Here is a 45,958-nt window from a genome sequence, read left to right as displayed (position 1 = left end):
GGGCGGTGTCGGATTGCGGGGTGTCAGCCGCATGGATGCGGCTGCCAAGCCCCCAAGGATGGGTTCACGGCGTCCCCGCAATCCGACACCGCCCCGCCATCCCACGGAATGCCGGCTGTTGCTGTTGCTGTTGAGGTTGCCGGCCAGCGGCCGGCACTACCGTGGGTGCCGGGCGCAGCCCGGCCGCAGAACCCTACTTGCGCCGACGCTTCCGGTCCACGTACAGCGTCTTGATGATGCTCAGCAGGATGCCCACCGCAATACCCACGCCACAGCCCAGCAGCAGATTGTCCACGGTCAGGCCGACAGCGACGCCGACTACGGTGGCGATCACCATCTCGGCGGTGTGGGAAATCGGTTCAGGCTTGGGGGCGGACATGCGGACTCCAGCGGACGGTCGGGATCGGATGGGCCGGGGCCCGGAAACAACAAGGCCGGGTTGCCCCGGCCTCGTCTTGCATTGCGTACGGCAGGCCGTCAGATCGATTCGGCCGGACCGGCGATCGGCGGCAACGGACGGGCATCGCCGCCCTTGTCGTTGTTGCCGCCATCCTTGTTGGACTTGTTCCAGCCCATCGGCGGCGGCGGATCACGACCTTCCATGATCGCGTCGATCTGCGGCGCATCGATGGTTTCGTACTGCAGCAGCAGCTGCGACATCGTGTGCAGCTTGTCGATGTTCTCGGTCAGCAGCTCGGTGGTGCGGGCGTACGCCTTGTCGAGGATGTTGCGCACTTCCTCGTCGATGCGACGGGCAGTGTCGTTGGACACGCTCTTGTGCTGGGTCACCGAACGGCCCAGGAACACCTCATCGTCCTCTTCGCCATAGGCGATCGGGCCGAGCTGCTCGGACAGGCCCCACTTGGTGACCATGTTGCGGGCCATCTTGGTGGCACGCTCGATGTCATTGGACGCACCGGTGGTGACCTTGTCGGTACCGAAGATCAGTTCTTCCGCCACGCGACCACCGTACAGCGAGCACAGCTGCGACTGGATCGCCACGCGGTTCATCGAGTACTTGTCGCCTTCCGGCAGGTACATGGTCACGCCCAGCGCACGGCCGCGCGGGATGATGGTGACCTTGTAGACCGGGTCATGCTCGGGCACCAAACGACCGACGATGGCGTGACCGGCTTCGTGGTAAGCGGTGAGGGTCTTCTCCTCCTCGCTCATGGCCATCGAGCGGCGCTCGGCACCCATCAGGATCTTGTCGCGGGCACGATCGAAGTGGTCCATGCGGACCTCCTTCTCGTTGCCACGGGCGGCGAACAGGGCTGCCTCGTTGCAGAGGTTGGCAAGGTCCGCACCGGAGAAGCCGGGAGTACCACGCGCGATCACCATCGGCACGACGTCGTCGGCCAGCGGCAACTTGCGCATGTGCACCTTGAGGATGTGCTCGCGGCCCTTCACGTCCGGCAGACCGACCACCACCTGGCGGTCGAAGCGGCCCGGACGCAGCAGCGCCGGGTCCAGAACGTCCGGACGATTGGTGGCGGCGATCACGATCACGCCTTCGCCGCCTTCGAAACCGTCCATCTCGACCAGGAGCTGGTTCAGGGTCTGCTCGCGCTCGTCATGACCGCCGCCCAGGCCGGCACCACGGTGGCGACCGACGGCGTCGATTTCATCGATGAAGATGATGCACGGCGCGTGCTTCTTGGCCTGCTCGAACATGTCGCGCACACGGCTGGCGCCGACGCCGACGAACATTTCCACGAAGTCCGAACCGGAGATCGAGAAGAACGGCACCTTGGCTTCACCGGCAATGGCCTTGGCCAGCAGCGTCTTGCCGGTACCCGGAGGACCGACCATCAGCACGCCGCGCGGGATCTTGCCGCCGAGCTTGGTGAACTTGGACGGGTCACGCAGGAAATCGACCAGTTCGCCGACTTCTTCCTTGGCCTCGTCGCAACCGGCAACATCGGCGAAGGTGACCTTGATCTGGTCTTCGCCCTGCAGCTTGGCGCGCGACTTGCCGAAGGACATCGCGCCCTTGGCACCGCCGCCACCGCCCTGCATCTGCCGCATGATGAACAACCAGAAGCCGATGATCAGGATGACCGGCAGGAAATTCATCAGGATCGCACCAAGGGAGATACCGCTGGACGGCTCTTCCTGCACGATCTCGACATTCTTGGTGCGCAGCACGTTGATCAGGTCGCGATCGAACGGTGCGGTGATGGTGGACGACTGTCCACCACGGGTGGTGTAGGTGATCTGGCTGGTACCGCCGCGCGTATCGCCGCCGAAGGCGACCTTCTGCACGTTGCCGGTGTCCACCTGGTCCAGGAACTGCGAGTACGAAGCGCCCTGCGCCCCGGCCCCCGAGGTCTTGGGCGAGAAGCTCTGGAAGACCACCATCAGCACGACGGCGACGACCACCCATAGCAGGAGGTTCTTGGTCAAGTCGTTCATCCTCATTGGCTCCGGTGTTCCTCTTAGTGCTGGCGTTGCGTTGGGGTCGAACTTACGGGGTCGAGCTTACTTCATGTGGGCGCGTTTTCCCTGACCCAAGGCATACACCTCGGGAGAGCGCTTGCGCGAGGCTTCCGGCTTGCGGATGGAGACCTTGTCGTACCGGCGGCGCATGTCGCGCACGTAGTCGTCAAAGCCCTCGCCCTGGAACAGCTTGATCAGGAACGCCCCACCAGTCTTGAGGTGGTTGTCGGCAAAATCCATGGCCAGCTCCGCCAGGTGCATCATCCGCGGCTGGTCGACCGCGTCCACACCACTCTTATTGGGGGCCATGTCCGACAGCACAAGGTCTACCGGCTGATCCCCGAGCATGGCTTCAAACTGCGATAGGACGGTTTCTTCCCTGAAGTCACCGTGAAGGAACTCCACGCCGGCCAGCGGCGGCATGTCGAGGATGTCCAGGGCCAGCACGCGGCCGGTATCGCCGATCTGTCTCCGCACCTGCTGAGACCAGCCGCCCGGGGCCGCGCCGAGGTCAACCACCACCATGTGCGGCTTCAGCAGCCGGTCACGTTCGAGCAGTTCTTCAAGCTTGTAGGCCGCACGGGAGCGCATGCCTTCGGCTTGGGCCTTCTTCACGAAGGGATCGGAGAAGTGTTCCTTGAGCCAGCGCTGGCTGCTTTTGCTGCGGGTAGCCATTGGAAATAGGGGCTGATGGGGTCGCCATGATACCCTGATCGTCCCATTCAACCGTGTTTTCTGCATGCCCACTGCCTTGACCCCTTCCCAGACCCGTTTCCTGCGCGGCCAAGCCCACGACCTGAAGGCCCTGCTGCAGACCGGCGGCAAGGGCGTCACTCCGGCCTTCCTGACCGAGCTGAACGAAGTGCTGGAACGCCACGAACTGGTCAAGGTGAAGGTTGCCGCCGAAGACCGTGACGCCCGCGACGTGATGATCGGCGAGATCGTGCAGGCCACCGACAGTGCGCTGGTGCAGCGTATCGGCCATGTGGCCGTGCTGTATCGCCCGAGCAAGGAACACCGCCAGATCGTGCTGCCGCGCGGCTGATCGGACCCTGCCATGCAGCTGAACCACGAACTGCCCGACTACGCCTACAGCCTGCGCGCCGCTGACGGTCGCTCGGCACGGGTGAATGATCGCGTTCTGGGCAACAGCTTCTTCCTAACCCCGGACCAGCTGGTCGAACAGTGGCCGGTGACCGATGTCGCGGCGCTGCAGGTGGCTGACCTGGAGCCGATCCTGGCACTGAAGCCGGCGTTGATACTGCTCGGCACCGGCGAGCGCCAGGCGTTTCCGCCGGCGGTTGTCATGGCCGCCTGCCTGTCGCGTGGTATCGGCCTGGAAGTGATGAACAATCCGGCTGCCGCGCGCACCTTCAACATCCTTGCCGGCGAAGGCCGCAAGGTCGCGGCCGCCTTCATCCTGGAAGGCTGAGGCCCCAGGCCGCCGGGCATGGCCCGGCGCTCCCGTGATCCGCCCGCAAGGCGGGCGAATGTCCGGTCACTTCGCCGGCAGATACTGCTGCGGGTCGACCGGCTTGCCGTTGTAGCGGATCTCGAAGTGCAGCATGTCCCGGTTGGCGCCGGTACGGCCCATCTCGGCGATCTGCTCGCCGGCCTTCACGCTCTGCCCTTCATTGACCAGGCGCTTGCGGTTGTGGCCGTAGGCCGACAGCCACTGGTCACTGTGCTTGATGATGATCAGCTCGCCATAGCCGACCAGGCCGGCGCCGGAATACACCACCACGCCATTGGCCGTGGCCTTCACCGGCGCGCCGCTGGTGCCGGCGATGTCCACGCCCTGCTTGGTCGCATCGCCGGCCACGTAGCGGCCCACGACTGCGCCATCGGCCGGCCAGCGCCAGGCGATGTTGCTCTTGACCGGACCAGCCGGACCCGGCGTCGGCGCGGTACTGCCGCCAGACGTGCTGCCAGCCGGACGCGGCGCGGTGACCACGGTGGTCGGCGCACGGCCGCCACCGGAACCGGCCGGATACAGGCGGATCACCTGCCCCGGGTAAATGGTCGACGGGTTGTCCAGGTTGTTCCAGGCGATCAGGTCGGCCGGCGTGATGTCGTGGATGCGGGCCAGCGCATAGATGGTGTCGCCCTTGCGCACGACCACCGTCTGCCCCGGCTTGGGCACCGACGTCTTCGGCGTGCTGACGCCACTGCTGCCGCCGCCACTGGGCCGGACCACGGTGGCGGTGCCACAGGCGGCCAGGGTGGATACCAGCAACGCCAGCGCGCCGATGCGCACTCCCTTGCTCAGACGATCTGCACTCATGCGAACTTCGACCTCCATACAAGCCAGGCGATCAGCACCACCACCAACGCGGTGGCGATCCAGCCCAGCGGTTCAATCCATCGGCGCAGCGCTGCTTCGGCGCGCGCACCACCGATACGGATGACCGCAGCCAGCACGAACACGCGCTTGCCACGACCGATCAACATGCTCAACAGGTACTGCGGCATCGGCACGCCGACGATACCCGATGCCCACGTGAAGACCTTCATCGGAATCGGCATGAAACCACCCAGTACCAGGAAGGTGAACACCGCCCAGGGCGACTCCACCATCTTCGCCTGCACGGTAGCAATGCCCTGCTCGATCGCCGGCAGCATGCCCAGCGCCTCGAACACCGGCTTGACCGCTTCGAATGCATAGTGGCCCAGCGCGTAGCCGATCAGCGCGCCGACCATCGAGCCGGCCAGGCTGAGGGTGGCGAACCACCAGCCGCGCTTGGGCTGGGCCACGCACATCGGCGCCAGCATCACTTCCGGCATCACCGGGAAGATGATGGCTTCGAAAAAGCTCAGCACCATCAGATAGGTCGGCGCGCGCTCATGCGCAGCCCACTTCATTGCCCGCTCGTACAGCGGCCCGAAAATCTTCATGCAACCCTGCTCCGTGGATTCAATCGAGCATGCCAGACAGCAGCGGCACGAAGGTGACCGGTGCCAGCACGCGTTGTTCGATGCTGCCGTCATCCTTGCGGTCGAGCTGCACCAGCGACTGTGCGCCCGCGCCACCGACCGGGGCGACCAAGCGACCACCTGCGGCCAGCTGCTCGACCAGCGCATCGACCAGTGCCGGTGCGGCGGCGGTAACCACGATGGCGTCGAACGGGCCATGCTCGGCCCAGCCCACGCGGCCGTCGTCGTGCTTGGTGCGGATGTTCATGCCCAGCGCGCGGAAACGCTTGCGCGCCTGCCGCAGCAGGTCACCGATGCGCTCGACGGTATAGACCTCCAGCCCCAGCGCACCAAGCACTGCGGCCTGATAGCCGGAGCCGGTACCCACTTCGAGCACCTTCTTCGGCGCCACCTGCAGCACGGCCTCGGTCATCCGCGCCACCACCCACGGCTGGGAAATGGTCTGGCCGTGGCCGATCGGCAGCGCGGTGTCTTCATATGCGCGCGAGGCCAGGGCCTCATCGATGAACAGATGGCGCGGCACCACCCGGATCGCGTTCAGCGTCGACTCGTCGACGATGCCGGCTTCGCGCAGGCGGTCGACCAGGCGGTCGCGCACGCGCTGCGATGTCATGCCGATGCCGACTGCTTCCGGCTGCAGGCGCAGGCGTGGGCTCATGCCGGCCGGTCCAGCGCGGCGCTGAGGCCGCCGACCCAGCTGGCGACCTTTTCCAGTGCCTGGTAGCGGGTCAGGTCAACCTGGATCGGGGTGATCGAAATGTGGCCGGTGCGTACCGCATGGAAATCGGTGCCCGGGCCGGAGTCCTGCTCGCGGCCGGCCGGACCGATCCAGTACACCTCGTTGCCGCGCGGGTCTTTCTGCGCGATGCAGCCTTCGGCGCGATGACGGTTGCCCAGGCGGGTGACTTCGAAGCCCTTGACCTCGCTCCACGGCAGGTCCGGCACATTGACGTTGAGGATGGTGTCGGCCGGCAGCGGATCGGCCTTGAGGCGGGCAACAATCTCCACTGCGGCACGCGCCGCCGTCTCGAAATGCTTGGGGTCGTGGTTACGGGTCACCAGCGACACCGCCACTGCAGGCAGGCCGAGGAAACGACCTTCCATCGCCGCCGAGACGGTGCCGGAATAGATCACGTCGTCGCCGAGGTTGGCGGCATTGTTGATACCGGACACGACAATGTCAGGCTCGAATTCGAGCAGGCCGGTCAGCGCAAGGTGCACGCAGTCGGTGGGCGTGCCGGCCACCGACACGGTGTAGTGGTCGATGCGCTTGAGCCGGATCGGCAGATCCAGGGTCAGCGAATTGCTGGCGCCGGAGCGATCGCGGTCGGGTGCGACCACCGTGACTTCGTGCCCGGCCTCGCGCAGCACGGATGCAAGCATCCGGATGCCCGCCGCGTCGACACCGTCATCATTGCTGACCAGGATGCGCATCTTCGATTTAACCGCTTGATTTTCCAAGAATTCGATCCCGTCACCTTGCAACGTGGGCGAAGCCGGCCCTTCTCCTCCAAGGAGGCGGCAGCTCCGCAAGTGCGCCGACTATTGTGCCGCAAGCGGGCGCTGGGTCCTACCCTGTCTGCGGTCACGGCCGACACCGAACGGTCATAGGCAGACCCGCGCAAGCGGTTTAACCTGTGCGCATGTCGCACCCTGAAGACGAAGATCCGGCTGCATTGTTCCGTGCAGCCATCGGCGAAGTGACGCCGCTGCGCAAGGAAGTGGAGCCCGCGCCTGCTGCGCCGAGGCCCAAGCCGCGCGCGCGCATGGCCGAGCGCGACGACGCAGAAGCCGCCGGTGAGTTCGCTCGGCTGCTGCGCGACAACGCCCCGCTGGAAGCGGGCGACGTTGCCAGCTATAGGCGCGACAACCTGCCGCCACGCCTGTTCCAGCGCTTGAAGCGCGGACAGTACTCGGTGCAGGACGAACTGGACCTGCACGGCGCCACCGCCGCGCAGGCCGAGATGATGCTGCGCCAGTTCCTGCTGGAGGCGCACGCCCACGAGTACGGCTGCGTGCGCATCATCCACGGCAAGGGCCTGCAGTCCGATGGCAGTGCGCCGGTGCTGAAGAACCTGGTGGACCGGCTGCTGCGCCTGCGCAACGACGTGCTGGCCTTCCATTCCGCCCCGACCGGGCAAGGCGGGACCGGCGCAGTGCTGGTGCTGCTGGCGCGGCGTTGAGGTAACGCATCCACGCATGGCGTGGATCTACTGTGGCGGGCGGAGGAAAGTGGATCCACGCCATGCGTGGATGCTCTTCGCCTCCGCCACCATTTCCGTCAGGCCTGCGACGCGTCTTCGACCGGACCGAGCTCGTGCAGGACCGCAGTGGCATAGCAGCCCGGCGGCAGCGCGAAGGACAACTCCAGTACATCATCGGCCAGCCACTGGTGCTGCAGCAGCGCCGGACGCAGACGCAGCGCGCGCCGCTCCTGCTTCAGCCGCGCCTCTTCCAGGCCGGCGCGCAGCGCCTTGGATTCGTCATCATCCAGTGCTGCCAGTTCCAGCTCACGGGCCGCGTCACTGCTACGCAGTTCACCCTCGCCCCACAACGGAGCACTGGGGTGGATGTCGAAACGTGCCAGGCGCTCGGCCAGCACGTCGCTGTAGGGCTCGGGGCCGAACACGCTGCGACTGCCGTCCAGCATCCACACTTCGCCCTGCAGCGGCTGGTCCCAGCTGCCCTGCTCCACGCGTGCAGCGAGCACGCGGTTGAACAAGGCCGAACGCGCCGCCGACAACAGCAGCGAACGCTGGTCCTTGCGCATGCGGCGGCCACCGAACATCGCCAACGCAGCGGGAACGTTGCCGCCATCGCGCCCGAAGCGCTGCTCGCCGAACCAGTTCGGCAGGCCGCGCATGGCGATCTGCTGCAGGCGCTCGTCGATTGCCGCCGCGTCACCCTGCACATCGCGCAGCACCAGCCTGAAGCGGTTGCCCGCCAACGCACCGCGCTGCAGCTTGCGGTTGTGCCAGGTGGAGTCGATCACCTCGATCTCGTCACTAGCCAGATCGGCTAGATCGGGCGCGACGCGCTTGGGCAGATGTACGCTGAAACGCTGGGTGGTGACCGCGTTGCGATCCTTCATGCCGGCGTAGCTGACCGCCATTTCCGGCAGGCCCGCCCACTTGGCCAGGACCTTGGCCACGTGCACCGTATTGGCGCCACGCTTGCGGATATGCAGCAGCAGATGCTCGCCTTCACCGGTCGCTTCGAAAGCGGGCAACTCATCGACCTGGAAATCTTCCGGCGTGGTGCGGATGCGCGCCTGCAGCAGCGGCGCACCAAACGCGAGCGGCAACGGGATCATGCGGCCACCAGCAGCACGACCGCCTGCGCAGCGATGCCTTCGCCACGGCCGGTGAAGCCCAGCTTCTCGGACGTGGTGGCCTTGACGCTCACCGCATCCAACGGCAGCTGCAACAGTTCACCGATGCGCTCGCGCATGGCCAGCGCATGCGGGCCGACCTTGGGCCGTTCGCAGATCACGGTGATGTCGGTGTTGCCGACACGCCAGCCGCGCTCGCGCAGCAGGCCATCGCAATGGCGCACGAACTCGCTGCTGTCCGCGCCCTTCCAGCGGTCGTCAGTGGGCGGGAAGTGCTGGCCGATGTCGCCCAGCGCGATCGCACCGAGCATGGCGTCACACAACGCGTGCAGGATGACGTCGCCGTCGCTGTGGGCGAGCACGCCGCAGCTGTGCGGCACCGCGATGCCACCGAGCATGATGTGGTCGCCTTCACCGAAGGCATGGACGTCGTAGCCCTGGCCGATACGGACGGGCGGGAACGGGGAGGTGCTCATGGATGCAGCCCTTGCAGCAGGGCCGCGCGGGCGGTCAGCCGGCGCGGCGGGAGAGTACGAATTCGAAACGATCGAGATCGGCCGGCGTGGTGACCTTGAAGTTGTCCTCGCTGCCTTCCACCAACAGCGGGCGCTGGCCCTGGCGCTCCATGGCCATGGCGTCGTCGGTGACGTCGATACCGGCAGCGGCCGCTTCGGACAATGCGCGGATCAGCTGGTGACGGCGGAACAGCTGCGGCGTCAGTGCACGCCACAGGCGCTCACGTGGCTCGGTGCCATCGATGCCGCCATCGTCGCCAGCACGCTTGAGCGTGTCGCGTACCGGCGCGGCCAGGATGGCGCCGACCGGATCGGTGCGGCCCACTTCCAGCAAGCGGCCAAGATCGGCCTGCGACAGGTTCGGACGCGCCGCGTCGTGCACCAGCACGAATTCATCGGCACGCACGCTGTCCGGCAAGGCCTGCAGCCCCGCCAGCACCGAGGCGGCGCGGGTGGCGCCACCGGTGCAGGTCAGCACCGGCTTTCCGGCCCATTCGCTCCAGCCCGGCCAGTCGGCATCGTCCGCACCGATCACCACCATCGCCCCGGCCACGGCCGGGTGTGCCAGCAGTGCGTCCAGGGTGTGGGCGAGCAGGGTCTGCCCGCCCGCCTGCAGGTACTGCTTGGGCAACGGCGCACCAAAACGCGTGCCGCGCCCTGCGGCCGGAACAACCACCCAGATCGCCGCGCTCATGGCACGTCCGCCGGATGGTCACCGGCCGGGGCCGCAACCGGCGCAGGCTGCGCCGGACGCGTCGGTGCATCTTCCACGACGCGATAGAACTTCTCGCCGGGCTTGATCATGCCCAGCTCGCTGCGCGCGCGCTCTTCGATGGCGGACTGGCCTTCCTTGAGGTCCTTCACTTCGGCAGCAAGCGCATCGTTGCGCTGCTGCAGACCGTCATTGTCCCGCTCCTGGTTGGCGACCTGGGCTTCGAGCATCATCACTTCACCCGAATTGCCCGGGCCGAACCAGAAACGGTACTGCAGCCATGCCAGCAGCAGGGCCAGCAACAACAGCAGCCAGCGCCAGTCGCGCATCGGCTCAGCGCTTCAGCGACACGAACGCGTCACGACCAGCGTAACGCGCGCCGGCACCGAGGGCTTCCTCGATGCGCAGCAGCTGGTTGTACTTGGCCACGCGATCGCTGCGGCACAGCGAGCCGGTCTTGATCTGGGTGGCGGTGGTCGCCACCGCAATGTCGGCGATGGTGGTGTCCTCGGTTTCACCAGAACGGTGCGAGACCACGGCGGCGTAACCGGCACGGTCGGCCATGGCGATCGCTTCCAGCGTTTCGCTGAGGGTACCGATCTGGTTGACCTTGATCAGGATCGCATTGGCGGTGCCCGAATCGATGCCTTCCTGGAAGATCTTCGGATTGGTGACGAACAGATCGTCGCCGACCAGCTGCACCTTCTTGCCGATGCGATCGGTCAGCAGCTTCCAGCCCGCCCAGTCGTTCTCGGCCAGGCCGTCTTCGATGGTGATGATCGGGTACTGCGCGGCCCAGTCAGACAGGAAGTCGACGAACTGCTCGGAGGTCAGGCGCTTGTTCTCGCCGACCAGGTTGTACTTGCCGTTCTCGAAGAATTCGCTGGAGGCCACGTCCAGGCCCAGCAGCACGTCTTCACCGGCGGTATAGCCGGCCTTGCCGATGGCTTCGAGGATGGTGTCCAGCGCTTCGACGTTGCTGCGGAAGTCCGGCGCGAAGCCGCCTTCGTCGCCCACCGCCGTGCTCAGGCCGTGGCCCTTCAGCACCGACTTCAGCGAATGGAAGATTTCGGTACCGGCACGCAGCGCTTCGGAGAACGAGGTGAAGCCGACCGGCAGCACCATGAACTCCTGGAAATCTACGTTGTTGTCGGCGTGCGCGCCGCCGTTGATGATGTTCATCATCGGCACCGGCAGCGACGGGGTCGCGCCGGTCTTGGCGGCCAGGTACTGCCACAGTGCCTGCTTGCTGGAGGCAGCGGCGGCGTGCGCGGCGGCCATGGAAACACCCAGCAGTGCGTTGGCGCCCAGGCGGCCCTTGTTCTCGGTGCCATCCAGATCGATCAGGCGACGGTCCAGGCCGGCCTGGTCGGTAGCCTCGAAGCCCTTCAGTGCGTTGGCGATGGCGCCGTTGACGTTGTCGACGGCCTTGCGCACGCCCTTGCCGAGGTAACGGGTCTTGTCGCCGTCACGCAGCTCCACCGCTTCCTTGGTGCCGGTCGATGCGCCGGAGGGAACCGCGGCGCGACCGAACGAACCGTCCTCCAGGGTGACTTCGGCTTCCAGCGTGGGGTTGCCACGGCTGTCGAGGATTTCACGGGCATGGATGCTGCGGATCGTACTCATGGTCGGGCCGGTTACCTGTATGGAGAGGGGGCGACAAAAACGAATGCCGCGTGATTATCCCCGGCTACCCCTCACTTGCCAAATGGCGTGATGGGCATCAGCCCCAGCTGGACCCGATTACGATCATCACCAGCGACACCAGCATCACCAGCAGGGCACCGGCAATGGTCGCGCACACCGGCCCGCGCCGACGTCGCCAGGCCATGACCATCGCCACCAGGCTGCCCACGAAGGACAGCACCAGCGTGACCAGCGCGCCCAGCATCCAGTACTGCATGGCCTGCACGCCGTTGTTGCCATCCCCCGGCGGACGGAAGCTGGCGGCGAAGGCCAGCACGCCCACAAGCAAGCCGCCCCAGGCGAGCACCGACAGCAACAGGGCGATCAGGCCCCACGGCCAGCTGCGCGAGGGTTCAGGCATCGTATTCATCAAAGAAGATCGTGCAACAGGATGCCCGCCCACAGCGACAGCACGACCATCGCCAGCGCAGCGGTAACCCTGCCCCGGTTCAGGCGCCAGCCGAGCACTGCGGCGAAAAGCCCTGCGGAAATGGTCAGCACTTCGGCCACCGCCAGGGCGATGACGAAGGGCATCAGGTTCACTACTGGACCGCCGGCACTCGACGGGCGCATGCCGGCACCGAACAGCATGCCGATGGCGAATACACCGGACACCGACAGCAATGCCAGGCCGAGTGCGATCGGGCCCCACGGCCACTGCCGCCAGCGCCGGCGACGACGCTGGATCTCCAGCGCCGCCTGCGGGTGCTGGCTCACGCGAAGCGCGAGAAGCCGTGCTTCTTGGTCACCGCGTCGAGCTCCATCAGGGTCTCGAGCAGGGCTTCCATCTGGTCCAGCGGCCACGCGTTGGGGCCGTCGGACAGCGCCTTGGACGGGTCCGGATGGGTTTCGGCGAACAGGCCGGAAATCCCCACGGCAACAGCGGCACGCGCCAGCACCGGCACATGCTCGCGCTGGCCGCCGGAACTGGTGCCCTGCCCGCCCGGCAACTGCACCGAATGGGTGGCGTCGAACACCACCGGGCAGCCGGTATCGCGCATCACCGCCAGCGAACGCATGTCGCTGACCAGGTTGTTGTAGCCGAAACTGGCGCCACGCTCGCAGACCATGATCTGCTCGTTGCCGGTGGCCTTGGCCTTCTCGACGACAGGCTTCATGTCCCACGGCGCCAGGAACTGGCCCTTCTTGATGTTGACCGGCTTGCCGGCCGAGCACACCTTGCGGATGAAGTCGGTCTGGCGGACCAGGAACGCCGGGGTCTGCAGCACGTCCACCACCGAGGCCACTTCATCCATCGGGGTGTATTCGTGCACGTCGGTCAGCACCGGCACGCCGATCTGCTTCTTGACCTCGGCCAGCACCTTCAGGCCCTCTTCCATGCCCGGGCCACGGAAGGCCGTGCCGGAGGTGCGGTTGGCCTTGTCGAAGCTGGACTTGAAGATGAAGTTCACACCGAGCCTGTCGGTCACTTCCTTCAGCTTGCCGGCGGTATCCAGCTGCAGCTGCATCGACTCGATCACGCAGGGGCCGGCGATCAGGAACAGGGGCTGGTCCAGCCCGACCTCGAATCCACACAGTTTCATGGCGTTTCCTTGTTGTCCGCTACACCGGCAGTGCCGGTGCGCTGGGGTTGAAGCGAGCAAGATGGGGGCCAGCGGCCCCCATGACAAGTCAGGCGCGCACTTCCTGCAGCAGCTTGCCGCCGGCCTTGCGCTCGCGCGCGGCACGGATGAAGCCGATGAACAGCGGGTGGCCATCACGCGGGGTGGACAGGAATTCCGGGTGCGCCTGGCAGGCCAGGAACCACGGGTGCTGGTCGCGCGGCAGTTCAACCACTTCCACCAAGGTGTCGTCCATCGACTTGCCGGCGATCACCAGGCCGGCGTCTTCCAGCTGGGTGCGGTAGCGGTTGTTGAACTCGTAACGGTGGCGGTGGCGCTCGGCGACCACGTCCTTGCCGTACAGTTCGCGGGCCAGCGTGCCCGGCTTCAGGCGCTGCTCCTGCAGGCCCAGGCGCATGGTGCCGCCCAGGTCACTCTTGTCGTCACGCTTTTCCACGTCGCCGGTGGCCGTGCGCCATTCGGTGATCAGGCCGATCACCGGGTTCGGCGACTGGCGATCGTTCTCGGTGCTGTTGGCGTCTTCCAGGCCCACCACGTGGCGCGCGTAGTCGACCACCGCAGCCTGCATGCCGTAGCAGATGCCGAAGTACGGCACCTTGTGCTCACGGGCGTACTGCGAGGTGAGCACCTTGCCTTCGAAGCCACGGTCGCCGAAACCACCCGGCACCAGGATGCCGTCGACATCGGCCAGCGCGGACATGTCGCTGCCTTCCAGGTCCTGCGCTTCCAGCCACTTCAGGGTGACCTTGGTGCGCTGGCGCAGGCCACCGTGCTTGAGCGCTTCGCCGACCGACTTGTAGGCGTCCTGGTGGTCGATGTACTTGCCGACCACCGCGATGGTCACCGCATCCAGCGGATGCAGGGTGGCATCGACGGCGTCTTCCCACATCGACAGGTCGGCCGGGCCGGCCTTGTCGGCCAGCTTCAGCTGGTTGATGACGATCTCGTCCAGGCCCTGTGCGTGCAGGCCCATCGGAATGCGGTACAGCACATCGACGTCGGGCACGCTGATCACCGCGCGCTCGGAGACGTTGGTGAACTGGGCGATCTTGCGACGCTCCGAATCCGGTACCGGCTGTTCCGAACGGCACAGCAGCACGTCCGGCTGGATGCCGATCGAGCGCAGTTCCTTCACCGAGTGCTGGGTCGGCTTGGTCTTCAGTTCACCCGCGGCGGCGATGTACGGCACCAGGGTGAGGTGCATGAACAGCGCCTTTTCCGGGCCGCGCTCGGTGCGTACCTGGCGGATCGCCTCCAGGAACGGCAGCGACTCGATGTCGCCGACGGTGCCGCCGATCTCCACCAGGGCCACGTCGAAGCCCTCGGTGGCTTCGTCCATGCAGCGACGGATCTCGTCGGTGATGTGCGGAATGACCTGCACGGTCGCGCCCAGGTAGTCGCCACGACGCTCCTTGCGGATCACTTCCTCATAGATGCGACCGGTGGTGACCGAGTTCTTGCGGCTCAGGCGGGTGCGCACGAAGCGCTCGTAGTGGCCCAGGTCGAGATCGGTTTCGGCGCCGTCGTCGGTGACATACACCTCACCATGCTGGAACGGGCTCATGGTGCCCGGGTCGACGTTGATGTACGGATCGAGCTTCATCATCGTGACCTTCAGGCCACGCGCTTCGAGAATGGCGGCCAGTGACGCGGCGGCAATACCTTTGCCGAGCGAGGACACCACGCCGCCGGTTACGAAAATCAAGGGAGTCATGGCTGCAAGCATCCTGTCTGGAAATGGAAAACGGCAGCGCCACGCCTGCCCGGGGGGCGGGCGTGGAGCAGAAAGGGGGTTTTCCGGTTCGCTGGAGCAGCGAGGGAGGCGCGGGCCCGGCCAGCGCAATGCGCCAGCGGGGAACCACCCTGCGAGGTCGGGGCGGCCGTGCCGGTCACTTCGACCGTCACCTGCGACCCGCTTTGCTGGAGGCCACGCTTGGCCGTGCCAGCCCATTCGCAAATGGTGGACACGCACTTACTCCCGGAAAGCCATAGTTTACAGATAGATGGCCGCCAACCCAAGGGGCAGATGGCGCCATCGGCAAAAAGAAACGCCCCGCTGGGCGGGGCGTTCGAGGGGGAAACCCTTGTGGCAAGGGCCTCGGAGGGGCGGAAGAATTACTTCTTCTTGCGTGCCTCTTCCTCTTCTTCCTGCTGCGGCACCGGCTGGCCCTTGGCCTTCATCTCGGCATTGGCCTGCGCGCGGCGCTTGGCCTTGGCCTCGGCTTCGGACTGCGCCTTGTCGGCCTGGTCACCCTGCTGCGGAGCAGGCTGGCCGGCGTTCTGCGCCAGCACCATCGGCACTGCAACAGCGGCGGCAGCCAGGATCGCAATGGTCAGCAACTTCTTCATGGAGTCCTCCTCGCGGTATGGCTCGGATGTGGGGGGCGCCGGTGTTCGGTTCCAGCGGTTGCCATTTTACCCCCTCCCCGCCAACGAGGCTGAACCGCAGGCGTGCAAATTCCCGGTCCAGACCGCACACTTGCCCGTCGCTCCACGCTTTCGAAGACAGATGAACGCCCGCTATAACGCCGCCGATATTGAAGTCCTGTCCGGCCTTGACCCGGTCAAGCGCCGCCCCGGCATGTATACCGACACCGCGCGCCCGAACCACCTGGCGCAGGAAGTGATCGACAACTCGGTGGACGAGGCCCTCGCCGGCCATGCCCGCTCGATCGAGATCACCCTGTTCAAGGACGGCAGCGTGGAGGTCAGCGATGACGGCCGCGGCATGCCGGTGGACATCCATCCGGAAGAGAAGATCCCGGGCGTCGAGCTGATCCTGACCCGCCTGCATGCCGGCGGCAAGTTCAACAACAACAACTACACCTTCTCCGGCGGCCTGCATGGCGTCGGCGTCAGCGTGGTCAATGCGCTGTCGACCCTGGTGGAAATCCACATCAAGCGCGACGGTGCCGAACACCGCATCACCTTCCGCAACGGCGACCGCGCCTCGCCGCTGGAAGTGGTCGGCACCGTCGGCAAGAAGAACACCGGTACCCGCCTGCGCTTCTGGCCGGACCCGAAGTACTTCGATACGCCCAAGTTCGCCGTGCGTGCGCTCAAGCACCTGCTGCGCGCCAAGGCCGTGCTGTGCCCGGGCCTGACCGTCAAGCTGACCGACGAAGCCACCGGCGAGGTCGACACCTGGTACTACGAAGACGGCCTGCGCGATTACCTGAAGCTGGAGCTTGGGGATCGCGAGTCGCTGCCGGCTGATCTGTTCGTGGGCAACCTGAAGAAAGACACCGAGATCGTGGACTGGGCCGTGGCCTGGCTGCCGGAAGGCGAGCTGGTGCAGGAAAGCTACGTCAACCTGATTCCCACCGCACAGCATGGCACCCACGCCAACGGCCTGCGCACCGGCCTGACCGAAGCGCTGCGCGAGTTCTGCGACTTCCGCAACCTGCTGCCGCGCGGCGTCAAACTGGCCCCGGAAGACGTGTGGGACCGCGTGTCGTTCGTGCTGTCGCTGAAGATGACCGACCCGCAGTTCAGCGGCCAGACCAAGGAACGCCTGTCCTCGCGCCAGGCCGCCGGTTTTGTCGAAGGCGCCGCGCACGATGCGTTCAGCCTGCTGCTGAACCAGAACGTGGAGCTGGGCGAGAAGATCGCGCAGATCGCCATCGAGCGCGCCAGTGCGCGCCTGAAGACCGAGAAGCTGGTCGTCCGCAAGAAGGTCACCCAGGGCCCTGCCCTGCCCGGCAAGCTGGCCGACTGCATCAGCCAGGACCTGTCGCGCACCGAACTGTTCCTGGTCGAGGGCGACTCGGCAGGCGGCAGCGCCAAGCAGGCCCGCGACAAGGATTTCCAGGCGATCCTGCCGCTGCGCGGCAAGATCCTCAACACCTGGGAAGTGTCCTCCAACAGCGTGCTGGCCTCGGAGGAAGTGCACAACCTGGCGGTGGCCATCGGCTGTGACCCGGGCAAGGAAGACATCAGCGGCCTGCGCTACGGCAAGGTGATCATCCTGGCCGACGCCGACTCCGACGGCCTGCATATCGCAACGCTGCTGACCGCACTGTTCCTGAAGCACTTCCCGGCGCTGGTCGATGCCGGCCACGTGTTCGTGGCGATGCCGCCGCTGTTCCGCATCGACGTGGGCAAGCAGGTGTTCTACGCCCTGGATGAGGAAGAAAAGCGCTCGATGCTGGACAAGATCGAACGCGAGAAGATCAAGGGCGCCATCAACGTGACCCGCTTCAAGGGCCTGGGCGAGATGAATCCGCCGCAGCTGCGTGAATCCACCATCCATCCAGACACCCGTCGCCTGGTGCAGTTGACCATCGACGATGGCGAGCAGACCCATTCACTGATGGACATGCTGCTGGCCAAGAAGCGCGCGTCGGACCGCAAGGGCTGGCTGGAGAGCAAGGGCGATCTGGCTTCGCTGGAAGTCTGATTCCCGGTAGTGCCGGCCGCTGGCCGGCTGCTTTTCGTGAACCAGCGGGATACCTGGGTTGCCGGCCAACGGCCGGCACTACCGGACCTCTTCGTGTTGCCGGCCAGCGGCCGGCACTACCGGACCTCTTCGTGCTGCCGGCCAGCGGCCGGCATTACCGGGCCGTTGGATCGGCCGCCATCGGCAAACCCTGCGGGTCCATAATGCGCGTTCATCCGCGTGGACGACCCCATTGCCCGCCAACTCACTGCTGTTCCCCGGGCTGCCGCTGCACAGCGCGCGCCTGGTGCTGAGCCCCATCCGCCGCGATGACGCCGCGGCCCTGTTCGCCCTGCAGTCCGACCCGGACGTGATGCACTGGTGGAACCACCCGGCGTGGACGCGTCCGGCCGAAGCACGCGCGCAGATCGACGACGACCTGGCTGCACAGGCCACCGGCACGCAGTTGAAGCTGGCCCTGCGCGAGTCGGTGGACGGCCCGCTGCTTGGCATCTGCGTGGTGTTTGCCCTGGATCGGGACGCGGCGCGCGCGGAAATCGGCTATCTGCTGGCACCTGGCAGGCAGGGCCACGGCTACATGCATGAAGCGCTGCAGCAGGTGCTGGCCTATCTGTTCAACACCCTGCAACTGCACCGGGTGGAAGCGGAGATCGATCCACGCAACCACGCCTCGGCACACGTGCTCGAACGCCTGGGCTTCCACCGCGAAGGCCTGCTGCGGCAGCGTTGGCGTATCCAGGGTGAACTGGCCGACTCGGCCGTGTACGGACTGCTGGCCGACGACGCGGCGCGCTCACCGACCGTCGCTTGACCGGATCAGGCCACAACGCTGGCCCATGCCTTTGGACACATACGGTGCGCGGCACCCCGCCCTAGCATCGGGGTCCCTTCCGCTGCCGTTCCGGTGCCATGAAGTTCCTGCTGCACTCTGCCGCGCTCTGCGTCGGCCTGCTGATCGCCCCTGCCTGCGTGCTGGCCGCGCCTGCTGCTGACGGCGCCTCCGAAACGAAAGAAGAAAAGACCGAAGCCACTCCCCTGCCGGCCGATGCGTCGGCTCGCCAGAGCATGCGCTTGGCGGGCCGCACCCTCGACTACACCGCCACCGTCGGCACCCTGCCGGTACGCGATGCGAAGGGCAAGGTGATCGCCGATGTGGTGTTCACCGCCTACACCATGCCGGGCAAGGACCGACCGGTGACCTTCGCGCTCAATGGCGGCCCCGGCGCGTCTTCTGTGTACCTCAACCTGGGCGCCATCGGCCCGAAGGTGGTGACCTTCGGTTCGGAAGGCGACAGCGCATCGGCGCCGGCGAAGCTGCACGACAATCCCGGCACTTGGCTGGACTTCACCGACCTGGTGTTCATCGATCCGGTCGGTACCGGCTTCAGCCGCGCCCGCATCGGCGATGAGGAAGCGAAGAAACAGCTGTATACGCCCAGTGCCGATGTCGAGTACCTCTCGCGCACGATCTACGACTGGCTGCTGCGCAACCAGCGCATGGCCTCGCGCAAGTACCTGACCGGCGAGAGCTATGGCGGCTATCGCGGCCCGCGCATCACCCACTTCCTGCAGACCCGCCTGGGCGTGGCGATGAACGGCCTGGTGCTGGTGTCGCCTTACCTGAGCCCGACCCTGGAAGACAACGCCGATGTCTCGCCGATGGCGTGGATGCAGACCCTGCCGTCGATCGCTGCCGCGCACCTGGAACGCCAGGGCAAGCTGACCGACGCGGCGATGCGCGAGGTGGTCGAGTACACCCGCGGTGACTACGCCACCGCGCTGATGAAGGGCCGCAGCGATCCGCAGGCGACCGAGGCGATGCTGCGCCGGGTGGCCGAGTTGACCGGCCTGGACCCGCAGTTCGTACGCCGCGCCGGCGGCCGTCTGGAGACCCAGGCCTACCTGCGCGAAGTGTTCCGCGACAAGGGCACGCTGGGCAGCCGCTACGACTCCAACGTCACTGCGTTCGATCCGTTCCCGAACGATCCGGAGCAGCGCGCCAACGATCCGCTGCTGGACAGCATCATCGCCCCGACCACCACCGCGATGGTCGACTTCGTCACCCGCGAGGTCGGCTGGAAGGTGGATGCGCGCTACCAGGCACTGAACTACGACGTGAACCGTCTGTGGGATCGCAATGGTGACCTGCGCGAAGGTGCGGTGACCCAGCTGCGCCAGGCCGTGGCGATCGACCCGCATCTGCAGGTGCTGATCGTGCACGGCTGGAATGACCTGTCCTGCCCGTTCATGGGCTCGATCCTGACGGTGGACCAGATGCCGACGATGGGCAGCAACCCGGACCGCGTGCAGGTGCGCAGCTATCCGGGCGGGCACATGTTCTACAGCCGGGCTGACAGCCAGGCGGCGTTCCGCAGGGATGTGCAGGCGTTGTTCCAGCGCAATTGAGGGGTTGTCGGCCGGGCCTGCGGCCCGGCACCTGCAGAATCGACGGCAACGGCAACGGCAACGGCAACGTCAAAAGCGGGCTTTCCGTGGCTTGGCGGGGTGGGCCCGGTTGCGGGGGACGCCGTAAACCCCCAGACCGGCCCAGCCGCTGGCGGCTGTGCGTTCGGGCGCTTGCGAAGCAGTGCTTCGCAAGCAAAGCGCCCTCACCCTTGGGGGCTTGGCCGCGGCATCCATGCCGCGGACACCCCCGCAACCGGACCCACCCCACCTTCGACAGGTTCCGGCTGCTGTTGGTGGGTGTCGACTTCCTGCTGCTGTTGGTAGGTGTCGACCTTGGTCGACACGGTAGATCCACGCCATGCGTGGATACGGGAAAATGATCTGCCCATGAAAAAAGCCCGCCGGAATCCGGCGGGCTTTTTGTTTCCAGCATTGGCGTGGAACTCAGGCCCAGCCGAGCAGCTCGAACAGCTTCAGGATCAGGTAAGCACAGCCGCCTGCCGCCGGGATGGTCAGGATCCATGCCCAGACGATGCGCTCGATCACGCCCAGGCGCAGCGAACGCGGGTTCTTGGCAAAGCCGACGCCCATGATCGCGGTGGAGATGCTGTGGGTGGTCGATACCGGCATGCCGAAGTGCGCCGCCAGGGTCAGCACGGTGGCCGAGCTGGTTTCCGCGGCGAAGCCGTGGATCGGGTGCAGCTTGACCATCTTGTGGCCCAGGGTCTTGATGATCTTCCAGCCGCCCGAGGCGGTACCGGCGGCCATAACCACCGCACAGGTCAGCACGATCCACATGGCAATGCCGTCGCCGGCGTGCGCGTCCGGATGCATGAAGGCCAGCCACGACGGCAGGTCGTTCAACGCGCCGGTCGCCTCGGCACCGATCAGGGTCATCGCGATGATGCCCATGGTCTTCTGCGCATCGTTGTGGCCGTGGGCAAAGCCCATGTAGGCCGCCGAAGCGATCTGTGCCTTGCCGAAGAACGCATTGACGATGCGCGGACGTGCCAGCCGGCCGATCGCGCCGCCGATCTTGGCCAGGCCTGCGATCAGCGCCCACAACAGCACCATCACTGCGATGCCGAGCAGGAAGCCTGCGATCGGCGAAGTGATCATCGGCACGAACACCTTCCACAGCAGGCCCTTGTTCTGCGCCCAGCTGCCAAGCCGTTCGGACCAGATCAGCGCGTCCCAGTTGTTGTGGGCCGCAGCCAGGCCGGCGCCGCACAGGCCACCGATCAACGCGTGCGAGGACGAGGACGGCAGGCCCTTCCACCAGGTGATCAGGTTCCAGATGATGCCGCCGAGCAGCGCGCACAGGATCACCTGCGGGGTCACGTCGACCACGTTGGTGTTGAGCAGGCCCGACGCGATGGTCAGTGCGACCGCGGTGCCGGTCAGGGCTCCGATGAGGTTCATGAAGGCGGCAAGCATCACCGCCCAACCGGGCGACAGTACTTTGGTTGCCACCACGGTAGCGATGGAGTTGGCGGTATCGTGGAAGCCGTTGATGAACTCGAAGACGAGCGCGGCCAGGATCACCACCAGGACTAGGGTGAGCATCGGTACCGGCCCGTCAGCTGTTCTTCAACACGATCTGGTACGCCACCACACCGGCCTCGCGGCAGCGGTCGATGGCCTTTTCCAGGATCTCGAAGAATTCCTTGAGCAGGAACATCTGCAGGTTGTCCAGGCGACCGGAGTAGATGTCGCGGTACAGCTCGAGCATCAGACGATCGGCCTCGTTTTCCAGCGAGCGCAGGCGCTCGTTGAGCGCGGTCATCCGGTCCAGGTTCATGTGGCGCAGGTCGGCGACCATCTCCACCACCACGCCAGCGGCCTGCTCGAGCATCGCCGCGCGCGGCGCGAAGTCGATGTGTTCCAGGTGGGTGGTGGCCAGCGAATAGCGATCGGCGAACTTCTCGATCTGCTTGGGAATCTTGTACAGGGCCGAGCCCAGCGCTTCGATGTCTTCGCGCTCGATCGGGGTCATGAAGCTGTCCACCAGCGCCTGGCTGATCTTGTCCGAGGCCGCGCGTTCGCGCAGACGGGCCAGCTTGAAGGCATCCAGGGCGGGCTGGCGATCGGCGTCGCGCAGCATCGAATGCAGTGCCTTGGCGGCATCGGAAGCCGCGACGGCAGCCTCATCGAGCAGGGTGTAGAACTGTTTGCCGGAACCGAAAATGGTCTGCAGAGAGAACATTGAGAAACCTGTCAGCCGTCGCGGGAAGGACGGCACCAGTGCGAATTATGACGGCTAGATGACCATCACGGGTATCCCTGCCACTTTCCGGGGGTCGGGACGCCCAAAACTGAACAGGCATTTGCCACCCAGCCACGGCCCTTTGCTAAGATGCCAGCGCGCCTTCGGGCGCACCTTATGGACGACGACCCTTATCCCCCAGCGCCGCGCCGGACCCCGTTCCTGAGCGCCTGCCGCCATCGCAAGCACCCGCCCTCCCTGCCACCAACCGGGGACGATGCCCGTGTTTGAAATGATCCTGATTGTTTTCGCGCTTGTTCTGCTGAACGGCTTCTTTGCCATGTCCGAGATGTCGGTCATGACCTCGCGCAAGAGCCGGCTGAAGCAGCTGGCCGGCACCTCCAAGCGCGCGTCCAAGGCCCTGGAGCTGTCGGAGAAGCCGGAAGCCTTCCTGTCCACCGTCCAGATCGGCATCACCGTGATCGGCGTGCTGACCGGCTTCCTCGGCGGCGAGGCACTGGGTGAAGCCATCGGCGGCTGGATCCAGGGGCTGATGCCGGGCTTCGCCTACGCCGGCGGCATCGGCAAGGCCCTTGCAGTCACCTTCATCACCTTCATCACGCTGATCTTCGGCGAACTGGTGCCCAAGCGACTGGCCTTGACCCGCTCGGAGGACATCGCCGGCCTGGTGGCGCTGCCGATGAGCTGGCTGGCCAAGCTGGCCTTCCCCTTCGTCTGGCTGCTGTCCAAGACCACCCAGCTGGTGCTGCGCCTGTTCGGCCTGGGCAAGGACGAGGTCGCGTCGGTGACCGAAGAGGAGATCCGCATGCTGGTGGCCGAGAGCCACGAGGCCGGCGTGATCGACAGCCACGAGCGCGACATGATGAACCGCGTGATGCGCCTGGGCGACCGTACCGCCGACAGCCTGATGACCCCGCGCAACCGGATCGCCTGGCTGGATACGCTGGGTGGCCTGGACAAGAACCTGGAGATCATGGCCGAGCACGAGTTCTCGCGGTACCCGGTGTACCGCGACAACGACATGGACGTGGTCGGCGTGCTTGAGCTGAAATCGCTGGCCACGCGGATGGCACGCGGCGACAACGCGCTGTTCCAGACGTTGCGCGAACCGCTGTACGTCTCCGAATCCACCCATGCGATGAAGCTGCTGGAGATCTTCCGCGAAGAACAGCAGTCGATGGCGCTGGTGGTGGACGAGTACGGCGAGATCCAGGGCCTGGTGACCATCAGCGACCTGATGGGCGCGGTGGTCGGCCGCCTGCAGGCAACGGAAAATGCCGACGAGGACGCGCTGGTGGTGACCCGTGAGGACGGCTCGCTGCTGGTGGACGGCTCGCTGCCGATCGAGGACCTGCGCGAGCTGATCGGCAGCAACGACCTGCCCGACGCCGAGGATGGCGATTACTACACCCTGGCCGGCATGTGCATCCACTTCTTCGGCCGCATCCCGCACGCGGGCGAGTACTTCGACTGGGCCGGCTGGCGCTTCGAGGTGGTCGATCTGGACGGTGCGCGCGTGGACAAACTGCTGCTTCGCACCCTGTCCGACGAGCAGGCCGATGAGCTCACCGCCTGACGCCGGCCCCGGCGCTGCATCGCCGGAGTACCGCAACGAGGGCATCCGGACCCTGCTGGCGATGTTCGCCTTCGGTGACCCGGCCCAGCACATGAAGCTGGGGCAGATCCTGCAGGATCTGCAGCAGAGTGCCTTTGGTGTATTCCTGTTCGTCGCCATCCTGCCGGCCTTCATCCCCATCCCGGGGCTGGGCGGCGCAGTCAGCGGTCCGTTGGTGATCCTGATCGGCCTGCAGATGCTGTTCTGCATGCGCCGGCCCTGGCTGCCCGGCTTCATTGCCCGTCGCGGGCCGAAGCGCGGCACCATGCACCAGTTCCTGGATCGCATCGATGGTGCCCTGCGCCGCCTCGACCGCATGCTCAAGCCGCGCATACCGCAACTGCTGACCCCGGCTCCCGCCCACGCCTTCAGCGGCCTGCTGCTGGTGCTGCTGGGCCTGCTGCTGTCGTTGCCGATTCCGTTCACCAACTATCTGTTCGGCTTCCAGTTGCTGCTGTTCGCGCTGGCCCTGCTTGAACGCGACGGCGCGCTGATGTTGTTCAACTGGGTGGCTGCGCTGGTGGCGATCGCTTTCTTCGGCTTCAGTTCCGGGCAGCTGGTGGGCTACACCGTCGACCTGTTCCAGCGCTGGTTCTGAGCGCACCATGGTGGAGCCGGCCGCTGGCCGGCTGCCACGTTTCCCTGATTGCCGGCCAGCGGCCGGCACTACCACGGGCCCGGATCAACCCGCGTTACCACGGGCTGGGATCAACGCAGATCGATGAAACCGTTGTCGCCCAACCGTGCCGGCTCATCCTGCACCGCCGACAACACGAAACTCAACGCCGAGCCAAGCAGCGTGCCCGGTCCGTCCCAATACTCGGCGGTCTCTGCACGCACGTGGATCAAGCGCAGGCTTGGGTCATCCGGGCCGCCCGGGAAGAACAGCTTCATCGCCGGCGACCACAGCTCTTCGACCTTCGCGCGGTCATCGATGATCCGTGCCACGCCGGCTACCGACACATACGTATTCTTCGATGGCGAGGCATAGGCCACGTTGACCCGCGGGTCGAGCGCGATCTCGGCCACCTTCGGGCTGTCAGCCGCAGTGGCGAACCACAGGTCGCCATCGAAGGCGACCTGCTGGGTGCCGAGCGGACGGCTGTAGAGGCGCCCATCGACACCACGGGTGGTGAACATCGCCACCTCCACGTCCTTGATCAGTTCAGCCAGCTGGGCAATGTGCTCGGTACGCGATTCGTCCATGGGGGACTCCGGAAGTGGAAGTCCCCATCAGACGCGTCCGCACCGCAAATTGCCGTGACGCAATTGTTCAGCCCGCGTGGCGGGCATGCCAGGCGTGCATTGCCAGCTCGAACGAGCGAAGGCGCGCGCGATGGTCGTACAGGTTTGCAGTGAGCATCAATTCGTCGGGCTGATGGCGTTCGACGAACGCCGCAATGCCATCGGCGACCTGCTGCGGATCACCCAGCACGGTGCACGCCAGCGCCCGCTCCACGCCCAGCTTCTCGTGGGGCTGCCAGAACGCTTCGATGTCATCGATCGGCGCCGGGATCTTGCCCGGACGGCCGCGACGCAGGTTGACGAAGCTCTGCTGCTGGCTGGTGAACAGCCGGCGCGATTCGGCCTCGCTGTCACTGGCCACCACGTTCAACGCCAGCATCGCGTGCGGTTGCTTGAGCGTGGCCGAAGGGCGGAATTCGCGGCGATACACCGCAAGCGCTTCATCCATGGAATCGGGGGCGAAGTGCGAGGCGAAGGCGTACGGCAGGCCCATCGAGGCGGCCATGCGTGCGCCGAACAGGCTGGAACCGAGGATCCAGGTCGGCACCCGCAGGCCGCCACCCGGCACGGCCTGCACCGCCTGCCCCGGCTGCACCGGTTCGAAGTAATGCAGCAGTTCGCGTACGTCCTGCGGAAACTGGTCGGCGCTGTCGAAATAGCGGCGCAGGGCGCGGGCGGTCGGCTGGTCGGTACCCGGCGCGCGGCCCAGGCCCAGGTCGATGCGATCGGGGTACAGCGAGGCCAGGGTGCCGAACTGCTCTGCCACCTGCAGCGGCGCATGGTTGGGCAGCATGATGCCGCCGGCGCCGACACGGATGCGTTGGGTGCCACCGGCCACATGGCCGATCAGCACCGCCGTGGCAGCACTGGCGATGCCAGGCATGTTGTGGTGTTCGGCCAGCCAGTAGCGGCGGTAGCCCAGCGCATCGGCATGCTGGGCGAGCTCAAGCATGTTGGCAAAGGCGGCAGTGGTATCGCTGCCCTCGCAGACCGGGGCCAGGTCGAGAATCGACAACGGGATCATCAGGCGGTTTTCCGTCACAAGATCCCCGTTTGATGGGGTCGCCCTGCCCTCACGGCCAGTGCCGGTGGCGGGACGCTGATTCCTGCCTGGCCGGTTCAGGCCCGCAGGCCAATGTGGAAGGGTCAGAACGCGCTGGGGCGTGGCTCGGGCAACGGCTCGTCCACCAACGGCTTCAGTTCGGCATCCAGCGCCACCCGCTCGTCGAACACGAAACAACGACCTTCGTAGCCCTCACCGCCGACTTCCTCGAAGTAGCCGAGGATGCCGCCATCGAGTTGCAGCACGTTCTCCATTCCGTCGTTGAGCATCCACAGCGCCGCCTTCTCGCAGCGGATGCCACCGGTGCAGAAACTGACCACGGTGCTGTCCTTCAGCGCCTCGCGATGGGGTGCCAAGGCTTCGGGCAGATCGGTGAACTTGTGGATGGGCAGTACCAGCGCGTCCTTGAAGGTGCCGTACTCGATCTCCTGCAGGTTGCGCGTATCGAGCATCACCACCGGCTTGCCAGCATCATCGTGCCCCTGCCGCAGCCAGCGCTGCACGGTGGCAGGATCGATGGCCGGCGCGCGCGGGTAGTCCAGCGGCTGGCCATCGTCACGACGGAAGCTGATGATCTCGTCCTTGACCTTGGCCTTCAGCCGCGCGAACGGCTGGTGCTCGCTGAAGCTGGTCTTGACCCGCATATCGGCGAAGCGCGCATCAGCGCGCAGTTCCGCGTAGAAGCCATCGATCGCGGACGGCGTACCCGCCAGGAACAGATTCAGCCCCTCACCCGCCACCAGGATCGTCCCCTGCAGGCCGGACGCCTCGGCACGCGCCTGCAGCTGGTCGCACAGGGCCTGAGGGGCGTCGATGACGGCGAAATGATAGGCAGCGGTATTGGCGATCATCCCGCCATTTTAGCGCCTGACCGCCCCCGCATCAGCCTCCACCGTTCATCCACGCATGTCGTGGATCTACAGACACCGGAAACTGTCGAAGGCGGGGCAGTGTGGGTTTGCGGGGTGTGAGCCGCATGGATGCGGCGACCAAGCCCCCAAGGATGGGTTCACGGCGGCCCCGCAAACCCACACTGCCCCGCCATCCCACGGAAAGCCGCTTGTGATGTTGCTTGAAGGCCTCTGCAGGTGCCGGGTGCAACCCGGCCGAACACCCCTACCCCCGCAGCAGCATGAACGGCAGCAGCACCAGTGCCGCCGCCACCGCCATGCCCAGCAGCACCAGCACCACGAACACAGGGCGGCGGCGCAACAGGCTGCCAAAGGTCTCGGCAGTGCCGTCGCGCAGGGCCTGTTCGCGCTCGGCACGGACCCGCACGCCACGGGCCGCCTGGTACTCGGCCATCAGCGCCTTGGCACGCGGCTGGTCGGCATCCTCGCGCAGCCACAGGCCACCATTGGAGATGCCCCACGGACTGGGTTCGGTGCGATACCAAGCGATGCCGTGCTGGTTCAGCAGCGTACAGACATCGGCATATTCGTCGTTGCCGACATTGCGCAGGTTGAGCAGGAGTTTTGCCATGCCACCATGATACCCGGCGCCGATGCGCTAACCTTGCCGCCCTCGACTCATCGCCCCTGGAGACGCCTGATGCGCCGCCTGCTGCTTCCCCTGCTGCTGTCCCTCGCCGCCGTTGGTTGCTCGTCGGAGCCGTCCGGCCCGCCACCGGGGGGCACCATTGCCACATTCGAGCGCATCGACACCCAGCCGGGCAGCGGTGCCGAGGCCGTGCCGGGCCAGAAGGTCAGCGTGCATTACACCGGCTGGATCTATGACGAGCGCGCCGACAACAAGCACGGCAAGACCTTCGACAGTTCGGTCGAGCGCGGCGAGCCGTTCACCTTCACGCTGGGCGCGGGCCAGGTCATCCGCGGTTGGGATGAAGGCGTCGCCGGCATGAAGGTCGGCGGCAAGCGTACGCTGATGATTCCGCCGGAATTCGGCTATGGCGACCGCCAGGTCGGCCCGATTCCGGCAGGTTCGTCGCTGGTGTTCGACGTCGAGCTGCTCAATGTCCAACAGTGACGCCCGCCCGCCGCGCCGCATCGCCGTCATCGGCGGCGGCCCGGCCGGGTTGTTTGCCGCCGAGCGGCTGCGCGCGGCAGGCCTGGATGTCGATCTGTACGAGGCCAAGGGCTCGCCGGGCCGCAAATTCCTGATCGCCGGCAAGGGTGGGCTCAACCTCACCCATTCTGACGCACGTCCACTGTTCGACAGCCGCTACCGCGAGCAGGCCAGCCGCGTCGGCCGCTGGCTGGATGGTTTCGACGCGCAGGCGCTGCGCGACTGGGCCGCTGGCTTCGGCGTGGAGACCTACGTCGGCAGTTCCGGCCGGGTGTTCCCGGTCGACCGCAAGGCGGCACCGTTGCTGCGCGGCTGGGTCCGCCGGCTGAAGGAACAGGGCGTGCGCCTGCATGTCAACCATCGCTGGCTGGGCTGGAGCGACAACGGCGCACTGCGTTTTGCCACCGACAACGGCGAACTGGAGGTGCGTGCCGATGCGACCGTACTGGCACTGGGCGGCGGAAGCTGGCCGCAGCTGGGCAGCGACGGCGCATGGATTCCAGCGCTGCAGGCCCGCGCCGTGGATATCGCGCCGTTGCAATCGGCCAACTGCGGATTCGACGTTGCATGGACGCCGTTCTTCGCGCAACGCCATGCGGGCGCACCACTGAAGCCGGTCGTCGCACATTGGCATGGCCTCGACGGTGAGCCCCGCGCCCTGCAAGGGGAGTGCGTGGCCAGCGAGTACGGTATCGAAGGCAGCCTGATCTACGCCCTGTCGGCCGATCTGCGCGATACCATCAACCGCGACGGCCACGCCACGCTGTGGCTGGACCTGGTTCCGGGCCGCGACGAGGCACGGCTGCTGGCCGACCTTTCGCAGCCGCGCAAGGGGCGAAGCTTCGGCGAGCACCTGCGTCGCCAGGCTGGACTGGACGCAGTGAAGACCGCACTGGTGTTCGAAACACTGGGCAAGGATGCCGGCAACGATCTGGCCGCGGTGATCGCCACGTTGAAGCGCCTGCCACTGCGCCTGCTGCGCCCGCGGCCGATGGCCGAGGTGATCAGCACGGCCGGCGGCGTGCGCCTGGACGCGCTGGACGAGGGCCTGATGCTGCGTGCATTGCCCGGCGTGTTCTGCGCGGGAGAGATGCTGGACTGGGAAGCGCCGACCGGTGGCTACCTGTTGACGGCGTGCTATGCCAGCGGACTGCGTGCGGCAGAGGGCGTGACCGCGTGGTTGGCCGCGCGTTGATCAACGCGCGATAGCGCCGGAAATTTCACCCCGGCCGGCGCATCTTCACCGACGCCAATGCCACGCCACTGGGATGCGGATACAGTTCCTCGCGCTCGGCGACGAAGCCCTGACGCTGGTAGAACGGCACCGCGTTGAGCGAGGCCGACAGCACCACCTCGCGCGTCGGATCAGCCAGAGCCAGCAACCGCTGCATCAGCGCCTGGCCGATACCCTGCCCGCCCCGATCCGGATCGACGAACAGCGCGTCGATCTCGTTGCCCTCGGCATCGAGCACACCGAACCCCAGCACATTGCCCCGGTCATCCTCGGCTACGACGCAGCCGCCCTGCCCCAGCAGCCGTGAATACTGCACCGGGGGCGGCGATGCCGACCAGGGTGCAATCACCTCCGGCGGATAGTGGCTGCTGCACAGCTTACGTACGCAGCGCGTTCGCAGGGCCCACAGCGTGCCCACATCATCGTCGGTACCCGTCCTGAACTGCATGCAGCCTCCTTGCATGGATGGTTTTCGTGCAATCGAGCATGGGCTCGGCCCTGCGACGCGGGTCATCGCGACTTGCTGGCCCGCAGCGCCTGGATCTTCGGTGGCGGCTGGAACGAATCGCTGCGTGCGTCCGCCCAGAACGAATGGAACACCGCGTGGTCGGGCACCTTGTGCAGCAGCTCGCCCGGTTCCAGGTAGCGATACAGCGAGGCCAGCGAGCGGATCTCGACCGGCGACACCCGGCGCAGGATGTGTTCCGGGCCGAGCTCGGCCGGATCGTTCAAGCCCGCCGCGCACAGCAACTCCTTCAGCGCGTGCAGGGTGTGCTCGTGGAAGCTGTACACGCGCGTGGCCTTGTCCGGTGCATCCAGATGCTTCCAGCGTGCCGGATCCTGGGTCGCGATGCCGGTCGGGCACTTGTCGGTATGGCAGCTGAGCGACTGGATGCAGCCCAGCGCGAACATGAAACCGCGCCCTGCATTGCACCAGTCGGCGCCCATCGCAATGGTGCGGGCGATATCGAACGCGCTGGTGATCTTGCCGGCAGCACCGATACGGATGTGCTCGCGCAGGTCCAGGCCGACCAGGGTGTTGTGCACCAGCAGCAGTGCTTCGTGCATCGGCACACCCACGTGATCGACGAACTCGGCGGGCGCCGCGCCGGTACCGCCTTCGGCGCCATCGACGACGATGAAGTCAGGCAGCAGGCCGGTCTCGTGCATCGCCTTGGCGATGCCGAACCATTCCCACGGGTGGCCGATGGCCAGCTTGAAACCAACCGGCTTGCCACCGGACAGTTCGCGCAGGCGGGCGACGAACTGCAGCAGTTCAACCGGCGTGGAGAAGGCCGAATGGCGCGATGGCGACACGCAGTCCACGCCCATCGGCACGCCACGTGTCACCGAGATCTCGGCCGTCACCTTCGGCGCCGGCAGCACCCCGCCATGGCCAGGCTTGGCGCCCTGCGACAGCTTGATCTCGATCATCTTCACCTGATCGTGGTTGGCATTGGCAACGAAGCGTTCCTCGCTGAAGCCGCCCTTCTCATCACGGCACCCGAAGTAGCCCGAGCCGATCTCCCAGACCAGGTCACCGCCCATCTCACGGTGATACGGCGAAATCGAGCCTTCGCCGGTATCGTGGTAGAAACCACCCAGGCGTGCGCCTTCGTTCAATGCGCGGATCGCATTGGCCGACAGCGAACCGAAACTCATCGCCGAGATGTTGAACACGCTTGCCGAATAGGGCTTGGCACAGTTCGCACCGATCAGCACGCGGAAATCATGCTTGGCGATGGTGGTGGGCGCCAGCGAATGGTTGATCCATTCGTAGTCCACCGCATACGTGCTGCGCAGGGTCCCGAAGGGCACCGTGTCCATCTGGTTCTTGGCGCGCTGGTAGATCAGCGCGCGCTGCTGCCGCGAGAACGGCACATCCTCCAGATCACTCTGCACGAAGTACTGGCGGATCTCCGGGCCGATCGATTCCAGGCCATAACGGAAGTGCGCCATCACCGGATAGTTGCGGCGCAGGGTGCTGCGTTTCTGCAGCAGGTCCCAGGTCCCCAGCGCGACCATCGCAGCTGTAATGCCGACGCCCCAGTACCAGGCCGGCCAGATCGTGGCCAGCCACAGGCAGATCGGAAACATCAGGATGGCGAGCAGGTAGACGATATACCGGTGCATGGCGTTCCTCGGTTGCAACTGCCCCGAGTCTACCGCGCATGCACCTACAGGCGATCGTCGATCACGCTGCGCGGCCAGGCGGACTTCACGTCATAGACCAGCCCACCGGGCGCCAACAGGCTGCGGATATGGGCATCGTCCATCGCCTTGAAGCTCTCATGCGCCACCGCCAGCACCACCGCGTCGTAGCTGCCGGGCACCGGCTCGGCCAGCCAGTTCACGCCCTCGTCCGCCATGGCAGCTGGCCCCACCCACGGATCGCTGACGTCCACCTGCGCGCCGCTGCCGGCCAGACGCTGGGCCAGTTCCAGCGCGCGGCTGTTGCGCAGGTCCGGGCAGTCCTCCTTGAAGGTCACGCCCAGCACCAGGATGCGCGAGTGCGCTGGCATGCGGCCACGCTCGGCGAGCATCGCCAGCACGCGTTTGGCCACATGTTCGCCCACCCGGTTGTTGACCTGCCGGGCGGTGTGGATGAGGTCGGGGTGGTAGCCCATGCTTTCGGACTTGTGCAGCAGGTAGTACGGGTCCACGCCGATGCAGTGGCCTCCCACCAGCCCCGGCCGGAACGGCAGGAAGTTCCATTTGCTGCCTGCGGCGTCGAGCACATCCTGGGTGTCGATGCCGAGGCGATCGAAGATCAGGGCCAACTCGTTGACCAGCGCGATATTGACGTCGCGCTGGATGTTCTCCACCACCTTGGCCGCTTCGGCGACCCGCATCGACGGCACCGGGAACGTGCCAGCGGTGATGATCCGCTGGTACAGGCCATCGACCACCGCAGCCACGTCCGGCGTTGAACCGGAGGTGATCTTGCGGATGTCGGCCAGGCGCCGCTGGCGGTCACCCGGGCTGACCCGCTCGGGACTGTAGCCGCAGTAGAAATCCTCGTTGAAGCGCAGGCCGGAGCCCTGTTCCAGCAGCGGCACGCAGACTTCTTCGGTGGTACCCGGGTAGACGGTGGATTCGTAGATCACCAGATCGCCGGCGCGCAGATGGCTGGCGATCAGTCGCGTCGCCGAGCGCAGCGGCTCCAGATCAGGCTGCTCGTAGGCATCGATCGGCGTGGGCACGGTGACGATGTAGACGTTGCAGGTGTCGAGCTGTGCCGGATCGCTGCTGTAGCGCAGCAGCGACGCGCTGGCCAGTTCATCCGGTTCCATCTCCAGCGTGTGGTCCTGCCCGCCGGCAAGTTCGGCGATGCGTGCGGAATCGATATCGTATCCCAGGGTGGGCAGCTGGCGGCCGAACGCCACCGCCAGTGGCAGCCCGACATATCCCAGGCCGATGATGGCCGGGGACGGCATCTGTGCTGCGCCGATCGGCGCGCTCATGCGCGGCGTCCAGCAGGCGGCAACGGTGTCCACTGGGTCATGCGAGGGTCCGGGTGCAGGCAAACATGCCGACAAGGTTAACCGCGGCAGCGGCGCCAGACCACGCCCGGATCAGGATCCGAGGCTGACGGCCGCCGGCTCGAGTTCGCCGTGCCGCCCCGTCCAGGCCCGCAACAACAGGCAGAAGCCATGATCCGGGGGCTCCTGCCCCAGGCTGAAACCATGCCACGGGGCCGCCACGATGCTGCCCAGCGTCGCCGCATCCACGTGCCGGTTGGCCATCGTCCAGCGCGGGAACCAGCGGCTCGGGATCGGGCCTGCGGCAAGCTGGATGATGCTGCCGTGGCGACGCGCGTTGCCGATCCGCGCGTGCACCGAAGCCAGCCCATCCCGTGGGCCTTCGATGTACTGCAGGAAACGGCTGCCATCGAACATCAACGCCCCGGTCACCCCGGCCATGCGGTTGAACGCGGTCGCATCGGCCAGCAATGCATCGAGCTCGGGCACGTCCAGTCCCTCCCTGGCCGTGCTGACATAAGCGTACGCATGCAACGGCATGTCCATCACTCCCCTCCTGAGTGCAGAGGAATATGACAGGAAGCACGAGGACTTCAAGCGTTGGCTATTCCGGCGGCGACTCGACCTGATAACCGCGTTGCACCAGCGCATCCAGATAGCCCTCGCCCAGCAGCAGGCTGACCGGCACCGTCGCGAAGGTGCCTGGGTGACCGCTCAGCGCCGCATCCACGCCCTGCAGCCAGCGCGTGCGTACCTGCTGCGGCATATCGCTCCAGCCGCGCCGGCGCACGAAGGCCGAATCCTGCAGCAGTTCGCGGCAGGTCTGGGCCATCGCCGAACCCGACAGCCGGCGCAGTGCCGCGACATCCCCGAGCGCCCAGGCGTTGGCGCGCTCGCGCAGCACCGGTGCCTGGAATTCCACCGTGTCGAGCGTGCGTTCGAAACACGCGCGGTCATCGACTTCGGTGGCCTGCAGCTCCTTCAACGTGCCACGGATGTCGTCGACCTTCAGCTTGACCTGCACGTCTTCCGGCTTCAGATCGTGCGCCTTGTACGCGCGCCCGAGTGCTTCCTTGATCTGCTTGCCATCGCGCAGGCCGTTGCGCTTGAGGAAGGCCTGGTACAAGCGGCCGGAGGCCACCAGCGGACGGTCCTTTTCCACGCCACGGTCATTGCCCAGGTAGGTCTGTTTCAGGCCGAGCCAGCGCGCGTGCGTTGCCGGCGGCAGGATCTGGTCAAGCGTGCGCCCCTGCGGATCGCGCGCGGTCTTCAATGCCAGTGGCAGCAGGGTCAGGCCCTTGAACACACCGATCTTCGCATCGAGGGCGAAACCCGGATCGCCCAGCACATGGTCGACGCTGGCAATGGTCCGCTCGACTTCGTCGGAGCGCCATTGCACACCGCTCGGCAACGGCGAGACCGTGCCCAGGATCCACAACACATGCCCCTGTGGAGCGGTGACCTTCCAGAGGCCGGGGCCGGGTTGTTCGCCGGTCACCTGCACCGTCGCCATGTCCACCACCGCCCCGGTGGGCGCAGGCCCCTGCTGCGCGGCGGCCGGGCCGATCGCCAGCATCAGTCCCAGCACGGCACTGCATCCGATCCATCGCCTGCCACGTGCACGCATATCGCCATTCCCGGGAACGTTGGCGGACTGTACCCAGCCCCGCGCCCGACTGCGTAAAAGCAGCGTTAGGCGGCGTCAGCGGCGGCGATTCCGTTACAATCGGCGCGCGCTGCAGGCCCGGATGGCGAAACTGGTAGACGCATCGGACTTAAAATCCGCCGGGGGCAACCCCATGCCGGTTCGATTCCGGCTCCGGGCACCACCCAATCAAGCATTGACGCTCCCACAAAGGGTCCGCACCGCTGGTTGCGCACAGCAGCCCGCCGGAGAGAATGCGGCCACTCAGCTGCCGTTTCCGCGATCAGGACGCCTTCAGGCCGGCATGGCAGAATCGAACGCCCCGCCCCGGCCGCCTAACCGCGCACAAGGAGATCAGCCATGAAGTGGATAGGGATCGCGTCATCGCTGGCGCTGGTCGCGATGCTCGCCCAGGCTACCGCACCGGCATCGGCGCAGAGTCGTTCGGACAGTCATCGCAACCTCGACGGAAGCCTGGATATCCGCAACACTGACGGATCGTCCAGCCGCATCAAGCGCGACCTGTCCGGCCGGGTGACCGCCGAGCACAGCAACGGCAGCCGTTCGACCACCACCACCGATCTGAGTGGCCGCAAGCGCACCACCCACAGCGATGGCAGCTACTCCAACAGCAGCACTGACCTGAGCGGCAACATCCGCACCCAGTACAGTGACGGCAGCTACTCGGTCAGCAAGCGTGACCTGAGCGGCCGGTGGCGCACCGAGTACAGCGACGGCTCCTACTCCACCAGCGTGCGCGATCTGAGCGGCAACTGGAGCACCACCTCCAGTGGTGGCATGGCCGCGCGCCACCCCGAACGCGGCGTCGGCAAGCGCTGAGGGCCGCGCTCAGATCGCCCGCGAATAACGCGGCTGCTCCTGCGCAGCGCGCAGATAGGGATCGAAGCACATCGCCAGCAGGCGCAGCAACGGCCGCCCGGGCTCGCTGGCACGCACCACGCCATCGCGGTACTCGGCCAGGCCATCCTGCTGCAGGCGCTGCACGGCCTGCAGGTCTTCGGCGAAGTAGGTCTCGAAATCAATGCCGTGGCGCTGGGCCAGTGACATTCCATCCACCTCACCCTGGCACATCAACTGCTGGATCAGCTCGGCGCGCAGCTGGTCGTCGGCACTGAGTGCGACGCCGCGCCAGACCGGCAGCTGCCCCTGGTCCACCGCGCGCTCCCACGACGGCAGGTCACGCGGATTCTGGCTGTAGGTGGCACCGATGTGACTGATCGCACTTACGCCAAGGCCGAGCAGATCGGTGTCTGCGTGTGTGGTGTAGCCCATGAAGTTGCGATGCAGCTGGCCGGCGCGCTGGGCACGCGACAGATCTTCTTCCGGCAACGCGAAGTGGTCCATGCCGATGTACTGGTAGCCGGCTGCGGACAGGCGCTCCACAGCCAGGCCCAGCAGCGCCAGCTTGTCTTCCGGTGAAGGCATCCGGCTTTCGTCGATCTGCCGCTGCGCACGGAACAAGTGAGGCAGATGCGCATAGCCGTACACTGCCAGTCGATCCGGACGCAGCGCCAGCACCAGCTCCAGGGTGCGGCCGAAGCCCTCAAGGCTCTGCCCGGGCAGGCCGTAGATCAGATCGACGTTGACCGAACGCATGCCGCTGTCGCGGCACGCACGCAGGATATCCAGCGTCTGCCGCACGCCCTGCACGCGGTTGATCGATTCCTGCACCTGCGGGTCGAAATCCTGCACGCCCAGGCTGGCGCGGTTGAAGCCCAGCCGGGCCAGCATCGCCACGTCGCTGGTGTAGATGAAACGCGGGTCCAGTTCGATGGAAAAATCACGCTGCGACGAATCGCTGAAATCGAAGCGGCGGCGCAGGCCCTCGACCAGTGCGGCCATCGCATCGGCATCGAGGAAATTCGGCGTACCACCGCCGAGGTGCAGCTGGATCACTTCACGACCGTCGGCGAACTGCGGTGCCAGCAGGTCCGCCTCGGCCAGCACGCGTGACACGTAGCTGTGCCCACGCCCGCGGTCGCGGGTGATCACCCGGTTGCAGCCACAGTAGAAGCAGGGGCTGGAGCAGAATGGGACGTGGACGTACAACGACAACGCGCGCGCCAACGGGTTGCTGTCGGCGATCGCCTGGCGCAGCGCGGGTGCGTCGAAGCCGTCATGGAAGTGCGGCGCGGTGGGATAGGAGGTGTAGCGCGGGCCGGGACGGTCATGCCGGCGCAGCATATCGGGATCGAAGGTCCAGGCCAGGCCACCGGCAGCGGGAGAGAACGTGTCCATGGCGCCAGCATCGCCCCAAGCCTGCAGGTGCGCCTTGACCCAGATCAATCCCTGGTGGGCACGCCCAGCACCGGCAGCATGACCTGCGGCCAGCGTAGCATCTGGTAGCGGCGCCAGAAGGTGTCGGCGATGCGGGCGGCCACATCGTCGGCCAGCGCCTGCATGGGCGGGTTGTTGCATTCGGCCGTGGTGATGTGGAACAGCACCAGCCAGCGGTCGAACAGATCCTTTTCCAGATCGATCGCCATGTGCTTGGACATCGGCGAGCCCTTGAACCTGCGGGTCCCGCGCAGCATCGCCGACCAGAAATCGACGAGCTGGGCCAAGTGTTCCGGCCAGTCGCGCACATGCCCTTCGAATACCGGCCCCAGACGCTCCTCTTCACGCACGCGCGCATAGAAATCGTGGACCAACCGGGTCACTTCCTCCTCGCTGCACAACTCTGGCGAAGCAATGGGAAGCACAGTCGTGGGCGTTGCGTTCATCAGGGCACCAAGTGCGGATCGGCAGTGTGCCGTATGCCGCCACCACCGCTGTTGATCCAGATCAATGTCAGCGCACTGCGGCGCACCTAGGCTGGCACGCTTGCAGGAAGCATGCCCTGCGGATGCTGCGCCAACCACGGCGAAGTATACGCGCCGCCCTCTTCTTCAACCCGAACCCGCATGAACACACCGACTTCCAGCCGCCAGCGGCGTATCCAGCATTGGGGTGCAGTCCTGTGGCCCAGTTTCATCGCCGCCGGCCTGGCCTGCGTGGTGTTCTTCGCCTTCGTCGATCCACTGCGGCTGCAGGCGATCAGCTTCCCGGGTACGGCCATCAGCCGGGAACTGGGCTACACCGCAGGCTTCTTCATGTTCTGGGCGGTCACCGCACTTTCCAGCGCGGTGACCGGCTACCTGCTGCGGCCGGTGCCGAACGAAGAGGATGAGGAGCTGCCACTGGGATGAGCATCACCGCATCCTCGCCCCTGCGCGCATGGCGTTGGCGCCGCACCCTGGGCCTTGCGTTGCTGGTCCTGTTCCATGCGCTGCCGTGGCTGCAGTGGGATGGACGGCAGGCCCTGCTGCTGGACCTCAACGCGCGCCGCTTCGACCTGTTCGCCTGGACCCTATGGCCGGATGACATCGGCGTGTTGCTGGGGCTGCTGGCGGTGATGGCGGTGGGTCTGGCCCTGCTCACCCACCTGGCCGGGCGCGTGTGGTGCGGACATGCCTGCCCGCAGACGCTGTGGACACGAGCGTTCGACGGGATCGCGCAGGCATTGGCCCGCGTGCTGCCAGCAAAGCTGGCGCGACCGGCCACCCAGCTGGCCTGGTTGCTGCTGTCGCTGTGGACCGGGATCACGTTCGTCGGGCTGTTCAGCCCGATCCGCGAACTGGTCACCGGCGCGTTCGATGGCGCATGGAGTGGCTGGGAGACCTTCTGGGTGCTGTTCTATGCCGGCGCCACGTGGGGCAATGCCGGGTTCCTGCGCGAGCAGGTGTGCCGATCACTCTGTCCGTTCGCGCGCATGCAGCCGTTGCTGACCGACCCGCACACCCCACGCATGTTGTATGACCCATGCCGTGGCGAGCCGCGCGGCGCCCGCCCGCCGGCATTGGGCGGCGTACTCGGCCGCAGTCGTGGCCTGCTCGATCCGACCACTGCGCAGGACTACGTCTTCCGCGCCGCGCATCCACTGCTGGCCGGACCGATGCCCACCTTCAGTGCGGATCGGTTGGGCGACTGCCTCGATTGCATGGCCTGCGTACGCGCGTGCCCGATGCGCCTGGACATCCGCCAAGGTCCACAGGCCGACTGCCTGGCCTGCGGTGCCTGTCTGGAAGCCTGCACCCAGCAGCAGCATCAGGCAGGCTTCGGCCCCAGCCTGGTGCGCTACTGCAGCCCGCAGGTGATGGCAGGCCAGCCGCGCCGGTGGTGGCGTCCCCGCACCACGGCCCTGGCATCGTTGCTGCTGGCGCTGCTGGTGTGCGGCGCTTGGCGCCTGCTCTGAATCAGCCCGGGTCGCCCGGGCGCGGCGGTACCAGCTGGGCGCGGCGGACGATGCCCAGTTGTTCGATGATCAGCGCCATTTCATTGGTGACATCGGTTCGCCCGGTCCCCTGCGGAACCAGACGATCAAGCACCTGCTGGTAGGTATCCCAGAACGCCGGACCGCATCCGTGTTTGTGATAACTGGCTTCCAGTTCGCGGCGTACCCGTTCAGCCAAGCCATGCATGCCGTATTCCATACGACCTCCGTTGGACTTGTTCTGCATCGTTGACGGTCGACCGATTCACTTGCGAGCTACTGAAAGACTCCCCGCCTTCACAGCCGGTTGATGCCAATTAGTCATAGATTTCACGACACGTCAATTACAGGCCGCGACTTTCGCGATTGAAATTATTAATCGTTCATGAAAGGCCGTAGCGACCGGGATCAGAAACGTCCGTGCCGATGTCGACAACGCCAGCCGGCGAACCCGGGTAGCCATCACAGATCGGACCATCGCTGGGAACACGTCGATCGATTCTGTCTATGTTGCTAAGCATACTTAGCAAATCGATCTTGGCGGCTTGTCTGCGACAACCATCGACGCATCTCATGCGGTTTCGTCGTGCGAGTCGTCATCCATCGGGAACAACGCAGGGTATCGCTGCTGCAGGATGTAGCGCCTGAGCGGCGGGATGGGAAAGCCTCTAGGCCATTGCGAGACAGCGGATCTGCTGATTCCAAACAACCTGGCGAGCTCTGCGTCGGTGGAAAAGCCCAGCCGCGTGCGGACCTGCCGCTTGCTCCAGAATTCGTCCATTTTCGATCCCTTTCATCATCAAACTTATTCTTGCGCCAAGGCCTCTTTCGCTTCCACGCGTTAAGCTGGCTTGCATAGATGAATACTCTTGGACAACGACTCGCGGTCGCCATGAAGGACGCCGGGCACGCACGCCCTGCCGACCTGGCGCGTGCCGCCGAAACGACGACGGCAACGGTCAGCAACTGGCTCAACGACCACGTCAAGGCCAACCACGTGAAAGCCGAACAGCTGTTCCGCATCGCCGACGCGGTGAAGCTGGACCCGCGAGAGCTGCTGTTCGGCCCGTTGGGACGGGGTGTCGGCGAACGCGGCACGGCTTACATGCACATGCCCAGCGAAGCCCATCTGGATGTCTGGCAAGCGGCCTATGAGCTTGTCGCCCACATCCTTGCCGAGCGTGGCCTGGAAGTCGGCTACCGCCGTGAGGCCACGCTGGGGTTGATGGCCCATGACCTGCTGATGGAGGGCGTCAGCCGCGGCAAGGTCGCACGCGTGGTGATGACTGCCCTGCCCTGACCCAGTGCGTGCTGTTAGCATGGCGGTCGATGGGGATGGGGCTCCCCCGATAACCGCCTGAGATGGCTGATGGCTCCTGCTGCGACGAACCCGGCGTTCGTCGATGGCAGGCCGTGCCCGCCATTGCGTACGCCGTCGAACCTGCGAACACGCACTCGAGGCAAGCAATGCAGACGTTCAACAACTATGTGCTGGTGTTCCTGGGCGGCGGTGTCGGCGCCTGCCTGCGCCATGCCTGCAATCTGATCGGCGCCCGCGTGGCCGCCGGCAGCACCTGGCCCTGGTCGACGTTCCTGGTCAACATCAGCGGTGCCGTGCTGATGGGCGTGGTGATCGAGGCGTTTGCGCTGCGCAACGGCGCGTCGCCGCAACTGCGCCTGCTGCTGGCCACCGGCATTCTTGGTGGCTACACCACGTTCTCCACCTTCTCGCTGGAAACCGGCCTGCTGCTGCAGCGGGGCCAGCATGGCCTGGCCGCACTGTACGCCGGCGGCTCGGTAGCCCTGGGCCTGGCCGGGCTGTTCGCCGGCATGAAGCTGACCCGGCTCGCGCTGGGGTGACGCTCAACCGGCAGCAGCGCGCGCCTGTCCGCGCCACTGCCGTGGCGATTGCCCGGTGTGTGCCTTGAACGCCCGAGACAACGCGGCCTCGCTGCCATAGCCAACCTCGTCGGCGATCCGTTTCAACGGTCGCCCCTGCCGCAACGCCTGCTGCGCCAGGCCTACCCGCCAGCCCTGCAGATACTGCCCGGGCGTGGTTCCCATGGCCTCGCGGAAACTGGCGGCGAACACGCTGCGCGACATGCCTGCAACGTCGGCCAGATCTTCCAGTGTCCAGGCCTGGGCGGGTGCCTCGTGCATGGCCACCAGCGCCAACCGCAGCCGTGGATGGCCAAGCCCGGCGAACAGGCCGCCGCGCATCTCGCCCCCCTCCATCAACTGCCGCAGCACCTGGATCATCACCACCTCGAACAGGCGGTTGACCATCACCGTGCGACCGCAGCGCTGCTCGAATGCCTCCTCGAACAGCAGCTCCAGGGCGGCATGGCCGCCATACAGTTCGGCCAACGGCAGGCAGATGAAATCCGGCAGCGCAGCACTGATCGGGTTGAGCCTGCCGCCCTCGAAATGGAGGTTGGCGCAGGCCATGTCGGCGCCGTGCTGAGGATCGGTGTGGAAGCGATGCGGCAGCGGGCGCGGATACAGCAGCAGGCTGGGAACGTCGACCTGCACCGTCTGCGTGCCATGACTGACCTGCAACGGACCGCGCCGCACCAGGTGCAGCTGGCCGGCGTCGCCTTCGGCCTCCAGGCTGTTGATGCCGCACAGCGCGCCGGCATGGAACACCGAGGCGGTGACCGCGAAGCGTTCGAGCAGGATGGCGAGGCGATCGACCATGGCGGGACCCCAGATCAAATGGAAGGGAGCAGATACGGCAGATCGTATCGAATTCGATTGCGTTGCGTCAGGGGCTAGCCACCGTGCAGGGGCAGCGCTATACAGGCGGCACCTTCCGCGCAGACCGCACCAGCCAGGGCAAACACCATGATGCGAACCTTCCACCGGCTGGTCCTGGCACTGGCCCTGCTGCTGCCGCACGTGTCGCAGGCCGCCGTGCCGCCCGCCACGCCGCGTACCTCCAGCGGCGAGCTGCAGGGCGCACGCTGGCGCCTGGATGTGCCCACCGGCTGGAACGGCGAACTGGTGATGCTGGCGCATGGCTATGAGCCGGTCGGCGTGCCGCAGCCATCACCGATGCCGGCCAACGACAGCACCGCCAGCCTGCTTGCAGCAGGCTACGCCGTGGCGCAGAGCGCCTATGCCAGCCAGGGCTGGGCGGTGGCAGATGCGATCGTGGACATGGAACGCCTGCGCGCGCACGCCCTGTCCGAACTGAAGGACGTGCGTCGCACCTGGATTCTCGGCTTTTCGATGGGCGGTGCGGTGGCCATCGCCACCCTCGAACGCCTGCCACAGCACTACGCCGGTGGCGTGTCGCTGTGCGGGGCCAACCTGCCTGGCGAACAACTGGCCAATGACCTGCTGACCACCCTGGTGGCGTTCGACTATTTTTTCCCCGAAGCCAAGGGACTGCCCCGGCAGGGCCTGGCATCGGCGGAAGCTGCGGCACTGCCGCAGATGGAGCTCTATCAAGGCATCGCCGCCGCGCTTCAGACCCGGCCGGCCGTGGCTGCGCAACTGGCTGCACGGCTGCAGGTAAGCGTGGAGGCATTGCCGGGCACGATCAGCCTGCACGCGATGATCCTGCACGAACTGGCCACGCGCGCCGGCGGCATGCCGGTCGGCAACGTTACGACCGTCTACCGCGGATTCGGTGACGACAAGGCGTTCAACGCGGGCGTGCAGCGGCTGGCACCTGCTGCGCCGGCACAGCGATACGTGCGCGAAAAGCTGGCGTTGACCGGCGCGCTCAAGCGACCGCTGGTGATCCAGTTCAACAACAACGACCCGAGCATCGTGCCGCACATGCAGACGGTGTATCCGCAACTGGCCGAGCGCGCTGGCGCCACGCCATTGCCGCGCGTGTTGCCAGCGATTGGCGAAGGCCACTGCGGCTTTACGGATTCTCAGATCGTCGAGGCATTGAACGCGGCAAAAACTTCGTCCTGATCCGCAACTTGCGGCACCGCACCAGGCATGCCGGGCAACGACTGCTATTGTGGCCTCGCCCATTGAAGGGCAAACAAGGGACTGATGTGATGATCAAGACGACCTTGAAGACCATGATGTTCCTTGCCGTAGCAGTCTCAGGTTTCGCGTTCGCTGCCGGCACCTGCGAATTCTGCGACCTGAGGTATCAGCAGTGCCTTCGCGCCACCCATAATCCCGGTGGCCCCACTTCTGCACAGTGCGACCTCGAGTATCGCCTCTGCAGGGAAATGGATTGCCCGTCGCCCTGACCTGCACACCGGCCGGCTTCCAGCTCGGGAGCCGGTTCGCGCCTTCCGACGTTGTCGATGCCGTCCGCATCGGCGGCAAATCCAGGCGTAGCAATGACCGGCCGCATCAGTGGCCGAGCGTACCCATGGTGAAGGTATAGCCGGAGCGCATGAGGAAGTCGCGCATGCGCAACTCAGCGCGCCGGGGAGACGGAAGGTCAGGCGGGCCATACAGCGCATAGACCACGCCTGCGCCCTCGATGCGCTCGCGGCGCACGTCACAATGACGGCTCTCCGAGGCGAGGACCCAGCCGTCCTTCAGTTGATCGGGGCCGATGGACTGCCCGTTCTTCAGCCGGAATGTAAGCCAGCGCACATCTGCGGTGGATCTGCTCATTGCCGGCCAGCCGCATCGTGCGTGCGGCCCCTCATGTCCTTGCCTGCCATTGCTGCTCCCGAAGACCAGAACTCGACCATACCCCGTCGCAATGTCGTGGCCGACTGAGACTGTCAGCGGTGCGGAGTGGGCCTCAGGCATGTACGTCGAACAGCCTCCGGAATGCCTTCTGCCCGTCGGGTGTCACCTGCAGGTCGCGCCGCCCCTCGAGGCGACGCAACCAGTGGTTCTGCAGGAAACTCTCCAGAAGTGCTTCGCCGACCATGCCGGCCATGTGCGGGCGCCGCTCGGTACACTCCAGGCAGCCGCGGCAGTATCGCGCGGGCGTCACCTGTGGCGATCGCGCGATCAACGCTTCCAGCGGCTGACCCACCGCGCGCAGGATGGCGGCGCCATGAGCCGTCATCTGCCAGTGGTCTGCCGCCGCGGTAATCGCTCCGGTGCTCAGCAGGTGGTCACAGATGGCGACAGCGCATTCACCCGCCAGGTGCCGGTAGCAGGTGCGCGCCCGACGGAAGCCGGCATCGACCTGTACGGTTCGTGGAGAGAGCGGTGGCCGTTGATCGCTGAAACGCAGAATGCCTTCCAACATGTCGGCGACCTCGGTCGAGGCGAGCCGGTGATAGCGGTGGCGTCCCTGCACCGCCACGGCCAGGATGCCGCCGTCGAGCAACCGCCGCAGATGACTGCTTGCGGTCTGCGGCGAGATGCCAGCCACGCCGGCCAGCTCGGACGCCGTGTGCGCCCGTCCATCCATCAACGTCAACAGCATGGCCGCGCGTGCGTGGTCACCGACCAGCGTGCCGACATGGATGAAGGAGCGGGAGGTCTGGACCATGGCCGCATTGTGGCATGCCGCTTTCCGCGCATTGTTCGACCCGGATCGAAGCATGCGCGCCCCTGCACAGGGCACAGTCATCGCCCGCACCCCACGAGCTCAGGCATGCCACCGGAAGACTTCCAACGCCGCTGCATCACCCCCTCCGTGCTCTACCCGGGAACACCGGTAGTGCTGATGACTACGTTGAATGAAGACGGCAGTGCGAACATCAGTCCGCTTTCATCATTCTGGGCGCTGGGCGACCGCGTGGTGCTCGGCATCGGCGAACAGGGCCAAGGCTGCAGCAACCTTCTGGCACGCGGCGAATGCGTACTGAACTTCGCAGATGCCACGCAGGCGGCGCAGGTTGAAGCCATCGCCCGCGCCACTGCTCGTAACCCCGTGCCGGAGTCGAAGCGCGCCATGGGGTACGTGCATGTGCCTGACAAGTTCGCACTGGGCGGCTTCAGCCGCGTCGACTCGGTGCAGGTGGCCCCGCCGGCGATTGCCGAATGCCCGTTGCAGGTGGAGGTCGCGCTGCTCGCCTCGCACCGGCCCAGCGGAACCCAGGATCAGGGCTTCATGATCGTCGAAGGACGGATCTGCCGGGTGCATGCGCACGAGGCGATCACCGTTGCCGGTACCCAGCACATCGACGTGCAGCGCTGGGCACCGTTGATCTATCTGTTCCGTCACTATGTGGGCACCACCACGCCGGTGGCGCGCAATTTCCGCGCTGACGATCCTTTGCCTTTGCCTGCCTGAACCCTTGGCTGCGCATTGCGAACCAGGGGTAGAAGAAGCCGCTGATTCAGACGCGGGATCGACGCAGCTCCAGCGCGGCGAAGGTGTACCAACCGAACGCCGGCAGCAGCGCGATGCGCTGGGTGACGCCGCGATAAGGCTCAGGGTCGAAGCCGGAAAGCATCAGCCACAGATAGGCCATCCCCAGCAGCGAAGTGACGCGCGCAATCCAGACCATACGCGTCGACGCAGCAGGGCCCAGCTCAGCCAGGAACAGCAGCGGGGTCAGGATCGAGAAGATGCCGATGCCATAGAGGCCATGCAGCGGGCTGCCCGTGGTGAAGACGCCATTGCTGACCATGGACACCCCGAACAGGGTGGAGGTGAGCACCGTAAGCGCGAAACGGCGGCTTTGTGCGAGCAACGCAAGGCTGAAGACGATGATGGCCGAGCCACTGACCACCGCGCCGACCTGCACCGCCTTGGCTGGCAGCCCCGGTATCAGGCCCAGCTCGCTGAGGTGCTGGGAGAGCGGGTGGTAGCCGGGCACGGTGAAAGCAAAAGCGATCAGCGCCAGCATGGCGCCGAGGGGAACGTATACCGCCTGCTGGATCGCCAGGTTCCGCACTGCAGTCACCACCGTTGAAGAGAAGTGCGGCGACGTTAGCAGCCGGTCCCGCCGGGTCGCATGTGCAGTTTGGTACCCCTGCTGGCGCCAGGGGTCCGCACAAAGAAAAAAGCCCTGACCGAAGTCAGGGCTTTTCAATTGGAGGCCTCAAGCGGAATCGAACCGCTGTAAACGGATTTGCAATCCGGTGCATAGCCACTCTGCCATGAGGCCAACGTACTGCGATCAGGAACGACGCCCCTGACATGACAAAACCCCGCGATGGGGCCTGTCGGAACATGGAGCGGGAAACGAGACTCGAACTCGCGACCTCAACCTTGGCAAGGTTGCGCTCTACCAACTGAGCTATTCCCGCA

The 45,958-nt window shown here is 66.0% G+C and carries 53 protein-coding genes, 3 tRNA genes and 1 riboswitch; of the genes, 18 read left to right on the top strand and 38 right to left on the bottom strand.

The features are described from left to right. Nucleotides 1-193: 193 nt before the first annotated feature. From AC07UW_RS20390 to rlmE, 3 genes are all read right to left on the bottom strand, one after another. Complete coding sequence (locus tag AC07UW_RS20390) at nt 194-379, bottom strand: hypothetical protein (protein ID WP_100464731.1); 186 nt, start codon at nt 377-379, stop codon at nt 194-196. A gap of 98 nt (nt 380-477) precedes the next feature. Beyond that, entirely contained in the window at nt 478-2,415 is a 1,938-nt protein-coding gene (gene ftsH / locus AC07UW_RS20385; RefSeq protein ID WP_025878912.1) for an ATP-dependent zinc metalloprotease FtsH, read from the bottom strand. A gap of 66 nt (nt 2,416-2,481) precedes the next feature. Then, nucleotides 2,482-3,114 carry a 23S rRNA (uridine(2552)-2'-O)-methyltransferase RlmE gene (rlmE, locus tag AC07UW_RS20380; RefSeq protein WP_025878911.1) on the bottom strand — a complete coding sequence of 211 codons (633 nt, stop codon included), beginning with the start codon at nt 3,112-3,114 and terminating at the stop codon, nt 2,482-2,484. Between the two features lie 64 nt (nt 3,115-3,178). Between rlmE and yhbY the strand changes: the two genes are divergently transcribed. Together yhbY and AC07UW_RS20370 are read left to right on the top strand one after the other, a co-directional pair. Beyond that, nucleotides 3,179-3,484, top strand: a complete 306-nt coding sequence (yhbY, locus tag AC07UW_RS20375) for a ribosome assembly RNA-binding protein YhbY (RefSeq protein WP_025878910.1) — start codon at nt 3,179-3,181, stop codon at nt 3,482-3,484. 12 nt (nt 3,485-3,496) lie between these two features. Beyond that, on the top strand, nt 3,497-3,871 hold the full coding sequence (locus AC07UW_RS20370) for an Mth938-like domain-containing protein (RefSeq protein WP_032976512.1): 375 nt from the start codon (nt 3,497-3,499) through the stop codon (nt 3,869-3,871). A 66-nt stretch (nt 3,872-3,937) separates the two neighbouring features. Here the strand turns inward: AC07UW_RS20370 and AC07UW_RS20365 are convergent, their stop codons facing one another. From AC07UW_RS20365 to surE, 4 genes are read right to left on the bottom strand one after another with little or no spacing between them, the layout of a single operon-like run. Beyond that, complete coding sequence (locus AC07UW_RS20365; RefSeq protein WP_032976511.1) at nt 3,938-4,723, bottom strand: peptidoglycan DD-metalloendopeptidase family protein; 786 nt, start codon at nt 4,721-4,723, stop codon at nt 3,938-3,940. Continuing rightward, on the bottom strand, nt 4,720-5,334 hold the full coding sequence (locus AC07UW_RS20360) for a YqaA family protein (RefSeq protein WP_025878907.1): 615 nt from the start codon (nt 5,332-5,334) through the stop codon (nt 4,720-4,722). The genes AC07UW_RS20365 and AC07UW_RS20360 overlap by 4 nt, the downstream gene beginning before the upstream one ends. Before the next feature lie 19 nt (nt 5,335-5,353). Next, nucleotides 5,354-6,031, bottom strand: a complete 678-nt coding sequence (locus AC07UW_RS20355; protein ID WP_025878906.1) for a protein-L-isoaspartate(D-aspartate) O-methyltransferase — start codon at nt 6,029-6,031, stop codon at nt 5,354-5,356. Next, nucleotides 6,028-6,807, bottom strand: a complete 780-nt coding sequence (gene surE / locus AC07UW_RS20350) for a 5'/3'-nucleotidase SurE (RefSeq protein ID WP_025878905.1) — start codon at nt 6,805-6,807, stop codon at nt 6,028-6,030. Before surE ends, AC07UW_RS20355 begins: the two co-directional genes overlap by 4 nt. Nucleotides 6,808-7,016: 209 nt before the next feature. Here surE and AC07UW_RS20345 point away from each other — a divergent pair, with 209 nt between their 5' ends. Further along, nucleotides 7,017-7,556 carry a Smr/MutS family protein gene (locus tag AC07UW_RS20345; protein ID WP_223494772.1) on the top strand — a complete coding sequence of 180 codons (540 nt, stop codon included), beginning with the start codon at nt 7,017-7,019 and terminating at the stop codon, nt 7,554-7,556. A gap of 98 nt (nt 7,557-7,654) precedes the next feature. Here the strand turns inward: AC07UW_RS20345 and truD are convergent, their stop codons facing one another. From truD to AC07UW_RS20295, 10 genes are all read right to left on the bottom strand, one after another. Continuing rightward, nucleotides 7,655-8,686: a tRNA pseudouridine(13) synthase TruD gene (gene truD, locus AC07UW_RS20340; protein ID WP_495212751.1), complete on the bottom strand. Its 1,032-nt coding sequence runs from the start codon at nt 8,684-8,686 to the stop codon at nt 7,655-7,657. Continuing rightward, nucleotides 8,683-9,180, bottom strand: a complete 498-nt coding sequence (gene ispF, locus AC07UW_RS20335) for a 2-C-methyl-D-erythritol 2,4-cyclodiphosphate synthase (protein ID WP_025878902.1) — start codon at nt 9,178-9,180, stop codon at nt 8,683-8,685. The genes truD and ispF overlap by 4 nt, the downstream gene beginning before the upstream one ends. A 34-nt stretch (nt 9,181-9,214) precedes the next feature. Continuing rightward, nucleotides 9,215-9,913, bottom strand: a complete 699-nt coding sequence (gene ispD / locus AC07UW_RS20330; protein ID WP_033830799.1) for a 2-C-methyl-D-erythritol 4-phosphate cytidylyltransferase — start codon at nt 9,911-9,913, stop codon at nt 9,215-9,217. After that, nucleotides 9,910-10,260, bottom strand: coding sequence for a cell division protein FtsB (gene ftsB, locus AC07UW_RS20325; RefSeq protein ID WP_025878900.1), 351 nt, complete (start codon nt 10,258-10,260; stop codon nt 9,910-9,912). The genes ispD and ftsB overlap by 4 nt, the downstream gene beginning before the upstream one ends. A gap of 4 nt (nt 10,261-10,264) precedes the next feature. Next, nucleotides 10,265-11,557, bottom strand: a complete 1,293-nt coding sequence (gene eno, locus AC07UW_RS20320) for a phosphopyruvate hydratase (protein WP_495212750.1) — start codon at nt 11,555-11,557, stop codon at nt 10,265-10,267. Between the two features lie 97 nt (nt 11,558-11,654). Beyond that, nucleotides 11,655-11,987 (bottom strand): hypothetical protein, encoded by a 333-nt coding sequence (locus AC07UW_RS20315; RefSeq protein ID WP_495212749.1) that lies wholly within the window; start codon nt 11,985-11,987, stop codon nt 11,655-11,657. Then, complete coding sequence (locus AC07UW_RS20310) at nt 11,987-12,334, bottom strand: hypothetical protein (protein ID WP_312965340.1); 348 nt, start codon at nt 12,332-12,334, stop codon at nt 11,987-11,989. Before AC07UW_RS20310 ends, AC07UW_RS20315 begins: the two co-directional genes overlap by 1 nt. Beyond that, the gene (gene kdsA, locus AC07UW_RS20305; RefSeq protein WP_012510652.1) at nt 12,331-13,161 is read right to left on the bottom strand and encodes a 3-deoxy-8-phosphooctulonate synthase; all 831 of its coding nucleotides are present in this window, start codon (nt 13,159-13,161) and stop codon (nt 12,331-12,333) included. Before kdsA ends, AC07UW_RS20310 begins: the two co-directional genes overlap by 4 nt. A gap of 88 nt (nt 13,162-13,249) precedes the next feature. Next, nucleotides 13,250-14,914, bottom strand: coding sequence for a CTP synthase (gene pyrG / locus AC07UW_RS20300; protein WP_025878896.1), 1,665 nt, complete (start codon nt 14,912-14,914; stop codon nt 13,250-13,252). 401 nt (nt 14,915-15,315) lie between these two features. Next, a complete protein-coding gene (locus AC07UW_RS20295; RefSeq protein WP_025878895.1) occupies nt 15,316-15,549 on the bottom strand; it encodes a hypothetical protein in 234 nt (77 codons plus the stop codon). Between the two features lie 160 nt (nt 15,550-15,709). On the opposite strand from AC07UW_RS20295, the gene parE reads away from it, so the two are divergent. The 3 genes from parE to AC07UW_RS20280 all read left to right on the top strand — a co-directional run bounded on the left by parE (nt 15,710) and on the right by AC07UW_RS20280 (nt 20,005). After that, entirely contained in the window at nt 15,710-17,599 is a 1,890-nt protein-coding gene (parE, locus tag AC07UW_RS20290; RefSeq protein ID WP_025878894.1) for a DNA topoisomerase IV subunit B, read from the top strand. Nucleotides 17,600-17,831: 232 nt separating this feature from the next. Further along, entirely contained in the window at nt 17,832-18,410 is a 579-nt protein-coding gene (locus tag AC07UW_RS20285; RefSeq protein ID WP_495212748.1) for a GNAT family N-acetyltransferase, read from the top strand. A 98-nt stretch (nt 18,411-18,508) separates the two neighbouring features. Further along, nucleotides 18,509-20,005, top strand: a complete 1,497-nt coding sequence (locus tag AC07UW_RS20280) for a S10 family peptidase (RefSeq protein ID WP_059063743.1) — start codon at nt 18,509-18,511, stop codon at nt 20,003-20,005. A 444-nt stretch (nt 20,006-20,449) separates the two neighbouring features. Here AC07UW_RS20280 and AC07UW_RS20275 read toward each other — a convergent pair whose 3' ends face one another. Together AC07UW_RS20275 and AC07UW_RS20270 are read right to left on the bottom strand one after the other, a co-directional pair. Then, nucleotides 20,450-21,571, bottom strand: coding sequence for an inorganic phosphate transporter (locus AC07UW_RS20275; protein WP_495212747.1), 1,122 nt, complete (start codon nt 21,569-21,571; stop codon nt 20,450-20,452). Between the two features lie 13 nt (nt 21,572-21,584). Beyond that, nucleotides 21,585-22,211: a DUF47 domain-containing protein gene (locus AC07UW_RS20270; RefSeq protein ID WP_025878890.1), complete on the bottom strand. Its 627-nt coding sequence runs from the start codon at nt 22,209-22,211 to the stop codon at nt 21,585-21,587. Between the two features lie 292 nt (nt 22,212-22,503). On the opposite strand from AC07UW_RS20270, the gene AC07UW_RS20265 reads away from it, so the two are divergent. Together AC07UW_RS20265 and AC07UW_RS20260 are read left to right on the top strand one after the other, a co-directional pair. Further along, nucleotides 22,504-23,808: a hemolysin family protein gene (locus AC07UW_RS20265; protein ID WP_495212746.1), complete on the top strand. Its 1,305-nt coding sequence runs from the start codon at nt 22,504-22,506 to the stop codon at nt 23,806-23,808. Then, complete coding sequence (locus AC07UW_RS20260) at nt 23,792-24,445, top strand: exopolysaccharide biosynthesis protein (protein ID WP_495212745.1); 654 nt, start codon at nt 23,792-23,794, stop codon at nt 24,443-24,445. The genes AC07UW_RS20265 and AC07UW_RS20260 overlap by 17 nt, the downstream gene beginning before the upstream one ends. 110 nt (nt 24,446-24,555) lie before the next feature. On the opposite strand, the gene AC07UW_RS20255 is transcribed toward AC07UW_RS20260, so the two are convergent. The 4 genes from AC07UW_RS20255 to AC07UW_RS20240 form a co-directional block, all read right to left on the bottom strand. Beyond that, the gene (locus tag AC07UW_RS20255) at nt 24,556-25,053 is read right to left on the bottom strand and encodes a pyridoxamine 5'-phosphate oxidase family protein (RefSeq protein ID WP_025878887.1); all 498 of its coding nucleotides are present in this window, start codon (nt 25,051-25,053) and stop codon (nt 24,556-24,558) included. Nucleotides 25,054-25,120: 67 nt separating this feature from the next. Beyond that, on the bottom strand, nt 25,121-26,116 hold the full coding sequence (locus tag AC07UW_RS20250) for an LLM class flavin-dependent oxidoreductase (protein WP_223494765.1): 996 nt from the start codon (nt 26,114-26,116) through the stop codon (nt 25,121-25,123). Nucleotides 26,117-26,238: 122 nt separating this feature from the next. Further along, nucleotides 26,239-27,006, bottom strand: a complete 768-nt coding sequence (locus AC07UW_RS20245) for a sulfurtransferase (protein WP_495212744.1) — start codon at nt 27,004-27,006, stop codon at nt 26,239-26,241. A 265-nt stretch (nt 27,007-27,271) separates the two neighbouring features. Continuing rightward, nucleotides 27,272-27,637 carry a DUF6164 family protein gene (locus AC07UW_RS20240; RefSeq protein ID WP_495212743.1) on the bottom strand — a complete coding sequence of 122 codons (366 nt, stop codon included), beginning with the start codon at nt 27,635-27,637 and terminating at the stop codon, nt 27,272-27,274. Nucleotides 27,638-27,706: 69 nt separating this feature from the next. On the opposite strand from AC07UW_RS20240, the gene AC07UW_RS20235 reads away from it, so the two are divergent. Beyond that, entirely contained in the window at nt 27,707-28,141 is a 435-nt protein-coding gene (locus AC07UW_RS20235; protein WP_025878883.1) for an FKBP-type peptidyl-prolyl cis-trans isomerase, read from the top strand. Continuing rightward, a complete protein-coding gene (locus tag AC07UW_RS20230) occupies nt 28,128-29,375 on the top strand; it encodes a TIGR03862 family flavoprotein (RefSeq protein ID WP_495212742.1) in 1,248 nt (415 codons plus the stop codon). Before AC07UW_RS20235 ends, AC07UW_RS20230 begins: the two co-directional genes overlap by 14 nt. 25 nt (nt 29,376-29,400) lie before the next feature. Here AC07UW_RS20230 and AC07UW_RS20225 read toward each other — a convergent pair whose 3' ends face one another. The 5 genes from AC07UW_RS20225 to AC07UW_RS20205 all read right to left on the bottom strand — a co-directional run bounded on the left by AC07UW_RS20225 (nt 29,401) and on the right by AC07UW_RS20205 (nt 34,484). Then, nucleotides 29,401-29,862, bottom strand: coding sequence for a GNAT family N-acetyltransferase (locus AC07UW_RS20225; RefSeq protein ID WP_495212741.1), 462 nt, complete (start codon nt 29,860-29,862; stop codon nt 29,401-29,403). A 62-nt stretch (nt 29,863-29,924) separates the two neighbouring features. Next, complete coding sequence (locus AC07UW_RS20220; protein ID WP_313248988.1) at nt 29,925-31,547, bottom strand: FMN-binding glutamate synthase family protein; 1,623 nt, start codon at nt 31,545-31,547, stop codon at nt 29,925-29,927. 44 nt (nt 31,548-31,591) lie between these two features. Further along, entirely contained in the window at nt 31,592-32,878 is a 1,287-nt protein-coding gene (locus AC07UW_RS20215; protein WP_495212740.1) for a nucleotide sugar dehydrogenase, read from the bottom strand. 111 nt (nt 32,879-32,989) lie between these two features. Continuing rightward, nucleotides 32,990-33,442, bottom strand: a complete 453-nt coding sequence (locus AC07UW_RS20210) for a BLUF domain-containing protein (protein WP_234003447.1) — start codon at nt 33,440-33,442, stop codon at nt 32,990-32,992. A 58-nt stretch (nt 33,443-33,500) separates the two neighbouring features. Beyond that, nucleotides 33,501-34,484, bottom strand: a complete 984-nt coding sequence (locus tag AC07UW_RS20205; protein ID WP_495212739.1) for a TraB/GumN family protein — start codon at nt 34,482-34,484, stop codon at nt 33,501-33,503. 154 nt (nt 34,485-34,638) lie between these two features. Between AC07UW_RS20205 and AC07UW_RS20200 the strand changes: the two genes are divergently transcribed. After that, a tRNA-Leu gene (locus AC07UW_RS20200) sits at nt 34,639-34,725 on the top strand. 176 nt (nt 34,726-34,901) lie between these two features. Then, nucleotides 34,902-35,381 (top strand): hypothetical protein, encoded by a 480-nt coding sequence (locus AC07UW_RS20195; RefSeq protein WP_495212738.1) that lies wholly within the window; start codon nt 34,902-34,904, stop codon nt 35,379-35,381. Between the two features lie 9 nt (nt 35,382-35,390). Here the strand turns inward: AC07UW_RS20195 and hemN are convergent, their stop codons facing one another. Then, the gene (hemN, locus tag AC07UW_RS20190; RefSeq protein ID WP_495212737.1) at nt 35,391-36,800 is read right to left on the bottom strand and encodes an oxygen-independent coproporphyrinogen III oxidase; all 1,410 of its coding nucleotides are present in this window, start codon (nt 36,798-36,800) and stop codon (nt 35,391-35,393) included. A gap of 44 nt (nt 36,801-36,844) precedes the next feature. Next, nucleotides 36,845-37,285: a group III truncated hemoglobin gene (locus tag AC07UW_RS20185; RefSeq protein WP_312107777.1), complete on the bottom strand. Its 441-nt coding sequence runs from the start codon at nt 37,283-37,285 to the stop codon at nt 36,845-36,847. A 180-nt stretch (nt 37,286-37,465) separates the two neighbouring features. Here AC07UW_RS20185 and AC07UW_RS20180 point away from each other — a divergent pair, with 180 nt between their 5' ends. Together AC07UW_RS20180 and AC07UW_RS20175 are read left to right on the top strand one after the other, a co-directional pair. Further along, complete coding sequence (locus AC07UW_RS20180; protein ID WP_336026599.1) at nt 37,466-37,750, top strand: hypothetical protein; 285 nt, start codon at nt 37,466-37,468, stop codon at nt 37,748-37,750. Continuing rightward, a complete protein-coding gene (locus tag AC07UW_RS20175; protein ID WP_495212736.1) occupies nt 37,747-38,796 on the top strand; it encodes a 4Fe-4S dicluster domain-containing protein in 1,050 nt (349 codons plus the stop codon). The genes AC07UW_RS20180 and AC07UW_RS20175 overlap by 4 nt, the downstream gene beginning before the upstream one ends. A 1-nt stretch (nt 38,797) precedes the next feature. On the opposite strand, the gene AC07UW_RS20170 is transcribed toward AC07UW_RS20175, so the two are convergent. Beyond that, the gene (locus tag AC07UW_RS20170) at nt 38,798-39,034 is read right to left on the bottom strand and encodes a hypothetical protein (protein ID WP_025875165.1); all 237 of its coding nucleotides are present in this window, start codon (nt 39,032-39,034) and stop codon (nt 38,798-38,800) included. Nucleotides 39,035-39,385: 351 nt separating this feature from the next. Further along, the gene (locus tag AC07UW_RS20165; protein WP_025875167.1) at nt 39,386-39,595 is read right to left on the bottom strand and encodes a helix-turn-helix domain-containing protein; all 210 of its coding nucleotides are present in this window, start codon (nt 39,593-39,595) and stop codon (nt 39,386-39,388) included. A 78-nt stretch (nt 39,596-39,673) separates the two neighbouring features. Between AC07UW_RS20165 and AC07UW_RS20160 the strand changes: the two genes are divergently transcribed. Further along, nucleotides 39,674-40,114, top strand: a complete 441-nt coding sequence (locus tag AC07UW_RS20160; RefSeq protein WP_223880016.1) for a helix-turn-helix domain-containing protein — start codon at nt 39,674-39,676, stop codon at nt 40,112-40,114. Nucleotides 40,115-40,136: 22 nt separating this feature from the next. Beyond that, nucleotides 40,137-40,200, top strand: a riboswitch (Fluoride riboswitch). 81 nt (nt 40,201-40,281) lie between these two features. Then, nucleotides 40,282-40,674, top strand: a complete 393-nt coding sequence (gene crcB / locus AC07UW_RS20155; protein ID WP_495212735.1) for a fluoride efflux transporter CrcB — start codon at nt 40,282-40,284, stop codon at nt 40,672-40,674. 3 nt (nt 40,675-40,677) lie between these two features. On the opposite strand, the gene AC07UW_RS20150 is transcribed toward crcB, so the two are convergent. Beyond that, on the bottom strand, nt 40,678-41,511 hold the full coding sequence (locus tag AC07UW_RS20150) for an AraC family transcriptional regulator (RefSeq protein WP_032976490.1): 834 nt from the start codon (nt 41,509-41,511) through the stop codon (nt 40,678-40,680). A 150-nt stretch (nt 41,512-41,661) separates the two neighbouring features. Between AC07UW_RS20150 and AC07UW_RS20145 the strand changes: the two genes are divergently transcribed. Next, nucleotides 41,662-42,744 (top strand): alpha/beta hydrolase family protein, encoded by a 1,083-nt coding sequence (locus AC07UW_RS20145; protein WP_495212752.1) that lies wholly within the window; start codon nt 41,662-41,664, stop codon nt 42,742-42,744. A 396-nt stretch (nt 42,745-43,140) separates the two neighbouring features. On the opposite strand, the gene AC07UW_RS20140 is transcribed toward AC07UW_RS20145, so the two are convergent. Both AC07UW_RS20140 and AC07UW_RS20135 read right to left on the bottom strand, forming a co-directional pair. Next, the gene (locus AC07UW_RS20140) at nt 43,141-43,410 is read right to left on the bottom strand and encodes a hypothetical protein (protein ID WP_089240177.1); all 270 of its coding nucleotides are present in this window, start codon (nt 43,408-43,410) and stop codon (nt 43,141-43,143) included. Nucleotides 43,411-43,543: 133 nt separating this feature from the next. Next, on the bottom strand, nt 43,544-44,248 hold the full coding sequence (locus tag AC07UW_RS20135) for an ArsR/SmtB family transcription factor (RefSeq protein WP_495212734.1): 705 nt from the start codon (nt 44,246-44,248) through the stop codon (nt 43,544-43,546). 177 nt (nt 44,249-44,425) lie between these two features. Between AC07UW_RS20135 and AC07UW_RS20130 the strand changes: the two genes are divergently transcribed. Next, nucleotides 44,426-44,995, top strand: a complete 570-nt coding sequence (locus tag AC07UW_RS20130) for a flavin reductase family protein (protein ID WP_223494738.1) — start codon at nt 44,426-44,428, stop codon at nt 44,993-44,995. 46 nt (nt 44,996-45,041) lie between these two features. On the opposite strand, the gene AC07UW_RS20125 is transcribed toward AC07UW_RS20130, so the two are convergent. The 3 genes from AC07UW_RS20125 to AC07UW_RS20115 all read right to left on the bottom strand — a co-directional run bounded on the left by AC07UW_RS20125 (nt 45,042) and on the right by AC07UW_RS20115 (nt 45,957). Beyond that, nucleotides 45,042-45,740, bottom strand: a complete 699-nt coding sequence (locus tag AC07UW_RS20125) for a DUF998 domain-containing protein (protein WP_495212733.1) — start codon at nt 45,738-45,740, stop codon at nt 45,042-45,044. A 1-nt stretch (nt 45,741) separates the two neighbouring features. Beyond that, nucleotides 45,742-45,815: transfer RNA gene (locus AC07UW_RS20120), tRNA-Cys, on the bottom strand. Between the two features lie 66 nt (nt 45,816-45,881). After that, nucleotides 45,882-45,957: transfer RNA gene (locus tag AC07UW_RS20115), tRNA-Gly, on the bottom strand. Between the last annotated feature and the right edge of the window lies 1 nt (nt 45,958).

This window comes from Stenotrophomonas sp. GW821-FHT02D01 (genome assembly GCF_059421765.1).
The sequence above is the reverse complement of the archived record's forward strand: the minus strand, read 5'-3'. Positions and strand labels throughout refer to the sequence as shown.

Bases quoted from the DNA above. Each gene is read 5' to 3' on its own strand.
- AC07UW_RS20140 (WP_089240177.1), bottom strand. From the start codon at position 43,410: ATGAGCAGATCCACCGCAGATGTGCGCTGGCTTACATTCCGGCTGAAG.
- AC07UW_RS20185 (WP_312107777.1), bottom strand. From the start codon at position 37,285: ATGAACGCAACGCCCACGACTGTGCTTCCCATTGCTTCGCCAGAGTTG.
- AC07UW_RS20370 (WP_032976512.1), top strand. From the start codon at position 3,497: ATGCAGCTGAACCACGAACTGCCCGACTACGCCTACAGCCTGCGCGCC.
- hemN (WP_495212737.1), bottom strand. From the start codon at position 36,800: ATGGACACGTTCTCTCCCGCTGCCGGTGGCCTGGCCTGGACCTTCGAT.
- AC07UW_RS20360 (WP_025878907.1), bottom strand. From the start codon at position 5,334: ATGAAGATTTTCGGGCCGCTGTACGAGCGGGCAATGAAGTGGGCTGCG.
- AC07UW_RS20355 (WP_025878906.1), bottom strand. From the start codon at position 6,031: ATGAGCCCACGCCTGCGCCTGCAGCCGGAAGCAGTCGGCATCGGCATG.
- AC07UW_RS20250 (WP_223494765.1), bottom strand. From the start codon at position 26,116: ATGATCCCGTTGTCGATTCTCGACCTGGCCCCGGTCTGCGAGGGCAGC.
- AC07UW_RS20230 (WP_495212742.1), top strand. From the start codon at position 28,128: ATGTCCAACAGTGACGCCCGCCCGCCGCGCCGCATCGCCGTCATCGGC.
- crcB (WP_495212735.1), top strand. From the start codon at position 40,282: ATGCAGACGTTCAACAACTATGTGCTGGTGTTCCTGGGCGGCGGTGTC.
- ftsH (WP_025878912.1), bottom strand. From the start codon at position 2,415: ATGAACGACTTGACCAAGAACCTCCTGCTATGGGTGGTCGTCGCCGTC.
- AC07UW_RS20345 (WP_223494772.1), top strand. From the start codon at position 7,017: ATGTCGCACCCTGAAGACGAAGATCCGGCTGCATTGTTCCGTGCAGCC.
- ispF (WP_025878902.1), bottom strand. From the start codon at position 9,180: ATGAGCACCTCCCCGTTCCCGCCCGTCCGTATCGGCCAGGGCTACGAC.
- AC07UW_RS20130 (WP_223494738.1), top strand. From the start codon at position 44,426: ATGACTACGTTGAATGAAGACGGCAGTGCGAACATCAGTCCGCTTTCA.
- AC07UW_RS20135 (WP_495212734.1), bottom strand. From the start codon at position 44,248: ATGGTCCAGACCTCCCGCTCCTTCATCCATGTCGGCACGCTGGTCGGT.
- AC07UW_RS20255 (WP_025878887.1), bottom strand. From the start codon at position 25,053: ATGGACGAATCGCGTACCGAGCACATTGCCCAGCTGGCTGAACTGATC.
- eno (WP_495212750.1), bottom strand. From the start codon at position 11,557: ATGAGTACGATCCGCAGCATCCATGCCCGTGAAATCCTCGACAGCCGT.
- AC07UW_RS20195 (WP_495212738.1), top strand. From the start codon at position 34,902: ATGAAGTGGATAGGGATCGCGTCATCGCTGGCGCTGGTCGCGATGCTC.
- truD (WP_495212751.1), bottom strand. From the start codon at position 8,686: ATGATCCCGTTGCCGCTCGCGTTTGGTGCGCCGCTGCTGCAGGCGCGC.
- AC07UW_RS20160 (WP_223880016.1), top strand. From the start codon at position 39,674: ATGAATACTCTTGGACAACGACTCGCGGTCGCCATGAAGGACGCCGGG.
- AC07UW_RS20145 (WP_495212752.1), top strand. From the start codon at position 41,662: ATGCGAACCTTCCACCGGCTGGTCCTGGCACTGGCCCTGCTGCTGCCG.
- AC07UW_RS20235 (WP_025878883.1), top strand. From the start codon at position 27,707: ATGCGCCGCCTGCTGCTTCCCCTGCTGCTGTCCCTCGCCGCCGTTGGT.
- AC07UW_RS20240 (WP_495212743.1), bottom strand. From the start codon at position 27,637: ATGGCAAAACTCCTGCTCAACCTGCGCAATGTCGGCAACGACGAATAT.
- ftsB (WP_025878900.1), bottom strand. From the start codon at position 10,260: ATGCGCGACTGGCGCTGGCTGCTGTTGTTGCTGGCCCTGCTGCTGGCA.
- AC07UW_RS20210 (WP_234003447.1), bottom strand. From the start codon at position 33,442: ATGGACATGCCGTTGCATGCGTACGCTTATGTCAGCACGGCCAGGGAG.
- AC07UW_RS20280 (WP_059063743.1), top strand. From the start codon at position 18,509: ATGAAGTTCCTGCTGCACTCTGCCGCGCTCTGCGTCGGCCTGCTGATC.
- rlmE (WP_025878911.1), bottom strand. From the start codon at position 3,114: ATGGCTACCCGCAGCAAAAGCAGCCAGCGCTGGCTCAAGGAACACTTC.
- AC07UW_RS20170 (WP_025875165.1), bottom strand. From the start codon at position 39,034: ATGGAATACGGCATGCATGGCTTGGCTGAACGGGTACGCCGCGAACTG.
- AC07UW_RS20270 (WP_025878890.1), bottom strand. From the start codon at position 22,211: ATGTTCTCTCTGCAGACCATTTTCGGTTCCGGCAAACAGTTCTACACC.
- pyrG (WP_025878896.1), bottom strand. From the start codon at position 14,914: ATGACTCCCTTGATTTTCGTAACCGGCGGCGTGGTGTCCTCGCTCGGC.
- AC07UW_RS20265 (WP_495212746.1), top strand. From the start codon at position 22,504: ATGATCCTGATTGTTTTCGCGCTTGTTCTGCTGAACGGCTTCTTTGCC.
- AC07UW_RS20275 (WP_495212747.1), bottom strand. From the start codon at position 21,571: ATGCTCACCCTAGTCCTGGTGGTGATCCTGGCCGCGCTCGTCTTCGAG.
- surE (WP_025878905.1), bottom strand. From the start codon at position 6,807: ATGCGCATCCTGGTCAGCAATGATGACGGTGTCGACGCGGCGGGCATC.
- kdsA (WP_012510652.1), bottom strand. From the start codon at position 13,161: ATGAAACTGTGTGGATTCGAGGTCGGGCTGGACCAGCCCCTGTTCCTG.
- AC07UW_RS20215 (WP_495212740.1), bottom strand. From the start codon at position 32,878: ATGAGCGCGCCGATCGGCGCAGCACAGATGCCGTCCCCGGCCATCATC.
- AC07UW_RS20245 (WP_495212744.1), bottom strand. From the start codon at position 27,006: ATGATCGCCAATACCGCTGCCTATCATTTCGCCGTCATCGACGCCCCT.
- AC07UW_RS20365 (WP_032976511.1), bottom strand. From the start codon at position 4,723: ATGAGTGCAGATCGTCTGAGCAAGGGAGTGCGCATCGGCGCGCTGGCG.
- ispD (WP_033830799.1), bottom strand. From the start codon at position 9,913: ATGAGCGCGGCGATCTGGGTGGTTGTTCCGGCCGCAGGGCGCGGCACG.
- AC07UW_RS20315 (WP_495212749.1), bottom strand. From the start codon at position 11,987: ATGAATACGATGCCTGAACCCTCGCGCAGCTGGCCGTGGGGCCTGATC.
- AC07UW_RS20175 (WP_495212736.1), top strand. From the start codon at position 37,747: ATGAGCATCACCGCATCCTCGCCCCTGCGCGCATGGCGTTGGCGCCGC.
- AC07UW_RS20260 (WP_495212745.1), top strand. From the start codon at position 23,792: ATGAGCTCACCGCCTGACGCCGGCCCCGGCGCTGCATCGCCGGAGTAC.
- AC07UW_RS20390 (WP_100464731.1), bottom strand. From the start codon at position 379: ATGTCCGCCCCCAAGCCTGAACCGATTTCCCACACCGCCGAGATGGTG.
- AC07UW_RS20180 (WP_336026599.1), top strand. From the start codon at position 37,466: ATGAACACACCGACTTCCAGCCGCCAGCGGCGTATCCAGCATTGGGGT.
- AC07UW_RS20165 (WP_025875167.1), bottom strand. From the start codon at position 39,595: ATGGACGAATTCTGGAGCAAGCGGCAGGTCCGCACGCGGCTGGGCTTT.
- AC07UW_RS20220 (WP_313248988.1), bottom strand. From the start codon at position 31,547: ATGCACCGGTATATCGTCTACCTGCTCGCCATCCTGATGTTTCCGATC.
- yhbY (WP_025878910.1), top strand. From the start codon at position 3,179: ATGCCCACTGCCTTGACCCCTTCCCAGACCCGTTTCCTGCGCGGCCAA.
- parE (WP_025878894.1), top strand. From the start codon at position 15,710: ATGAACGCCCGCTATAACGCCGCCGATATTGAAGTCCTGTCCGGCCTT.
- AC07UW_RS20150 (WP_032976490.1), bottom strand. From the start codon at position 41,511: ATGGTCGATCGCCTCGCCATCCTGCTCGAACGCTTCGCGGTCACCGCC.
- AC07UW_RS20295 (WP_025878895.1), bottom strand. From the start codon at position 15,549: ATGAAGAAGTTGCTGACCATTGCGATCCTGGCTGCCGCCGCTGTTGCA.
- AC07UW_RS20225 (WP_495212741.1), bottom strand. From the start codon at position 29,862: ATGCAGTTCAGGACGGGTACCGACGATGATGTGGGCACGCTGTGGGCC.